Raw genomic sequence first — 52,815 nt, forward strand, 5'->3', positions numbered from 1 at the left:
GCCGCAAATATGGAGCGCAAACTACGTCTCCTTTTTGCGCCTGACTGCGGTTGGGCTCTGGACTACGATTTTGACCTCGGCGAGCTGGTCATTTTTCCGAGATTTCCAAATATTCCAGCCATTCAGTAGACCCTAAGTAAAAATAGTTCAAATCTGGAGAGGCTTCCACAGGAAGGAATTCCGGATCGCAGGAAGGGAATCGCATGGAAAAAGGCATATACGATTTTATCCAGGAGCTGTTTTTCCGCATGGGGATCCCCACCCGCCGGGTCACACTTCCCTGCGGGGATTGGTCCTGGCTGGATCATGGCCTGCGGGAGAACGTCCTGGGCATCGCGGACTGCGGCAGTCAGATCGAGCAGAAGCTCAGGGCCTATGAGGACGATACGGTTTATTTCTTTACAGACGTGTTTCACTGCAGCTATACCAGCTTCCGGATGCTGGAACGGGACAGCTTCTATTTCATCGGACCGCTTTTGTTTGAGCGGGTGGACGCACAATGGATCGACAGGCTCCTGCGGTCGCTGGATCTGCCGGAGAGGCTGAGAGAACCGCTTCAGAGCTATTATGCCGACGTCAAGTTTCTGCCCGACCGGGTCATGTACGATCATCTGATCATACAGACCGGCGAGTACGCATTCGGCAAGGGGAGCTACAGGACGGTCTATGAGGACGCGGGCTTTCTGGATCGATCCAACGCGGTCTGTCATGACCGGCTCCGGATCCCGGAGGAGCCATTCCGGAACACACAGCGTATCGAGAGCCGCTATGCCGTAGAAAATGCCATCATTGCGGCGGTCTTTTCCGGAAATGAGGGACAGGCCATCGAGCAGTTCCGGAAGATGGCGGCGCTTCCGCTCCCTCAGCGCCTGACCAATACGCTCCGGGACCGGAAGGACCTCTGTATCACGATCAATACGCTGCTGCGGAAAACGGCGGAGAACACAGGCGTCCACCCGGTCCACATCGACAGCTATTCCAACCGGAACATCCAGTCCATCGAGGCGATGACCAGTGAGGAGCAGTGCGTCTCCTTCGCCTATCAGATCATTCACGGCTACTGCCGTCTCATCACGGAGTACCCGCTGAAAGACTATTCCCCGCCCATCAGGCAGGCTGTCACCTATATCAACACCGATCTGACAGCGGATCTGAGCCTGAAATCCCTTGCCGGACAGATCAATGTCAACGCCAGCTATCTCTCCACGCTGTTCAAACGGGAAGTGGGGGTCCCGCTGACCGAGTATGTGAACCGATGCCGCATCGACTACGCGAAAAAGCTCCTCCAGATCACCGATCTGCCCATCAAAGCGGTGGCGCTGCAATGCGGGATCCCCGATATGCAGTATTTCAGCCGCATGTTCAAACGCCAGACTGGCGTTACGCCCAGAAGCTATCAGAAGTCCGCGGGCTTCGAGGTCCGCAGGATGCTGCGGCAGTCACCGCAGCTGAATGCGCCGGGAAAAACGAGCCACCCCAATAGGACGGGCGCGGGCATCAAAAACGGGTCCGGTGATCTCCCACCGGACCCGTTTCAGGCTGCCGAAAAGTCCGGACTATTTTGACAGCCTGAACGATGCCTCACTTTTTGCCCGCTTCGCAGTCCAAAAGGCTGCCGCTGCGCGGCGTAAACGCCTGCCGGCGGCGGTATCCGGCCTTCCGTTTGCCCATATACAAAAAACTGGGAGCGATGTCCGGCCACTATGGGTTCACGGAGGCGGAGATCGGCAGAGAGAAACGATATATGGGAAAATCAGTGCGTACACCGCAAAACGGCCCTGGCAAGGCGGAGACAAGAGAAAATCCACCATGGCGGGGCTGTGAAACGGAAAGCTCCATATCCCATCAGAAGACACGGGAACCGCACTTGGTTCCGTACCGTCGCGGGCATCACGCCCGCGGCGGTGCTGTTGTCTCCGGCACTTTGAGCCGTCTTTATGCCGTCTTAATACGGCGGGCGGCTCTTTTGTACTTTCTTTAGCTTCTTTGGGGTATGATAAAGATGCCATAAAGGAGGGAAAACAGTCGATGATGAGCCAACGGAAAAAACGGCTGACCACATCCCAGATCATCATGCTGGGGTTCGCGGGCATGATCCTGCTGGGCACGGCCCTGCTGATGCTGCCTGTCTCCAGCCGGAGCAGGGAGATCACGTCCTTTCCGGACGCCCTGTTCACCGCCACCTCGGCGGTCTGCGTGACGGGTCTGGTACTCCACGATACCGCCGGCTACTGGTCCGCCTTCGGACAGGCGGTGCTGCTGGCGCTGATCCAGATCGGCGGCATGGGCGTGGTGACGGTGGCCTCCGCCATCACCATTGTCTCCGGCAAGAAGATCACGCTGATGCAGCGCAGCACCATTCAGGAGGCCATCTCCGCGCCACAGGTGGGCGGCATCGTCCGGCTCACCGGCTTTATCATCCGGACCACGCTGATCATCGAGCTGGCGGGCGCCGCCCTGATGGCGCCGGTGTTCTGCCGGGACTTCGGGCTCCGGGGACTGTGGATGGCCTTGTTCCACTCCGTCTCCGCCTTCTGCAACGCCGGCTTTGACCTCATGGGCGCCGAAGCCCCCTTCTCCTCTCTGACGGCTTACCGGACAAGCCCCCTTGTCAACGTGACAGTGATGCTGCTGATCGTCACCGGCGGCATCGGCTTTGTGACCTGGGACGATATCCGGGTGAACCGCTGGCACCTGCGCCGCTACCGGATGCAGAGCAAGGTGATCCTGTTCACCACGGCGGTGCTGCTGGCGGTGCCGGCGGTGTACTTCTACGCCGTGGAACTGGGCGGCTTTCACGGCGGGGAGCGGGTCCTGGCGGCGCTGTTTCAGTCCGTCACCGCCCGGACGGCGGGCTTCAACACCGCGGACCTGACGGCCTTCACCCAGGCGGGGCAGTTCCTGCTCATCGGGCTGATGCTCATCGGCGGCTCCCCCGGCTCCACCGCCGGCGGTATGAAGACCACCACCGCGGCGGTGCTGGCCACCAACGCCTGGGCCGTCTTCCGCCGGGATGAGCAGGCCCACTGCTTCGGACGGCGCATCGGGGACGACGCGGTGCGGAACGCCGCCACCATCTTCCTGATGTATATTGTGCTGTTTTTCACCGGCGGCCTGATCATCAGTCTGGCGGAGGACCTGCCCATCGCGGCCTGCCTGTTTGAGACGGCCTCCGCCATCGGCACCGTGGGCCTGAGCTTGGGCCTGACGCCGGGACTGGGACGGCTGTCCCAGCTGGTGCTCATCGCCCTGATGTTCTTCGGACGGGTGGGCGGCCTCACCATCATCTTCGCGGCTCTGTCCGGCACCCGCGGCAGTGCCGCCCGGCTGCCTCAGGAAAAAATCACCGTAGGATAAGGAGACGAGCTTATGAAATCCATTCTTTTGATTGGACTGGGGCGCTTCGGACGACACATTGCCCAGGACCTGAATCAGCTGGGCCATCAGGTGATGGCCGTGGACGATGTGGAGGAGCGGGTAAACGCCGTGTTGCCCTATACCACCAGCGCCCAGATCGGCAACAGCACCGATCCGGCGTTTCTGGAGTCCCTGGGCATCCGGAATTACGACGCCTGCATCGTCACCATCGCCAGGGACTTTCAAAGCTCCCTGGAGACCACCTCGCTGCTGAAAGAGCTGGGGGCGCGGCTGGTGGTGTCCCGGGCCGCCAGCGACGTGCAGGCCAAATTCCTGCTGCGCAACGGCGCCGACGAGGTGGTCTATCCGGAGAAGCAGCTGGCCAAGTGGACGGCCATCCGCTACTCCTCGGACCACATTCTGGACTACATCGAGCTGGATGACGAGCACGCCATGTTCGAGGTGCCCATTCCCGGAGACTGGGTGGGCCAAAGCGTGGGCCAGCTGAATATCCGGAGGAAGTACGGCATCAACCTCATCGGCGTGAAGCGGGACGGAAAGCTGGATCTGTCCGTCAACTCGGAGACGATCCTGAACCAGGAGGAGACCATGCTGGTGCTGGGCAGGTACCAGGAGCTGCAAAAGTGCTTCCGGATATGACCCCGGCAGAGGGCAGAATGAAAGGGGGACGAAGCGATGCGTGAGATCCTGTTTATCGTGGCGACGGCTGCGGCGTTCATCGTCTGCGGCTGGGCCGTCAGAAAAGTGGGGGAGTTTCTGGAAAAGAGAGGGCGGCCGTCCTCCGGCGCCGGACTGTGCATCGGCGTGTCGGACCCCGCCCTGGCGGAGGGAATGTCCGTGCGTCTGCGGCGGTACACCGTCCAGCATCCGAATGTGACGGTCTCCTTTCTGTGCGGCACAGAGGAGGAACTGCTGGAGGCGCTGGCCAGGGGAAAGGTCGATGTGGCGTTCCTGCCGGACGGCGAAGAGACCGCCGCCACGGCGGGACTGCGCCAGAAGCGGCTGCTGTGCGCCGGACCGGAGGGACAGGCGGAGGTCTGGCAGCGGGCGCTGTGGAACTCCCACGCCGGGAGACGGACCGTGGCAGTGCTGCTGCCCTATCTGCGGGCGGCGTATTGACCGCGTCCGCTGCGGGTAGCCAAACAGACAGAAATGTGCTATGATGAAGGGACTGACGGAACAGGGACAACAGGGGGCGCGGAACATGGAGCAGCTGCGGCGGGAGCCCGTTGAACGGGGAAAACTGAAGATCTTCTTCGGCTATGCCGCCGGTGTGGGAAAGACCTGCGCCATGCTGCGGGCCGCCCATCAGGCCAAGGCCCGGGGCGTGGACGTGGTGGTGGGCTGCATCGAGGCCCACGCCCAGTCCCAGACCGCTGCCCTTTGCAGAGGGCTGGAGCAGCTGCCGCCGCAGGGACTCTCCGGGGAGCGGCCGGAATTTGACCTGGACGCTGCCCTGTGCCGCAGGCCCCAGCTGCTGCTGGTGGACGAGCTGGCCCACATCAACGGGGAGGGCTGCCGCCACGCCCGGCGGTATCAGGACGTGCAGGAGCTGCTGACCGCCGGCATCGACGTCTGGACCACCGTCAACGTCCAGCACATTGAGAGCCTCAACGACACGGTGGCATCCATCACCGGCGTGCTGGTGCGGGAGCGGATCCCGGACTCCGTGTTCGACCAGGCGGATCAGGTGGAGCTGGTGGACATCGAGCCCCGGGACCTGCTGGAGCGGCTCAACGGCGGAAAGACCCGCCGGGAGGAGACGCTGCGTCCGGAGGTTCGGTTTTTCAATCTGGAGAACCTCACCGCCCTGCGGGAGATCGCCCTGCGCCGCTGCGCAGACCGGGTGAATCTCCGGAACCGGCATACCGGCAGCGCCGGACGCCGCACCGACGAGCATATCCTGGTCTGCCTGTCCTCCTCGCCGTCCAACGCCCGGATCATCCGGACGGCGGCCCGGATGGCCCATGCCTTCCGGTGCCCCTTCACGGCCCTGTTTGTGGAGACACCGGCCATGTCCGCCATGGTGGAGGAGGACAAGCGCCGCCTGCGGGACAACACCCGTCTGGCCCGGCAGCTGGGCGCGGCCATCGAGACTACCTGCGGCGAGGACGTGCCCTATCAGATCGCGGAATTCGCCCGGCTCTCCGGCGTCACGACCATCGTCATCGGACGGAGCACGGCGACCCGGAAGACGGTCTTCAGCAAGCCCACCCTCACCGACCGGCTCATCTCCGTGGCGCCGGAGCTGGACATCCACGTCATCCCGGACGCCGCGGCGGGGCACCGGGCCGCCAGAACCCGGCGGTCTGTCCGCCTGACGCCGCCCCTGCGGGACGTGGGCAAGAGCGCCCTGCTTTTGCTGGCGGCCACCCTCATCGGCTACGCATTCTACGCCTTGGGCTTCACGGAGGCCAATATCATCACCGTCTATATTCTGGCGGTGCTGCTGACCTCCGTCACCACTACCAGCCGCCTGTGCAGTCTGGCGGCGTCGGTGGTCAGCGTGCTGGTGTTCAACTTCTTCTTCACGGTGCCCCGGTTCACCTTCCGGGTCTACGACCGGGGCTATCCGGCCACCTTCCTCATCATGCTCGTGGCCGCCCTTATCACCGGCTCCCTGGCGGCACGGCTGAAAAGCAGCGCCCGGCAGGCGGCTCAGTCGGCCTACCGGACCCGCATCCTGCTGGAGACCAATCAGCTGCTCCAGAAGGAGCAGGACCGCCTGTATGTCGTCTCCGCCGCCGCAGGGCAGCTGACGAAGCTGCTGAACAAGGACGTGGTCATGTATCTGACGGAGAACGGGAAGCTGTCGGCCCCCAGCCTGTTCCGGGCCCCGGACAGCGCCGGGGAGGATCTGACCACCCCGGAGGAGACCGCCGCCGCCGAATGGGTGCTGCGGAACAACAAGCACGCCGGCGCCACCACGGACACCCTGTCCGGCGTCCGATGCCTGTATCTGGCCATCCGGGTGGGGGAGCAGGTCTACGGCGTGGCGGGCATCGCCGTGGCGGATGATCCGCCGGACGCCTTTGAGAACAGCGTGATGCTGTCCATCCTGGGGGAGTGCGCCCTGGCGCTGGAGAATATCCAGAACGCGGAGGAGAAGGAGCAGGCGGCCATTCTGGCCAAAAACGAGCAGCTGCGGGCCAACCTCCTGCGGGCCATCTCCCACGACCTGCGGACGCCCCTGACATCCATCTCCGGCAACGCGGGCAATCTGCTGTCCAACTATCAGAAGATGGACGACGACGCCCGCACCCGGGCCTTCGCCGACATCTACGGCGACTCCATGTGGCTCATCGACCTGGTGGAGAACCTGCTGGCCGTCACCCGCATCGAGGAGGGACGGGTCAGCCTGAACCAGTCCCCCCAGCTGATGGACGAGGTCATCTCCGAGGCGCTGCGGCACGTGGACCGCAGGAGCCGGGAGCATCCCATTCAGGTGGAGAGCGAGCCGGAGATCATCCTGGCCCGCATCGACCCCAGGCTGGTGGTGCAGGTGGTCATCAACATCGTGGGCAACGCCGTGAAGTACGCCCCCGCCGGAACGCCCATCCGCATCCGGACGGAGCTGCGGGGGGACTGGGTGGCGGTGTCCATTGCGGACCAGGGCCCCGGCATCCCGGATGGGGAGAAGGCCCGGGTGTTTGACATGTTCTACACCGGCGCCAACCGCATCGCCGACAGCCGCCGCAGCCTGGGCCTGGGACTGGCCCTGTGCCGGTCCATCGTGACGGCCCACGGCGGCGCCATCACCGTGTCCGACAACGTGCCCCACGGGGCGGTCTTTACCTTTACATTGCCTGCCGGGGAGGTGGAGCTGCATGAATAAACCATTGATCCTGGTGGTGGAGGACGACGCGGCGGTGCGGAACCTCATCACCACCACACTGAAGGCCAACGACTACCGCTATCTGGTGGCGGCCAACGGGGAGAGCGCCATTCTGGAGGCGTCCTCCCACAATCCGGACATCGTCTTGCTGGACCTGGGCCTGCCGGACCTGGACGGCGTGGAGGTCATCGCCCGGGTCCGCACCTGGTCCAACATGCCCATCATCGTCATCAGCGCCCGGAGCGAGGACAGCGACAAGATCGAGGCCCTGGATGCCGGAGCAGATGACTATCTCACCAAGCCCTTCTCCGTGGAGGAGCTGCTGGCCCGTCTGCGGGCCACCCAGCGGCGGCTGGCGTACATGACCGCCGAGACGCCCACCGGCGGCGCCGTATTTGTCAACGGGAAGCTGCGGGTGGACTACGCCGCCGGCTGTGCCTGGCTGGACGGGCAGGAGCTGCACCTGACGCCCATCGAGTACAAGCTGCTGTGCCTGCTGTGCCGGAACGTGGGCAAGGTGCTGACCCATACCTACCTCACTCAGAACATCTGGGGCCGCAGCTGGGACAATGACATCGCCTCCCTCCGGGTGTTCATGGCCACCCTGCGGAAGAAGCTGGAGCCGGATCCGGACAGTCCCCAGTACATCCAGACCCATATCGGCGTGGGCTACCGCATGATGCGGATGGAGTGACGGGGGCGGAAAAATCTTAACGGCAATTTCGATTTACTTCCGGCCGCGGATATGGTATGATAACCCGCGTAAGCGGTCTGAATCTGTCAGACGCGGGGGAATGACGGCGCGGTGTTTTGAACGCCTGCGGCAGCATGACCCATGGAAACAGCCCGGACGCCGCCTGATCGCAGCAGGGACCGGGACGACCCGGACCGGAAGGAGTACATCATGGCTGAATATGTGATTTTTACCGACGCGGGCGGCGATGTTCCCGCGGAACTGTGGACGAAATACGGCCTGGGGAGCGTCCCCATGAGCTATCTGCTCTCCGGCGAGACCGGCATCTTCGACCCCGGCGACCCGGAGCGGGAGGCCTGCTGCGCCAAATTTTACGACGCCCTGCGGCGGCGGGCGGACGTGTCCACCTCCCAGATCACTCCGTTCCTCTTTGAGAAGCTGTTCGCCCCGGAGTTGGAGGCAGGAAGGGATGTGCTGTACTGCGGCTTCTCCTCCGGCCTGTCCTCCACTTGGCAGAACGCCCAGGCGGTGACGGAGCAGTTGAAGGAACGGTTCCCGCAGCGCACCGTCCGGTGCGTGGACAGTCTCAGCGCCGCCGGCGGCGCCGGCATCTTCGCCTTACAGGCGGCGGTGAACCGGGAGCGGGGCATGTCCCTGGAGGAGAACGCCCAATGGCTGGAGGCCCACGCGTCCAAGATGTGCCACTGGTTCACGGTGGACGATCTGGACTTCCTGAAGCGGGGCGGACGGCTGTCGCCCACCGTGGCCTTCCTGGGGGGCAAGCTCCAGATCAAGCCCCTGCTGGTGATTTTGCAGGACGGCAAGCTGAAGGTGGTGGAGAAGGCCCGGGGCCGCAAGGCGGCCATGCAGCGGCTGGTGCAGATGTACCGGGACGCCCTAGATTTCGGCGACGCGGAGCCGCTGGTCATCGTGGACCACGCGGGCTGTCTCGAGGAGGCGGAGGCCCTGGCGGAGCAGCTGCGGGCGGTGTCTCCCGCCGGAACACAGGTGCTGGTCACCGGCCTGTCTCCCATCATCGGTGCCCACACCGGCCCCGGCGCCCTGACGGTCTGCCACTTCGGCACCGGCCGGATGGGATAAGCACGATATATTGACTGATTTGAGCATGATAAAAGACATCCCTTGCCCAAAACAGGCGTGGGATGTCTTTTCATTTTCATAAATCGATTGTCAGAACAGATCCTCCGGCAGACGGATGTCCTCCTGAGGCACACGGTCCCAGCGGAAGTCCTCCACCAGCTCCCGGGGCGTCCTGGGTCCGCCGCCGGGATTCAGGCCCGCCAGATACGCCAGCTTCCCCACGATCTCCTCCGGGGCGTACCGGCTTTGCAGGGCCTCCAGCCCCAGGGAGCCGTCCCGCTTGGACAGGCGGCGGCCGCCGCTGTCCAGCAGCAGGGGGAAGTGGTAAAACACCGGCGGCGTCAGGCCCAGCAGACGGTACAGCAGCAGCTGACGGGGGGTGGAGGACAGCAGGTCCGCTCCCCGCACCACCTCTGTGACGCCCATGGCGCCGTCGTCCACCACCACCGCCAGCTGATAGGCGTACAGCCCGTCAGACCGGCGAAGGAGAAAGTCGCCGCAGTCCGTGGGCAGATACTCCCGGACAGGACCCATGTGGCCGTCGGTGAAGGAGAGGGTCTCCTCCGGCACCCGCAGCCGCAGGGCCGGGGGGCGCTTGGCGGCGGCGGTCCGGGCCGTGATCTCCTCCGCCGTCAGGTTCCGGCAGGTGCCGGGATACACCGTCAGGCCGTCCTCCCGATGGGGGGCGCTGGCGGCGTGAAGCTGGGCGCGGGTGCAGAAGCAAGGATACACCACACCCTGCCGCTCCAGTTCTGCCAGGGCCGCGTTGTACAGGGCGGTCCGGCGGCTCTGGTCATAGGGGGCGTGGGGGCCGCCCAGACTGCCGCCCTCGTCCCAGTCCAGACCCAGCCAGCGGAGGTCCTCCTCCAGCTGACGGGCGTAGGCGGGCTTGCACCGGTCCGTGTCCAGATCCTCGATGCGGAGAATGTACCGTCCGCCTTGATGCCGGACGCTGAGCCAGGCCAGCAGGGCGCACAGCAGATTGCCCAGGTGCATCCGTCCGCTGGGGGAGGGGGCGAACCGTCCCACGGTGTTCATTTGGAAAACCTCCTTTGCGCCGTATCCCTTGTCAGGGATGCCGGGGCATGGTAAAATAGCGGAAAACCGACAAAAGGGGAGACAGGATATGACGGAACAGGCCCAGGCGGTGTTGACGCTGCTGCGGGAGCGGGGCATCCCCTTTGACGTGGCGGAGCATGTCCCGGTGTACACCATTGAGGAGCTGCTGGCGCTGCACCTGCCCGACGCGGGCTCGGTGGCCAAGAACCTGTTCCTCCGGGATGACAAAAGGCGGAATTACTACCTGCTGGTAATCCGGGAGGAGAAGACGGCGGACCTGAAGGCCCTGCGGGAGCGCATCGGCGCACGGCCTCTGAGCTTTGCGTCGGAGAACGATCTGGAGCGGTTCCTGAAGGTGCCGAAGGGGTCCGTGACGCCCTTCGGTGTCCTCAACGACCAGGAGCGGAAGGTTCGGGTGATCTTTGACGCGTCCTTCCGGGGGAGCCGCATCGGCGTCCACCCCAACGACAACACCGCCACGGTATGGCTCCGGACGGAGGATCTCACGGCTTTGCTGGAGGAACACGGCAATGCCGTCTCCTTCGCGGAGCTTTAACAAGGAACCATGGGCACCTGCCGCGGCCGCGGCAGGTGCTTTTGCGTTTACTCGCCGCCCTCCCGGAAGGTGTTTAGCGCCGTCTGCACCAGCCCGGCGATGGCCTGGGCCATTACCCGGCGGCTGGCGGCGTCGGTATTTTTCAGCGACCGCAGCACCGCCTGAAGATTGTGGGGCTGGATCAGCTCCCGGGCATAGCTGGCCTCTCCGGCGGAGAGCAGGCCGAAGACGGTGTCCACGATGTCCTCCCGCTCCGCGGGACTGAGCCGGGCCAGCCAGCGTTTGATGGCCAGATCCGTCATCCGGCTGCCGGGGGTGACGGACTGCATCCGGACGAAGTTGCCGCCCAGCACCTCCCAGGTATAGGGATCGTGCTGGAGCAGGCCGATCTGCCGGCTTTTCACCACAGTGTAGGGGTCCTCCTGCTCCAGCAGCATCCCCACTACGGAGGACTGGGGCAGGTAGGTGTCGATGCGGGGCAGCAGCTCCCGGTAGCCGGGGCTGCGGATGACGTGGTCCGTGAAGCCGGGGCCGTCGTTGCTGTACACCGCCGTGACCCGCTGCCGGATGGCGACGGGACTCTGGGACGCGGCGTAAACCGCCAGATTGCCGCCCTTGGAGTGTCCGCCCAGCAGCAGCCGTCCGGAGAAGGAGGCAGCGAACCGCTTGACGTACCGGAGCGCCGCCAGCTGGGCCGGGACGGCGTCCATGAAGGCCATGTTGAAGTCCTCCTTCCAGCCCACCAGGGTGGAGTCCGTGCCCCGGAAGGACAGAAAGGCGGAGCCGTCCCCCAGCAGGACGGCCATGGCGGCGAACTGCATCTCGTTCTCCGGCTGGAACTGGTCCTGATAGAAGGTCAGCCGCAGGGGGGCGAACCGGGGCGCGGCGGCCAGGGCCCGCAGCAGCTCCAGATCCTGCCGGCACCGCACCCGTCCCCGCCGGTCCTCCGGCAGGGAGAGGTAGGTCTCAGCGGCGTCCTTCAGGGAGACGGAAGGGCCCGGTTCCTGCGGGACCAGGTTATTGAAATGGACGTAGACCAGGGCGGAGAGGATCAGATTGTCCACCGGGCCCAGAGGGACCTGGGTCATGGGAATGTCACCCCGCCAGGTGAGATAGTCAAAGAGGTCGGGCATTGCGTCTGCTCCTTTGCGGCATATGCCGGGGATACGTCCATCATACAGGAAACCGGCGTCATGTGCAACCGGTTTTCCGCGGGCGTGGAGCGCTCATTTTCAGTTTACGGTCCCGCAGCGGGAATGGTGACGGGAACTGGCGCGGGGTACGGCGAAGTGAAAATATGGTAATATATTATATAATGTATAATGCGCCGGAAAGGCGTGCTCCGGGGCAGCGTGAACACGAAAAAACGTGTCCGCGCCTTCGGAAAGGCGCGGACACGCGGGTGGTTTTCGAAGAGGACATCGCTTACATTTGAATGCGGGTGCCGGTCTTGCCCTCAATGCCGTCCCTGGCCTTCTCCAGCAGCGTGATGAGCGCCACACGGCCGGGCTTGGACTCGGCGAACTGCATGGCGGCCTGGACCTTGGGCAGCATGGAACCGGGGGCAAACTGCTTTTCGGCGATATACTTCCGGGCCTCGTCCGGCGTCAGGGTGTCCAGACCCTTCTGATCCGGCTTGCCAAAGTTGATGGCCACTTTCTCCACTGCCGTCAGGATGATCAGCATATCGGCGTCCACCAGCTCAGCCAGCTTGGCGGAGGCGAAATCCTTGTCGATGACAGCGGGGGTGCCGCAGAGCCTTCCGTTTCTGCGCACCACGGGGATGCCGCCGCCGCCCACGGTGATGACCACGCAGCCGTCCTGGATCAGCGCCCGGATAGTGTGCTTTTCAATGACGTCGATGGGTTTGGGGGAGGGGACCACCTGACGGTAGCCCCGCCCGGCATCCTCCACCATGGTGTAGCCTTTTTCCCTGGCGATGCGCTCCGCGGTCTCCTTGTCGTAGAAGGCGCCCACGGGCTTGGTGGGGTGCTGGAAGGCGGGATCGGCCTCGTCCACCAGCACCTGGGTCACCACAGTGGCTACATCCTTCACGATGCCGCGCCTGGCGAGCTCGTTGCCGATGGCGTTCTGCAGGTGGAAGCCAATATAGCCCTGGGACATGGCGCCGCATTCGGGGAAGGGCATGTCGGACTTGATGGCGCCGGATTCGGCGGCGGTGGACATGCCCAGATTGATGGCGCCCACCTGAGGTCCGTTGCCGTGGGCGATGATGACTTCATTGCCCTGCTCGATGAGATCGACGATGGGTTTTGCGGTCTCCGTGACCAGGGTGAGCTGCTCTTTGGGAGTGTTGCCAAGAGCGTTGCCGCCCAAGGCGATCACGATACGTTGAGACATCGTATAAGACCCCTTCCTATCAGAATGTGCCTTGTGCTGTGGGCTGCTTCCGGCGATGTGGATCGCCTGCTCCGGTCATTTACAGACCTGCGCGATCTCGCGGCAGAGCCCCAGAGCGGAGGCCTCATCCCGCATGACGATCAGCACGGTGTCATTGCCGCAGACACAGCCCACCATTTCCGGGATCTCCATGGAGTCAAGAGCGGCACCGGCTGCGTCAGCCAGACCGGGCATGGTCTTGATGATAGCGAGATTATTGACGGAGTTGCAGGTCAGACAGCACTCCCGCAGGATCTTCTGCAGCCGGTCCACAAAGGCGAACTCGATCTGTTTCTTGGAAACCGCGTAACGATAACGTCCGTCGCCGCAGGGCGCCTTTACCAGATGCAGCTGCTTGATATCCCGGGAGATCGTGGACTGCGTGCAGGCATAACCGCATTCCACCAGCTTTTCGCTGAGTGCGTCCTGCGTTTCGATGACAGATTCCGCTATCAGCTCAAGGATTTTTTCTTGTCGTTTATTTTTCATAGTGACAACCCCTCGTATCCTTGCGTGTGGAGGTCTCTGAAGAACCTCTCCCGGTGGTTCAGAAAAGCGAAATCCATAATGGCCGGACGCCCGCTTCCGGTGAGCCGCAGAGCTCCCGTCCGCGGACGTCCGATCACGTATGAGGTGTTTTGGTTTTACAGATCGTCCCGGTTCACGGGGCAGGACATGCAGCGCGGGCCGCCGCGGCCGCGGGACAGCTCGGCGGAGGGAATGGTGATGACCGTCAGGCCGCGCTTGGCCAGCAGTTCGTTGGTGACGTAGTTCCGGTCGTAGGTGATGACCTTGCCCGGAGCGATGCACAGGGTGTTGGAGCCGTCGTTCCACTGCTCCCGCTGTGCCGCCAGCAGGTCGCCGCCGCCGCAGCGGATCAGCTCCACGGCGGGGAGCTTCAGCTCCAGAGCCAGGATCTTGGCCAGATCCTCCTTCAGGGCGTTGAACTTCAGCTCGCCGTGGTCATCCAGCGTGATCTCGTAAACGCTGAGGGGACCTTCAATCTCAGGATGGATGGTGAACTTGTCGTAGTCCACCATGGTGAAGACGGTGTCCAGGTGCATGAAGGCGCGGGTCTCGGGGATGTCGAACACCAGGACCTTCTTGTAATCGGAGTTCTGCAGCAGGCTCCGGGCGAAGGCCTCGGCGCCGGAGGTGGTGGTGCGCTGGGACAGGCCCACGGCCACGATCTGGTTGGAGAGCACCAGCACGTCGCCGCCCTCGATGGAGTAGGTGCCGTTGAGGTCGGACCACTGCTTGTTGCCGGGCACCGCGAAATCTTTATTATAGAGGTAGATGTACTTCAGCAGCAGGGACTCCCGTTTCCGGGCCGCAAAATGCATACGGTGAATATTGATGCCCTCGCCGATGCAGGCGCCGGGGTCCCGGGTGAAGTACAGGTTGGGCATGGGATCGGACACGAAGGGATAGTCGTCGTTGTCCAGATCCATCAGGGAGGTGGGAGCGCCGGTGGCGACCTCGCAGCGCTTGATGCCGGCGATGAGCTTCGCCACCATGTCCTTGGGAGACATGCTCAGCAGGTAGGAGGTCATGGCGGCCCGCAGGCCCTTGGAATTGATCTTGCTGAGGTTCAGGAAGTCGTTCACCAGCTGGATCTGCATGGAGGGCTCGGCGATGGCCTTGGCCACCTCATCCACATAGTAGACGACCTCGACGCCGTTTTCCCGCAGCACGTTGGCGAAAGTGTCGTGCTCCTGCTGGGCGATCTTCAGATAGGGGATGTCATCAAAGAGGAGACGTTCGATGGTGGAGGGAGTCAGGGCCTCCAGCTCCAGTCCAGGGCGGTGCAGCAGGACCTTGTTCAGTTTGCCGATTTCGGAATAGTTATGAATGCCAGGATGCATGGTTGCGCTCCTTTCTGTTGAGGCGGGCGCATGGCCCTGCCTTTGCAAGAGATCACTCTGTTGGTTGTTTTATCAAGCCGGCGGGATGCCGCTGCTGAAATCAGCCGATGGTGGCCACGATGACGGCCTTGATGGTGTGCATTCTGTTCTCGGCCTCGTCAAACACCTTGGAGTGCTTGGAGCAGAACACCTCGTCAGTGACTTCCCGGATGTCATAGCCCAGCTTCTGCTGGTCGCTGGCCATGGTGGTGTTGAAATCGTGGAAGGAGGGCAGGCAGTGCATGAAGATGACGTCGGGATTCTCGGTCTTGTCCAGCATCTCCTTGGTCACGCGGTAGGGGGTCAGCATCCGGACGCGCTCGGGGATCTGATCCTCCTCGCCCATGGAGGCCCAGATGTCGGTGTAGAGGACATCGGCGCCCTTCAGGCACTCGGCGTCGGAGCGGATCTCGATGACAGCGCCGGTCTCGGCGGCCACGGCCTGGGCGCGGGTGATGACATTGGCGTCCACCTGGGCGGCCAGCTCCTCTGGACCGTAGGCCACGAAGTGCATGCCCATCTTGGCGCAGCCGTACATCCAGGCGTAGGCCATGTTGTTGCGGATGTCGCCGCAGAAGACCACCTTCACCTGGGACAGGGGCTTCGCCACATGCTCCTCAATGGTCATCAGGTCGGCCAGGATCTGGGTGGGATGATCCACGTCCGTCAGGCCGTTCCACACGGGAACGCCGGCGTACTTGGCCAGGTCTTCCACCACGGACTGCTTGTAGCCGCGGTACTCGATGCCGTCATAGAAGCGGCCCAGGACCTTGGCGGTGTCCTCCAGGGACTCCTTCTTGCCCATCTGGGAGCTCTTGGAATCCAGGAAGGTGACATGGGCACCCTCGTCCAGGCAGGCGACTTCGAAAGCGCAGCGGGTACGGGTGGAGGTCTTCTCAAACAGCAGGACCACGTTCTTGCCCTTCAGGACCTCGTTGTGGATGCCGGCTCTTTTCTTGGATTTCAGATCATGGGACAGATCCAGCAGGTAGCGGATCTCCTCGGGGGTAAAATCCATGAGGGTCAGGAAGCTTCTGCCTTTCAGATTAACTGCCATCGTAGTTTTCTCCTTTTCTGTTGATTTTGAAATAACGATCCTTTCAGGTGTGAGGGTTTTTCAAATATGACAAATTCCACAGACGGTCGCGATTGTGGAACTTGAAGTACAGAGTTCTGAAACTTCTGACTTTAATTGTACTGTCTGACCAAAAAAGATGGTAGTGCCAGGTGCGATTATTTTTCGTGTGCCAGTTTTTCCTGCAAAATCTCCCACAGGGTTTCCTTTAGAAGGTCCATGCCTCTGGCCAGCCGGTCCTCCGGTTCGTAGGAATAGCTGATGCGGATATGGCCGCGGCCCTCCTTCTTGTCGGGGTAGAATACATAGCCCGGCATCAGCGTCAGGCCCTTGCCGTAGGCCCGGCCCACCAGAGTCTTGCTGTCCACGCCGTCAGGGAGCCTGCACCAGATATAGACGCCGCCCCGGGGCTTCTGATAGTCCACGCCCCAGTCCCGCATCTCGTCCAGCCTGCCGCAGACCAGCCGCTGCTTGCGGCCATAGCTCTCCCGGAAGGCGTCCAGCGCCGCGTAGTAGGTGCCGTCCCCCAGGTACATGGCCGCCAGCTTCTGGGTCAGCCAGTCCGTTACCTCCATCCGGACGGAGGTGAGATAGCTCAGGCTCTCAATGACGCTCTTGTCCGCCACCACGAAGGCCAGGGCCAGACCCGGCACGAAGGTGAGGGAGAAGGAGTAGATATAGATCACGTTGCCCAGGGTGTCCAGCGCCTTGACGGGCAGGATGTCCGGCCCGTCGTAGACCAGCTCCGAGGCGGCGTCCTCCTCGATGATGGGGATGCGGTACTTGTTGGAGATCTCGATGAGCTTCTTCCGCCGCTCCAGGGAGAGGACCACGCCGGTGGGATCGTGGAAGCTGGAGTTGACGAAGATGAACTGCGGCCGGTTCTGCCGGACCAGCTTCTCCAGAACGGCGCAGTCCATGCCGTTCTCATCCACCGGAACGGAGCAGACCCTGCCGCCCGCCAGCTGGATGGTCCGGTACACGTCGGGGGACACCGGCTCCTCCATCATCACCATGTCGCCGGGCCGGACCAGCAGCGTCACGATGTAGTTCAGGGCCTGATTGGTCTCCGTCAGGACCTGGATGCTGCTGACGGACGCCTTGATGCCCTTGGTGCTCAGAAAAGACACCAGCTTCTGCCGGAGGATCTTGTCGCCACGGTAGGGCGTGTAGAAGCACCGGTCCGCGTGTTCGCTGACGATGAGGGCGGAGATGTCCCGGGCCAGTTTGTTCCGGTCGAAGATGCCGGACTGGGCGATGCCGCCGCCCAGGGAGTAGGTGTGTTCGTCGTTGTTGCGCATGAACAGGTCATCGAAGGCCCGCTCCATGTCCAGATGCTCTTTCTTGATCTGGGCCACCCAGTTGACCCGTTTGCCCCGCTCACCGCCGGCGCTGTCTGTCTCCGTGTCCGTCCACAGAGGGCTGCCCGTGGCGTCCTGCTCTCCCACGGAGACCACGTAGCCCACGCCCTGCTTGGACTGGATGAGACCGTCGGCCTTCAGCTCGCTGTAGGCCTTGACCACGGTGTTCCTGTGGATGCCCAGCAGCTGGGCCAGCACCCGCTCAGAGGGCAGGCTGCTGCCGGCGGGAAGCTCGCCGCAGATGATCTGCGACTTGATCTGATTGATGATCTGCACGTATACAGGGACCTTTCGCCGCCTGTCGAGCTGTATGTTCATGGTTCCTCACCTCGCTGCACTGGCTCCCAGGACGGCCCACCCCCCGGAGAACGGCGGGCCGCAGACAGCAGTAAGTTCTTCCGGGCGAACTATTGACAACGCCTGATAGGATTTGATATATTTTGAAGCATAAAATCGGATCTGATTAACAGAAGACAGGCGACCCGTATCTGGACCGCCTGCCATCGTCTATCTGCGGCAATGGGTCCTTCACTCTCACACATTCCGATCGCCGATTGATTCTGTTATATTCAGTTTGACGCCTGGAAACCGCGGCGGGAGATTTTTCCGGCGCGGATACTGCCGCGGTTGTTGGACTTAACCAAACTTTCCACGGGGCACCAGCCTTCTGTTGGGTATAATTACTATTAGCTACTATCTATATACCATTTTTTATGCACGAATACAAGTACCAGTTTTCCAAACCATTCGTGTGCCAGTTGGCGCCGGACGCGCTGTGCCAGTGCGTCTGATGGCGGCGGCACAGGATGAAAATTACGGATAAAGACAGGGGAGAGCAACGATGAACATGATCCAGAAGGCCAAGGAGCAGGTGGCCGGACTGACGCTGCGGGCCTATCAGGCCGCGGCCGCGGAGGGGCTGCTGCCGGAGGGCGTGGAGGCGGTGCCGGCGGTGGAGATCCCCAGGGACGCCGCCAACGGCGACTACACCACCACCTTCTGCCTGACGGCGTCCAAGGCCCTGCGCCGGAATCCCCGGGAGGTGGCGAAGATCCTCACGGAGCGCATGGCGCTGGACGGCACGTATTTCTCCAGCGTGGAGATCGCGGGCCCCGGCTTTCTGAACTTCCGCCTGGGCGGACGGTGGTACGCCGACGTGCTGGCCGCTGTGGAGTCGGAGAACAAGGATTACGGCCGGGGCGACGGGCTGAAGGGCCAGAAGATCATGGTGGAGTTCGTCTCCGCCAACCCCACCGGCCCCATGCACATGGGCAACGCCCGGGGCGGCGTGCTGGGCGACACCCTGGCCGAGGTGCTGGACTGGTCCGGTGCCGACGTCTGGCGGGAGTTCTACGTCAACGATGCCGGCAACCAGATCGAGAAGTTCGCAAAGAGCATTGAGGCCCGGTACTTCCAGCTGATCCGGGGTGAGGACGCGGTGGAGTTCCCGGAGGACGGCTATCACGGTGACGACATCCGGGAGCTGGCCCAGCTGTTTTACGACCAGCACGGCGAGTCCTTCCTGGACCGGGATGAGCGGGAGCGCCGGGACGCCATGGCGAAGTTCGGTCTGTCCCGCAACATCCCCAAGATGAAGGCGGATCTGGAGCGCTACGGCATCCGCTTCGACGAGTGGTTCTTCGAGTCCTCCCTCCATGAGAGCGGCTTTGTAGCCGACACGGTGCAGCTGCTGGCGGACCGGGGCTGGACCTACGAGAAGGACGGCGCCCTGTGGCTGAAGACCGCCGAGATCCTGGCGGAGAACCTGCGGAAGGCGGGCAAGTCCGAGGAGGAGATCGCAAAGCTGGACCTGAAGGACGACGTCCTCCGCCGTGCCAACGGCTTCTACACGTATTTCGCAGCCGACATCGCCTATCACCGGAACAAGTTCGGCGTGCGGGGCTTCGACAAGGTCATCAACATCTGGGGCGCCGACCACCACGGACATGTGGCCCGTCTGAAGGGCGCCGTGGACGCCCTGGGCCTGAACGGCACCGACCGGCTGGATATTGTGCTGATGCAGCTGGTGAAGCTGGTGCGGGACGGCGAAGTGGTGCGGATGAGCAAGCGCACCGGCAAGACCATCTCTCTGTCCGACCTGCTGGACGAGATCCCCGTGGACGCCTGCCGCTATTTCTTCAACGCCAAGCCTGAGACCCAGATGGAGTTCGACCTGGGTCTGGCCGTCCGGGAGGACGCGGAGAATCCGGTCTATTACGTCCAGTACGCCCACGCCCGGGTGTGCAGCCTTCTGCGGACGCTGGCGGAGGAGGGCCACACCGTGCCCCACGCGGCGGATGTGGACATCGGGCTGTTGAATAGTGAGCCGGAGCGGGCGCTGATGAAGGAACTGGCCTCCTTCTGCGAGGAGGTGCGCATGGCGGCCCGGGACTACGATCCCAGCCATATCAACCGCTACCTGATGAGCCTGGCCGCCGCGTTCCACCGGTTCTACAACGCCTGCCGCATCAAGGGCGAGAACGACGGCGTCATCGCCGCCCGTCTGAAGCTGGCGGAGGCCACCCGGCAGGTGCTGGCCAACGGACTGGGCATCCTGGGCTGTACCGCACCGGAGAAAATGTGACGGATTTCCTGCAAAAAAGAGCCGTGGGTCCCTGATCTGCGGCTCTTTTTCCGCGTTGGACGGGCCAGTCTTGCAAAACCACAAAAAAGGGAAGCGTTTTTTGGGCCATATTAACAAAGTATGAACGTCTCGTTTTAATTCGTTGATTTTAGCCTTGACAAAACGTGTTGTGAAAATGTATTATTGACGATACAAAATGACCGCTGAGTATGGTTATTTTGCACAATAGTCCTTTTATTTTAGAATAAGTAGGACGAGTGAAAAGGAGAGTAGTATGGAAAACAAGGCAGAAACGAATAGGAACTCAGGAAAACTGAAAGCAATGTTCCTCATCCCTTCACTTGTGGGTGTCCTGATCTTCATGATACCTGTCAAGTACGATGGCTCCTGGACCGTCATCGTGAAGATCATCGCTGACATCATCAGCGGTGTTCTCGCCGGTATCCTGCCGATCCTGTGCGTAGCCATCCTGACGGTCTCCGCCATTCTGGCGGTGGTCTCCCTCATCGCGAAGCCCAAGTTCATCATGAACAACGAAGTCCTCAAGAGCTGCTTTGCCTGCTCCCCCATCTGGGTGGTGGTCCGGGTCATCGGCTGCATCTGCGTCTGGGTCGCCTATCTGGCCACTTACATGGGCGTGGAGTACGGCGGCGGCATCCTGGCCATGATGTCCGGTCCCGACGAGGGCGGTATGGCCCTGGACCTGATCGTGGGCCTGGTCATCATCTTCATGATCGCCAGCTTCCTGCTGCCCCTGCTGCTGGACTTCGGTCTGCTGGAGTATGTGGGCGCCCGTCTGACCCGCATCATGCGTCCGGTGTTCAAAGTGCCCGGCCGCGCGGCAGTGGACTGCATCACCTCCTGGATCGGCGACGGCACCCTGGGCGTCATGCTGACCTGCAACCAGTATGAGGGCGGCTACTACTCCGCGAAGGAAGCCTCCATCATCGCCACCACCTTCTCCGCCGTGTCCATCACCTTCAGCCTGGTGGTTCTGGACGAGGTGGGCCTGACCCACATGTTCGGCGTGTACTACCTGCTGATCTGCTTCGTGGGTATCGTCTGCGCCATCATCTGCCCCCGTCTGTGGCCCCTGTCCCGGAAGCCCGATACGTATCTGGTCCCCGGCAACGCCATGCCCGAGACCATTCCCGAGCAGTACAAGAACTCCCATGAGTACGGCATGGATCTGGCCATGAAGCGCGTGGCCAAGCACCAGGGCCTGGGCGAGTTCCTCTCCAGCGGCGCCAAGAACTGCGTCAATATGTGGTTCAGCGTGCTGCCCACCGTTATGGCCATCGGTACCGTCGCTCTGGTCCTGGCGGACTACACCCCCATCTTCGACTGGCTGGGCATCCCCTTCGTGCCCCTGCTGAACGTGCTGGGCGTGCCCGAGGCTGAAGCTGCCGCCTCCACCATGATCGTCGGCTTCACCGATATGTTCACCCCCGCCATCATCATCGCCGGCGCCGGCGTCAGCGAGATGACCCGCTTCATCGTGGCCGTGGTCTCCATCACCCAGGTCCTGTTCCTGGATGAGGTCGGCGGCCTGATCCTGGGCTCCAAGCTGCCCGTCAACCTGGGCGAGCTGTTCATCATCTTCCTGGAGCGCACCATCATCAGCCTGATCATCGTCTGCCCCATCGCCCACCTGCTGTTCTAAGCCGGCGGACTCTGTCGGACGAATATCCAGCTGCGCGAATTGCATACTGCATGAGAGTCAGGGCACTTTTACAGCGCCCTGACTTTTTGCGCTTCCGCCCCGGCCTGTGTTACAGGTGTGTGACAAACCGGGCCGGAGGCTTGACAATCCCCGGCCCGGAGAATATGATAGAGCGCGAGAAAACGAAAAGGAGTGGAAGGATGATTTCTGTTTCCTGCTGATCACAGAATCGGTGCCGGAGGCCCTGAAAAGGGCCTGTGGAATGCTGTCCCGGCGCCGGAAGCAGGAAAGAGAACGCCTACCGCCATATCATGGGCTGCCCGTCCCGCCGCGGGAATACGCCGTCATGCTGTGAGCCGCAGGAGCTTTCCTGCGGCTCACTTTTTGCGTGCGACAAGGAGGAACGCGTATGTCCATGATCCGGGTCAGTGACCTGACCTTTGCCTATCCGGGCAGCTATGACAACATTTTCGACCACGCCAGCTTTCAGTTCGACACCGGCTGGCGCCTGGGCTTTACCGGCCGCAACGGCCGGGGGAAGACCACCCTCCTCCGCCTGCTGGCGGGGACGTATCCCGACGGCGGTGCCATTCAGGGAAAGGTGCCCTGCTCCTATTTTCCCTTCCCGGTGACAGACTCCTCCCGGATGACGTTGGAGGTGATGGCGGACGCCTGCCCCGCGGCGGAGGAGTGGGAGATTCTGCGGGAGGCGGGGGAGCTGGAGGTGGAGGCGGAGACGTTGTACCGCCCCTTTGACTCCCTGTCCAGCGGGGAGCGGACCAAATGCCTGCTGGCGGCGCTGTTCTGTGGAGAGGGGCGGTATCTGCTCATCGATGAGCCCACCAACCATCTGGACCAGCGGGGCCGGGCGGTGACCGCCGGGTATCTCCGGCGAAAGCGGGGCTTTCTGCTGGTGTCCCATGACCGGGATTTCCTGGACGGCTGCATCGACCACATCATGGTGCTGAACCGCACCGGCATGGAGGTCCAGAGCGGGAATTTCTCCTCCTGGTGGGAGAACCGGCAGCGACAGGACGCCTTTGAACAGGCCCGGAATGACCGCTTGAAGGAGGAGATCGGGCGGCTGAAGCAGTCGGCGGAGGAACGGCGGCAGAAGGCCGACGCCGTGGAACGGGCCAAGACCGGCATCTCCTCCCAGGGCATCGCCAAGCACGGCCTGCGGCCCTATCTGGGGGAGAAGTCCCGGAAGGGACAGCAGCAGCGGAAGAACATGGACCGCCGGGCGGAGCGGGCCATCGCGGAGAAGTCCGGGCTTCTCCGGGACCTGGAGAAGACGGAGACCCTGAAGCTCCATCCCCTGACCGCCCGGGGACGATTGCTGGATCTGCGGGACGCGGCCCTGTTTTACGGGGACCGGCAGGTCTGCGGCCCGCTGACCTTCTCCGTGGAGCCGGGGGACCGGGCGGCGCTGACGGGGAGGAACGGCAGCGGAAAGTCCACGCTGCTGAAATTCCTCTGCGGGGCGGATATCCGCCATACCGGCACCTGCGTCACCGCGTCGGGGCTGACGCTGTCCGTGGTGCCCCAGGACTTCTCCGGCCTCCGGGGGAGTCTGACGGATTTCGTCCGGGAGGCGGGGGTGGAGGACGCCCTGTTCCGTGCCATTCTTCGGAAGCTGGACATGCCCCGGACGCAGTTTGAAAAGGACCTGTCGGAGTGGTCCGCCGGGCAGCGGAAGAAGGCGCTGCTGGCCAGGAGCCTGTGCCAGAGCGCCCATCTGTACGTCTGGGACGAGCCGCTGAACTACATCGACGTCTGGTCCCGGATCCAGGTCGAGACGCTGTTGGAGACGTACCGGCCCACCATGATCTTCGTGGAGCACGATGGAGCCTTCCGGCGGCACATCGCCACAAAGACCGTGGTGCTGGATAGCTAAATGAACAGAGACAGATGTCGGAATTTGTCCAACCTGACAAAGATACACTGCCATCCATTGCCATATATGGAAAAGTGATGTATAATTCAAAATACAAGCCACGGTTCTCATCCATATCCACCGCGGAGAAAATTGCATAGCAAGTTCAGGAGGTTTCTGAGTATGAGCAGTCGGGAAATCGTCGTCAAAAGGCCCGCTGAGCAGCTGGAGGGAGATTCCATCGTCCAGTTGATCCGCACCGCCTGCGAGTTCAAGAGCGCAGTCACCATTCGGACAGAACTGTACCAGGTGAATGCCAAGAGTATGATGGGCGTTCTGGCACTGGGACTGGAGCCGGGGATGAAGTTCCGCCTGGAGGCCGAAGGCGGCCCGGACGCGGAGGAGGCACTGGAGACCATCCAGCGGTGGTTTGAGCCGTAAATATCAAGAGATCCGAAAGGCGCCCCGGACCATGTCCGGAGCGCCTTTTTCACGTGCCGGAGGAGCTGAGACTGCCGGAAAGCGGATTGACAAGGACGCCGCCGGTATATTATGATGATATCAGAAAGAGAGCCGCCCGGCGCGGCCCCAACGATTCAATTGGAAGATCACACCACATCAAAGGAGTGCTGCTGTTATGAACATTCTCGCAACCAAGAACGCCCCCGGCGCCATCGGACCCTATTCCCAGGGCTATGAGGCCAATGGCCTGGTCTTTACCTCCGGTCAGATCCCTGTGGATCCTGCCACCGGGGACATCCCCGCCGGCATCGCCGCCCAGGCGGAGCAGAGCTGCAAAAACGTGGGCGCCATTCTGGAGGCCGCGGGCGTGGGCTATGACCAGGTGGTCAAGACCACCTGCTTCCTGGCGGACATGGGGGATTTCGCCGCGTTCAACGAGGTCTACGCCAGATACTTCGTCTCCAAGCCCGCCCGCAGCTGCGTGGCGGTGAAGGATCTGCCCAAGGGCGTGCTGTGCGAGGTGGAGGCTATCGCCGTCAAGGGCTGAGGGACTGTCTGAACAGGACCGGCGGGACCGTGGAAAACGCAGCGCGTTTTTCCGGTCCCGCTTCTTTTCGCGCACTGTCCGCCGGAAGAAAAACGGCACGATTCACGGCGGAACAGCCGGTCTGCGCACATTTTCCTTTACAAACAGAGAAGCGTCCTGTATAATAGATAAGCTATTGAAATCTCATGGATGAAACGGAGAATCGAGCTATGGCGCTGATCGAATATGACGAATATAAGCAGAAACTGAAGGACATGGGTCCGGAACTGGACAAGCTGTCCGCCGCCCTGGATCTGGAGGGCGCACGGGCGGAGGTCCGTCAACTGGAGGCGGAGTCTGCCCAGGATGGCTTCTGGAACGATCTGGAACGGTCCCAGCGGGTCCACCAGCGGCTGAAGCAGCTGCAGAACAAGGTGACCCGGCAGGAGAAGCTGCTGGGTGACTGGGAGGACCTGGGCGTTCTGTGCGAGATGGGCCAGGAGGCCGACGATCCGGACCTGCTCCAGGAACTGAAGGACGGCTACACCGCCTTGCAGCAGAAGGTGGAGGAGACCCGTCTCACCACCCTGCTCACCGGGGAGTACGACGCCAACAACGTCATTCTGACCATCCATCCCGGCGCCGGCGGCACCGAGGCCCAGGACTGGGCCCAGATGCTGTTCCGGATGTACACCCGCTGGGCGGAGCGCCACGACTTCAAGTGCACCACACTGAACTACGAGGACGGCGACGAGGCGGGCATCAAGTCCGCCACCATCTCCATTGAGGGCGAGAACGCCTACGGCTTCCTCCGCAGCGAGAACGGCGTCCACCGTCTGGTGCGGGTGTCTCCCTTTGACGCCAACGCCCGGCGGCAGACCTCCTTCGCCGCGGTGGAGGTGATGCCGGAGCTGCCTGACGACATCGAAGTGGAGATCCGGCCCGAGGACATCGAGATGCAGGCCTGCCGCTCCTCCGGCGCCGGCGGCCAGCACATCAACAAGACCTCCTCCGCCGTCCGTCTGACCCACATCCCCACGGGCATCGTGGTGTTCTGCCAGACGGAGCGGAGCCAGTTCCAGAACAAGGATAACGCTATGAAGATGCTGCGTGCCAAGCTGCTGGAGATGAAGATCCAGCAGCACGCGGAGAAGATCTCCGACATCAAGGGCGTGCAGATGAAGATCGAGTGGGGCAGCCAGATCCGCTCCTACGTGTTCATGCCCTACCAGATGGTGAAGGACACCCGCACCAGCTTCGAGACCAGCCAGGTGGACGCCGTCATGGACGGCGATTTAGACGGTTTTATCAACGCCTATCTGACCCAGCAGGCCACCGGCGACCTGAAAAAGTAATACCGGCGCTGCGATCTGACAAGGCGCGGCCTGCGGAAGGGGACACGGATGTGCCCATTTTCCCGGGCCGCGCCTTTTGCTGTTTCCAAAGCTGCCGGTATCTTGCGGCCGGGGACGTCACGCCTGATACTTCTGGGTGACAAAGTCCCGGAACTCCTGGATATGCTTCTCCAGCTCACAGTTCCGCCGCCAGGAGATGTACAGCGTCCGTGCGCCGCTGTCCGGCAGCTGGAAGCCCAGCAGCCGCTTTTCCTGAATGAAGTTGTGGGCGGCCTTCTCCGAGATGATGGAGACTCCCAGCCCCCCAGCCACCAGGTTCTTGATGGCCTCCGGGTCATTGATGCGGGCGGTGATGCGGAGCATGGACTCCGACACGCCGATGCGCTCCAGATAGTGGCTGGCGCTCTTGTTGGTGCCGCTGCCCTGCTCCCGAAGGATGATGGGCTCCGCCAGCAGCGTCTCCAACGGCACCTCCGGCAGCTGCTGCAATTCCAGGAACCGGGGTGTCACCGGCGTGACCAGCACCATGCGGTCCTGGCAGAAGGGCTGGCAGCACAGGGCTTCGCTGTCGGCGCACATACCAATGAGGCCCACGTCGAACATGCCGTCCGTCAGGCCGTCGATGACGCCCTGGCTGTCGCTCTGGTGAATGACGAAATAGGTGTCCGGATGAAGGCGGCCGAACTCCGGCAGGATCTCCGGCAGGAGGTAGGCGGAGGGAATGGTGGAGGCCCCCAGATGGATGATCCGCCGAGACTCCTCTCCGCATGCCAGAACGATGCGCTCCTGCAGCTCCAGAATATTGGCCGCGTACTCGTAGACCTCCCGGCCCTTCTCCGTCACCTGGATGCTCTTGGTGGTCCGGAGGATCAATTGGCGGCCCAGCTCCTCTTCCAGCGTCCGGATGTGGGTGCTGATGGTGGGCTGGGAGATGTACAGATTCTCCGCGGCCTTGGTGAAGCTGCCGCACCGCACCACCTCGGCGAAGGAACGCAGCTGTTTAAGCTCCACGGCACACCACCTCCAGCGCCTTCAGGGCGGCGTCCACCTGCCCCTCCGTGTTCCACCAGCCAAAGGAGAAACGGATGGTGCCGGTGGGATAGGTCCCCAGGGTCTTGTGGGCCGACGGCGCGCAGTGGAGCCCAACCCGGGTCATGACGCCGTATTCGGCATCCAGCTCATAGGCGGCCTGGGACAGCTCCTTGTGCAGTGTCTGGATGGACACCACGCCGGTGCGGCCCCAACAGTCCCGTTTTCCCACCAGACAGATCCAGCCCCGGTCCTCCAGAGGGCGCAGCCCCGCCAGGAACCGCTCCGTCAGGGCCAGCTCGTGGCGGCGGATCTGGTCGATGCCCGTCTCCTTCAGCCACAGCAGCCCCTGATGCAGCCCCACGATGCCCGGCAGATTCATGGTCCCCGGCTCGAACCGGTCCGGCAGGAAATCCGGCACCTGCTCCGTGTGGCTGAGACTGCCGGTGCCGCCGGAGAGCAGGGGCGTGATCTGCTGCGCCATGCCTTCCGCCAGAACAAAGCCGCCGGTGCCCTGGGGGCCCAACAGGCCCTTATGGCCGGTGAAGGCCAGGGCGTCGATGTGCATGGCCTCCATGTCGATGGGCCACACGCCTGCGGTCTGGGCGCAGTCCACGAAGAATTTCAGCCCGTGGGCCCGGCAGAAGTCTCCCGCCTGCTGAATGGGCAGCAGCGTGCCGCAGACGTTGCTGGCGTGGGTCATCACCACTGCCCGGGTCTCCGGCGTCAGACAGGCTTCCATGGCTTCCGGCCGCAGCGCCCCCGTCCCGTCGCAGGGGATGCGGGTGAACGTACAGCCGTGCTCCGCCAGCTGCGTCAGGGGCCGCATGACGGCGTTGTGCTCCATGGCGGACACCAGCACATGGTCCCCCGGCCGCAGAAAGCCCTTCAGCAGCACGTTGAGGCTCTCCGTCACGTTTTTGGTGAAGATCACATTGCTGCTGTCCGGCCCGTGGAACAGCTCGCACAGCAGCTGCCGGGTCTCGTACACGATCTCCTCCACCTGATAGGCGCTGTCGTAGCAGCCCCGGTTGATGTTGACACCCGCCTGCGTCATATAGCGGTACACCGCCTCCGCCACCCGGGGCGGCTTGGGAAAGGTGGTGCTGGCGTTGTCCAGATAGATCTTTTCCATAAGGTTCCCCTCCTGGGTCTACCATAGCATAGTTTTATTGGATAATCAAATCAATTTATCTGGTATATCAATAAATACTATTGGAGGTCGACCTTTTTTCGTGCTATATTGGATCTATGATAGGAGGGAAATCATATGGACCTGAAAAAAGAGCGCACGACCATTATCATTGCCGGCCTGGTGATCGGTGTCATCTCCGCGGGGCTGGTGCTGCTGGGGAACCCGGCCAACATGGGCTTCTGCATCGCCTGCTTTGTGCGGGATATCTCCGGCGCCCTGGGACTGCACCAGGCGGCTGCCGTTCAGTACATCCGGCCGGAGATCATCGGTCTGGTGCTGGGCAGCTTCCTGATGGCGCTGGGCACCAGGGAATTCTCGGCCCGGGGCGGAAGCAGCCCCATGACCCGGTTCGTTCTGGGTTTCTTCGTCATGATCGGCTGCCTGATGTTCCTGGGCTGCCCCTTCCGGATGATCCTGCGGCTGGCGGGCGGCGACGGCAACGCGCTGTTCGGCCTGCTGGGCTTCGCGGCGGGCATCCTGGGCGGCGTGTTCTTCCTGAACCGGGGTTACTCCCTGAAGCGCACCTACCGGCTGCCGCCGGCGGAGGGCGGCGTCATGCCGGTGATCCAGGCGGCGCTGCTGGTGCTGCTGCTGGCGGCTCCCGCGTTCATCCACTTCACTGAGGCAGGCGGCGGTCCCGGCGGCAGCCACGCCCCTGTCTTCGTCAGCCTGGCCGCCGGGCTCATCGTGGGCGCCCTGGCCCAGCGGACCCGCCTGTGCATGGTGGGCGGCATCCGGGACGCGGTGCTGTTCCGGGAGTGGAAGCTGCTGATGGGCTTCGTGGCCATCCTGGTCAGCGCCCTGGTGTGCAACCTTGTGATCGGCAATTTCCATCCCGGCTTCGCGGGCCAGCCCGTGGCCCATACCGATGGGCTGTGGAATGCCCTGGGTATGCTGCTGGCGGGCTTTGGCTGCGTGCTGCTGGGCGGATGCCCCCTGCGGCAGCTGGTGCTGTCCGGCGAGGGCAACACCGACAGCGCCGTGACGGTGCTGGGATTGCTGGTGGGCGCCGCCTTTGCCCACAACTTCGGCCTGGCCTCCAGCGCCAACGGCCCCACCGCAGCCGGAAAGATCGCGGTGGTCATCGGCCTGGCGGCAGCGGCACTGATCGCCTGTGCCAACACGTTTTGGAAGAAGGAGGACTGACACATGACACATCTGGACGCCAGAGGACTGTCCTGTCCGGAGCCAGTCATCATGATCCGGAAGGCCATGATGACCGGGGAGGACGGCTATGAGATGGTGGTGGACAATCCCACCTCCAGGGAGAACGTGACCCGCTACGCCCGCCATCAGGGCTATCAGGTGACGGTGACGGAGCAGGGCGGCGAGTTCACGCTGGTCATGCAGAAATGACCTGTATCGCTACGTTTTACTCTCACTTCGGCGCCATCCGCTTCAAGAAGCTCTGCGAGGGCATGGGCTGGCCGGCAAAGGTGATGCCGGTCCCCCGGGATCTCAGCAGCAGCTGCGGAACCTGTGTGCGGTATGAGGGCGTCTGCCCCGATACGCCGCCCCAGGAGGTGGAGCAGATCGCGGAAGTGACGCCGTCCGGCTACCGGACTCTGTACCGGGCGGAGAACAGTTGAGGTGACGGAATGGAAACGCAAGTCAGGCTGACCAAGCTGGCCAGCTGCGCCGGGTGCGGCGCAAAGGTGGGCGCCGGGACGCTGTCCCGGCTGCTGGAGGGCTTCCAGACCCACTCCGACCCCCGGCTTATCGTGGGCTACGACAAGAGCGACGACGCCAGCGTCTACGTACTGGACGAGAACACGGCCCTGGTCCAGACCACGGATTTCTTCCCGCCCATTGTGGACGATCCCTTCCTGTACGGTCAGATCGCCGCGGCCAACGCCCTCAGCGACGTGTACGCCATGGGCGGCGAGCCGAAGCTGGCGCTGAACATCCTGTGCCTGCCGGACAGCATGGACAGCGCCGCCGTCCAGGAGTTGCTGCGGGGCGGATATGCCAAGGCCTACGAAGCCGGGGCCATCATCACCGGCGGACACACTATTCACGGCGCAGAGCCCATTTACGGGCTGGCGGTCTCCGGCTTCGTCCATCCGAAAAAGGTGCTGACCAACAGCGGCGCACGGCCCGGCGACGTGCTGATCCTGACCAAGCCCCTGGGCATCGGCATCCTGACCACCGCCGCCAAGGCGGAACTGGTGACCCAGCCGGTGCTGGACCGCATCTACCGGCAGATGGCGGCGCTGAACAAGACCGCCCGGGACATTATGGTGAGATATCCGGTCCACAGCTGCACCGACGTCACCGGCTTCTCCCTGCTGGGCCACAGCTACGAGATGGCCCAGGGCAGCGGCTGCACCGTCCACCTGCTGGCCCGGGACATTCCCTATCATCCCGAGGCCTACGAGATGGCGGAGATGGGATTCATCCCCGCCGGAGCCTACCGGAACCGGGACTTCGCCGGTCCCGGCGTCAAGGTAATAGGAGACGTGCCCCTGGCGTTGGAGGACATCTGCTACGACCCACAGACTAGCGGCGGCCTGCTGATGGCCCTGCCGGAGGGGGACGCGGAAAAATGCCTTGCGGAGCTGCGGGAGCAGATCCCCCAGGCCGCCGTCGTGGGCTACGTGACGGAGACCATGGACGCCGCCATTTATCTGGAGTGAAGGAGCAGGTGTGCAGCGGTGCTGCCGGTTTTCCGGCTGGCGTGCCTTTCAAAACGGATCGGCCGATAAGAAAAACAGACCTGCCGGACAGGCAGGTCTGTTCAGGTTGTCGAAAAACCCTGTTTGAAGGAAAGGAGTTCTTTTTTGAAGGGGGAGTACGAGGGGGCGGGAGCCCCCTCGTGTTGGATCGAATGCCTGCAAAAAGCCTGCATCAGAAGGCGTTTGCGCCGCGCAGCGGCAGCTTTTCGGCCCGCTTTGCGGGCAGAAAAGCGAGGCATTGTTCAGGCTGTCGAAAAAGTCCATCGGACTTTTTCGACAGCCTGAGCCCTGAGACGGTTTTCCGTCTCAGGGCTTTTAGACACTGGAAAAGGGAGCGGTTTCAGGGGCTGGCTATCCGGTCCGGAGCAAGACCCGAAGCGGGATCCAGCGGAGCACCCGCAAGGGCACGCCGCATCCGTAGGGCGGCAAAGCCGCCAGCGGCTGCACAGCGGGTTCGATTCGGAAAGGAACCGCAGCAGAATGAGTGCGCGGTGACTTTTGAAAAAAGTCGCCGCAAGCGATATGGCACTTGCGGCGACGTGGCGGAGCGGGTGGGATTCGAACCCACGTGCCCTTGTGGACAACTTGATTTCGAGTCAGAGTCGCTATCCGGACTTTGAAGGAAAACGGCGGAAACTCACGGACAATGCGAGAGTTTGCAAACCCTTGAAAAATCAGCATTTTCCCGCCCTTGAAGGTCGAAAATCCCGAAAGCCCAGACAGAGCAAGGAGTTCGAAAGAAATCCGGTTTTGGGGAGAAAAAAGCCCGTTGGGGAGAAGATGGGGAGAACTCGGGGAGAAATCACAGTCCAGTGCAGATGACACCTACCGATACCGAACATCAAAATCAAGGTGGTTATCCGCATGACTGAAAGCATGAAATATTACGAATCCATCCGTCGCAAATACCCTGAGGCGGTCTCGAAAGATCAGTTCTACCAGATCGCCCATATCAGCAAAGCAACGGCTCTGCACCTTCTGCAAAACGGTTTAGTCCCGTGCAAAGATACGGGCAAGAAAACTCGCCGGTACACAATCCGCACCGACGATATAATCTTCTATTTGATTGACCGGGAGCTTCACCCGGAAGTCTATCGCGCACCGGATCGCTGGTATCAGGAACGGTCTGGTCATTACAATTCGCGTGTCACCTATCGGAATGAACTGACGAGGCTGTCCGAAGAGGAACGAGCCAGCTTCCGAAAATACATGGAAGACGAGTTTTGTCAGTACGGTGATCTGCTGACCATCGTTGAAGTGGCTGAGGCAATCGGCTACTGCGATACTTCGCTTTATCGCTGGTGCAACGCCAAGAAGCTCAAATCATTCAATATCTCCGGAAAGTTCCTTATACCAAAGATCAGCCTCGTAGATTTCCTCGTTTCTCAGTACAGCTTCGACATTACGCGAAAAACTTGGAAGCACACGCTGCTCATTAAAGGATTTCTTGATAGACTTGATACAACAGAATAATTCGTACAGCAAAGCCCCGTTATTGCACTGCGCATAGCAGAACAATGACGGGGCTTATTTTTTTGTCAAATTGGAGGTCAAAGCAATGAACACAAACGATTTTGCCAAGGCATTTGACGCCTTGATGCAGGAAACGCCGTATTCCCATTTCGATAGCGGCTGCGAGGGCATTATACCGGAATGCCGTACTTGCCGCTTTCATCGCCCCTTCTGGAAATATCAGTCCTGCGTGTTTGCAGAGTGTCCCTACTGCTGCAATCCCGTTTCTACCCTCAAAAATCAAAGTGGCACATCTGCTGCCGGAAAGGAAGTCAATCATGGATAACAAAATCGAAGTCTTCAAGAATGAACAGTTTGGAGAAATCCGAACAGCCCTGATCGAAAACGAGCCGTGGTTTGTGGCGGTAGACGTGTGCAGGGCTTTGGAGATCGGCAATTCGTCACAAGCCATTTCACGGCTGGATGCGGACGAGAAGATGATTACCCTCATTTCAAATGAGGGTAATAAACGAGGCAATCCCAACATGACGGTGGTGAACGAACCCGGACTTTACACGCTTATTCTGAGCAGCCGTAAGCCCGAAGCCAAAGCCTTCAAACGCTGGATCACACATGAGGTCATTCCCACCATCCGCAAAACCGGTGGCTACATGACAGACTCCCTTCTGGAACGCATTCAGAAGGAACCTGCGGTCATTGTGGAGTTTGCTCAGGCGTTGATTCTGGAAAAGAATCGTGTGAAGGCTCTTGAGTGTGAGCTGAACACGGCGAAGCCCAAAGCCGATTACTACGACGCCTTCATCAATCCGGATGACTGCACCAATATCCGAACGACGGCGAAGGAACTGAAAATCCCGGAGCGCAAGTTCGTCCAGTTCCTTCTCAGAGAGAAGTACCTGTTCCGATCTCCCTCCGGTCAGCTTCTTCCCTACAATAAGGACAGCAACGCCGGACTGTTCATCGTCCGCGATTTTGTGACGTACTGCTACACCGGTTCTCAGACCTACTTCACGCCGAAGGGCAAGGAGGTCATCCGAATGAAGTTCCAGAAAAAGTGTGCCGAAGAGCTGCTTCCCAAGATGGCAAGGTGATTTTCGTGGCAGTCTATCGCGTAAACAAGAATCGTGGCTATACGGTCATGGCGAACTTCCACCTTCGAGACAAGAGCCTGTCACTCAAGGCAGTCGGTCTTCTCTCAAAGATGCTCTCGTTCAATGATGGCTGGAAGTTCTCAACCAAGGGGCTTTCCGCAATCTGCAAGGAAGGTCCGGATGCCATTCTTTCCGCGCTCCGTGAGCTTGAGACACACGGCTACCTCGTCAGGCACCGGCAGAGAGACGGTAAAGGCAGGATGAGCAGCACAATCTTTGAGATATACGAAGAGCCGCAGGAGTCCACGCCAGAACGGGAAAAGCCACACACGGAAAATCCATGTGTGGAGAAGCCAGATGTGGATAATCCACACGGGGATAAGTCCGCACAAATAAATACTGATCAAGTAATTACTCAAGAAAGAAATACTCTCTCAAAGAACTATCAATCCATCAATCTTGATGGGATGGACAGGATGGATGAGCGAAGCGAGTATGGATCGCATCAGAGAGCAGGACCAGCACACAGTGGAACCCTACAGCCAGGAACAGACGATGTGATCCTCGATTTTTTCTGGCTGAATTAAGGGGTAAGTTAAAGGGGGATGTTAAAGGGGGAAGTTAGCAGGAATGTGAAAAACAACTTAGGTGGTAACACTCAAGTACCCCCTAAGACACCCCTAAGTAAAATCAATACAAGGTTATCGACCAGCGCCGGAGTTTTAGAAATAAGACTCCGGCGCTTTTTTGTTTTCATCGAAGGGAGCCAACCACCTATGACACGCTATTTTATGCGGGATACCCCTCTGTGCCAGATGGAGGAGCAGATGATGACCCCGCCCAATTTCAAACCCAGAGGCCACGGCCTGCATTGTCCCGGTTTCCGGTATCGTCCCAAAGATGTGGACTGCCAATACGGTTATCTGAAAAAGCCTGTAAAAGAAATCGTGGATGCCATCGTGGATGAACTGGCAAAGCTGCCGGAGGTTGCTGAGTGTTATGAAGTGTGGAATCAGATCCGCGAGGAACTGAACGAGTGCTATGGGCACAGCACACCGTGGGAGCGGCTCCCGCTCTCTAATCGAAAAGAGTTTCGTAAAATCAAAAACGACATCATCCGGGAGGCCGAGAACATTCGTCTCGGCCTCCCAACTTTTGAAGATGAGCAGATGCGGGATGAACCGGAGCCGGAGGAAAAGAACGAGCATCATTCCTACAGCGTGTACGAACAGGCGCAGCGTTATACTGTTTCATGAGCAGATTTCCCTTCTCTCAGATGCCCTTATTATACTGCAAAGCCATGAATCGTGCCACTTTTTGTCAAAATCTCCTTCGTCAGAATGACTGTTGAAATCCCGGGGCTTCAACTGCCCGGCAATCCACAGAACGCACATCAAGAACTGTTCTTTGCCGTCATATCACCCGAGAAGTGGATAAAAGAAGTACCGGGGAACTGCAATTTCCACATTTCGCGAAAATTACTGTTCCCGGCACCGTTTGTTCAAATAAACTTCTCTGTATTTTCTCCGTTATGACGAACTCAGCACAACCGTTTTGGATGCGGCTGAATCCTTTTGCGTCATTCAACAAAGCGCATCAGTCCTTTCAGCTGGCTCAACAGCTCCGCTGACACCGTATTGGACAACTCCAGTTCCATCTGCCCAATGCGGATAACCGCGGCAGGAACAAATACATCTCTCTTCAACGAACAGTCCTGTACTGGTTTAACCAAGGGAAGCTCGGCCAGCACTGGCTGAGACTGCGCCTTTGCAATTTGCCTTACTTTTCCCAAGATTTCTTGCTCCCAGCGATAATAAGTCTTGGGAGAACAACCATTTTCCTCGCACCATTCTTTTACGCTCATCCCGCTGCTTCGGCAATCTGCTACCCGATCTTTCCATTCAAGCAGCTTCGCCTGATGCTTAACTGCATTCACGTCCATACCGCGCCCCCATATTAGAAAATCTCGAGAAGCGTCAAGGATACTCGACACTCCCCGAGACAGTATGGCATACCTGCTTCCCGCGGTACAGGTACGTGTTATTTACCGTTTACATTAAATGGACACAAAACGCAGCTTCTCCGCCAAGGGGAAGCTGCGCCCATATGCTGAACCCAGGGGAGGTTCATAATGAACCTCCCAGAAGGACTCACTCTATCTGAGATTTAATACAGAGAAAGAAAGAGGAGAAAAGCCGAAATCAATAAAGCGAAATTCATTCCTGCTCCCGGCTTGAATCCGCACCCATTATTTGCGTTTCAACTTCGGACTTTCCGCGCTTGGGGTGTTCTGAATAGTACCACTCCAGAAAATCGTCATACATTTCTTCTCCCCGTTGGCGGGCTTTGACGGCATCCTCAATTTTGTCATAGCTTCCCAAGTAGTAAGTCTTGCGCTTGAAGGTGATCTGTGCCGCCCACTTTTCGTTTTTCTTATCGCGATAAACCCCGTTGTATCCGCTGGTGTTGGTGGAGATCAATCGGTTCCGAAGTGATTCCAGAATTGTAACAGAGGTTCCGTCCATCAGTTTGAGATTTTCAACCACCTGTGTTTTTTGCAGGCATCCGCAGCTTTTCGTGTGCCCGGAAATCAAATTGTCATGTTCAACAATCGTTTCATTGCCGCATTCACATTTGCATCGCCAGTAGCTGGAGTAATTTCTCCGCTCAGCCAGTTCAATGACGGTCAGTTTTCCAAATATACATCCGGTCAAATCCATTCGTGGCGGGTGCCCATTGCATCCACAGCTTTTCGTTTTTCCGCTTTGAAGGCGGCTCTGTCCAACGATGGTTTCCTTTCCGCAATCACAAAGACATTTCCAGCGGTGTAATCCATCCCATTTTCCGGCATATTCCAAAACTGTCAGCATTCCAAAACGCTTTCCCACATAATCTTTCAAAGGGGGGTGACCCAGGCAGCCGCAGCTTTTCTTGTATCCGGAAGTCAACTGTGTGATGGGAGCAAGGCACTCTTTTCCACAATCACACCGGCATCTCCATACGGTTCCGCGGTTGCCTTTGCTCCGCAACTCTGTTGGTTCAATGCAGACAAGTCTGCCAAACCGCATCCCGGTCAGGTCTTTCTGTCCGGGCTTAACTTTGGATGTGCAGCCGCAATCTTTCACCGCTCCCCGCTGCAAACACCGGGTGTCAAGCAGAATCTCGCCACCACAGTCACACCGGCACCGCCAGACGGTGTATTCGTTTTTGCGCTGGGGTGTTGCTTCTTCCACAGTGAGCATTCCTGCACGATAGCCCGGTTCAATCTTCGGCTTTTTCTCTTTTCCTTCGGCCATCAGATAGTCACCTCAATCTATTTGTCGTTTTCTACTCGTTCAAAGCGTGCGGTAACACGACTGCTCCCGCCTATGGTACAGGTGAACAGTGTCAAGTCCCATTCTCCACTTTCCATACCCTCGATATCCGTGGGTTGCAGAATTTCCAGTTCCACCATTTCATAGGTGAATACATTCCCATCCATATCCGTAAAGGTGGCAGTATCTCCCTCCCGGAGATTTTTCAGATTGCCGAAGTGGGAGTTGTAGTTGTGGGCGGCGATGATCAGATCATCCTGGTATGCCGACCCGCTGTACCGGCAGGGAGCAATTTTCAGTTTTTGGTAACTCCATTCGCTGATAATAGGCAGTTCCAATTCCAGCGTAGGGATGCGCAGGACGCCGATATAGTCGATCCCGTCAATGTTCTCCACCGGCATTTCCATATCCGGATTCAGGAGATAGTCGGGAATCTCAACTTCTTCCAACAATGCCGCTGTATTTGTTTCTTCCGTTATTTCAAACGGTTCCGGTGAAAGAACGCCGGGAATGTCTGCTTCCAAGGAGGCCATGATTTCCGTGGCGGAGCGCTTTGCGCGGGCCTCATCGTACAAGTTATATGCTGCGAGGAAAAGGGCCGCCGCAACCAGCAGCAGCCCTGTCAAAATCAAAAATCTTCCCTTATGCTTCATCTGAGTCACCTCTGCGGCGGATCAGACCGATTACCACCAGAAGCAGTCCGGCGACCATCAGAACAGGCACTGGCCACCAAAGCTGTCCGGTTTGAGGCAGTGTTGGCTCATTGGGTTTTGACGGTGTTGGCTCGGTAGGCTGCATAGGTTCTGCGGGCGAGGATGGTCCAGTCGGGGGCGGGTTATCAGGAATGTCCTCCGTGTAAGTATTCGTTACAACAAAGGTAATGCCCTCCCGGTCCACCTCCGTATAGTAATTGTCCAATTCCTGTTCCACCACTGTCCAGGTGTAGTCATGATCCAGTTTGCTCCAGGTATGCCGCCAGTTGTTGGCTTTGTTCAGCGTTACGGTTTCATAAACCTTTCCGTCCCGCAAAAGCTGTACAATGGCTTCTTTCGGGCGCTCTTTTTCGTGGCCATCGTCCTTCCATACCTTCAACACCTTGCGGGTAATGCTATCATCATCGGAACCGCCCGGTTTATCATGCTTATCAAACTTTGGATGGACAACCACATCATAAAGCCAATCATTTGCCTCTTTATCCAACGTGGGGAGCAAAACCATGAACGGCTGGGCATCGTAAATGCTTCCCCGCTGGCTATGTCTGGAACCAAGCACCAGATACAGTCCCGCTGTCAGGCGGTTTTCTCCCGTTGGAAGTGTCAGCCTTCCTTCGCTGTCTGTCTTTCCGGTATCTGTTGGGGTGACTCCATCCCGCAGGACATACCCCTCCAGCGTCGATGCCAGCGTTTTCCACGCCTCGTCATTTTCCCCCCGAATATTGACATGAAACTGTGCAAAATCCTCCGTTGTAGTCAGTTCTCCATATTCATCCACCGTGGCCACCAGATAGATGGAGAACTTGGCGCCAGCAAGTGGGACATCGCCATCCTGATAGGAAATGGTCAGTGTTTCCTCATGGTTCAGGTCAATGCGGCCTGCTGCCAGTGCCTGCACCGGCAGCAGCATCACCACGGCTATTAAGGCAAGCAAGGCCCCAAAGAATCTTTCAAACTTCTTCATCGGTGTTACCTCCGGGTTTCTTTTTGGGCTTCGGCAGAAGCAGCAGGATCAAGAGCACCAGCAGTATGGGAATCGCCACAATGGGTGCCACGATCATCGGCTCGATCTGCATGGCGTCAGCGGTTACATGGACAGTTTTTGCCTCTGCCAGATTCTCAATACGGTGTCCCCGCACCAGAAGCCGGTGACTGTTGATGCCGTAGGGAGTACAGGTCACCAAGGTGCAGTAATCCTGTCCCTTAACAATTTGCAGCTCGGAAGTCTCATGAGGTTCTACAATGAGAATCTGATCCACTTCGTAGGTCAGCACCTCGTCCAGGACCCGGAGCATAAACACATCCCCAACTACCAGCTTATCCAGGTTGGTAAACAGCTTGGCGCTGGGAAGTCCACGGTGGCCGGAGAGAACACAGTGGGTACTTTCACCGCCAACCGGCAGGCTGGTCCAGTCCAGATGCCCAACGGCGATTTGAAGCACGCCCTCATCGGTACCGTGGTAGAGCGGTAGTGAGCACTGAATGACAGGAATCTCGATATAGCCCATAACACCGGTGCCGGAGACGTTGAGAAGCTGCTGGTAGGTTTCTTTTTGGACATCGCTCAGCAGGTAGCTGTTGGTTCGTTCCAGTAGAGAGGCGTTATACTCGGCGGCGGCGTCCCAAATCTCGGCATATTGATCTTCGTCCAGATTTGCCACTTCCTCGGCATAGGTGGCGATGGCACGGGACTGGTGAAGAGAATTCCAGTAATCACTAACCGATGGGTACAGCAGCAAGGACAGCCCTGCAAGAAGGATCAGTACCAGCAGAATGGTTGTGAAATTGCTCGATTTTTTCTTCATGCAGGGTTCTCCTTGCCGCTGTGGGCCGGGGAGGGAGGCCCCTCCCCGACGGTCACAGCGTTTTTGTGTTTATAAGTATTCCAATAGCCGATTTCGTTTACTTGGAAGCACCCATGCGCTTCTTGGTAATCAGGAGTACGGCTGCTCCAATAACCAGGACAGATCCGAGAACATAGAAGATAGTGGTACCCATACCGCCAGTCTCAGGCAGGGTGGAACCTTTATTGTTCTCGATGTCCGCGCTGAGGGCGCCGGTTTCGACCTTGCCGGTGAACTTATCACCACCGGACAGGCTGGTGAGGGTGGGATTATCGGACAGCACCTCATGCTCGGCAGTAATGGTAAACTCAATGTCGGCAATGGTGTTATAACCGGCGGGAGTGGTGGTTTCGACGATCTTGTAATCGCCGTCATCCAGACCCTTCCACTCGAAGGTGGTCATCTCGTCGCCCTTCACCTCGCTGCCAACCGCAACAAATTCGCCGGAGATGTTCTTCTTGTACAGGGTGAAGCCCGCCCCCTTCAGGGGGATGTACTCAGGCTCACTGCCGCCCTCGACATAAGCGGGGTTCTTGGTGACCTTGTTGGCAACCACCTTATAGGTGAAGACGATGACGGTGTCATCAGGGGTCTTGCCGTTCTCGCCGCCCTGCTCGTCGTTGGGGTTGTTGGAGTAGGTGACGTGCATGGTGTTGGGGTTACCATTGGAGCCAATGACAACATTTTCACCAGTAAGCGTGGAGCTGTATTCCACAGTGATGACGGAACCGGCCTTGGCAGCAGTGGATTTCAGATCGGCAAAGCGGACTTCAAAGGTATCGCCATCGGTCAGACCGGTGGTAACGACTTCGTATTTGATGGAATCAACGGTAGTACCGTCAATCTTAACCACAACGGTCTCGGGCTTGAAGGTCAGGCCAGCGGATTCCTTATCGTGGAAGGTCAGCTTGTAGACCTTGTAGTTGTCGTAGTCCTGCGCAATGGTAGCCTTCAGCTGGAAGGGGACATCATCGCCGATGTCATAGTCAGCGGAGTCTTCCCACTTGACCTCGTCCTGAGTGGTGTTGGAATCGTTCTTGTCGTCAACCTTCTTCTCAGAGGTGGTGGTGCCAACCTTGGGGCTGATGGTGGTAGGACCGACAACCTGAACAACATACAGGCTGTATGCTTCACCGTCACCCACGGGTCCATTGTCCTTGATCAGATAGTAGCCAGTGGGAGCTGTCAGAGGAGAACCGTTGCTGACTGTGCCGAACTTTTCAGAGTTCAGGTTCACATACTTGCTGATCTCGGCCAGCTTTTCGGTGTCAGACAGGCTGTTGACGGCAGCCAGGGCATCCAGAGTTTCCTGAGACACCGCTTCGCCCACGGTGCCGGTTCCGTTCTTGCCCCATTTCACATTGGACAGGACTTTTCCAGACAGATCGCCGGTGAAAATCTGATAAACGTCATAAGTACGGGTGCTGCCTGCGGGAGCAGTGATAGTGGTATCCGCTGCAAAAGCGGTGGTGGCCAGGGCAAAGACCATGACCAGAGCCAGCAGAAGGCTGCCAAGTTTTTTTGTGTGCTTCATTGTTCGCTTTCCTTTCTTTGTTGAGATTTGGATGAATGGTAATGTATTGCTGCGCATCAGGAGGATGCGTTTTCCTCCTTTCTGCGCTTGTTTTGGATATACAACAGGATTCCCGCTACCAAAGTCATAAGCGCGCCTCCCGCGGTATACAGGGCTGTACCGGCTCCGCCGGTTTCGGGTAACTCCGGGGCAAAACTCTGGTTGGTTACCTGGACAATTCCTCCGTTGCTTGCGCCGTTCGAAGAACCTTGGTAGGTCACCAGGAACTGGGTTTTGTGAACCAGTGCTGCGGCGTTATTTCGGATGGGATTGCCTTGGTCGTCCAATTCAAAAACATAGTAGGTTTTTTCCAGGTCGAGATCCCGGAACACCGCCGTCTTATTCGATTCTTTGTCGGACGCATTGTAAGTGATCGTCACGGTTTGCAGCGGCTCGCCCTCGGCATCAGCATCCTCATACAGGCCAAAGGTATAGGTGCCGGAAACCGGGGCGCAGACGTTGCCGCCCGCATCACGGAAATCCTTGGCAACAGTGATCTCCCCCTTGTGGTTAAAAGCCTGATAGGTGTATTGCGCACTCTGATACCAAACAGTCACGCCGGTCGGGAAGGAAGGATAGGACTTGGTTCCGTCCTCGGCTTCCACCTCCTGGGCAACCGCAAAGTAATGGGGAACCGCGTCAAGAACATAACCACCCGGTGCCTTGGTTTCCGTGAGACAGTAGACGGTGTTATACTTCATCAACTGTCCATCTGTTCCGAAGACCAGCAAACCGTTTTCGTCGGTGGTTCCGGTCCAGCTGTTTCCTCCCGGTGTGAAGGTTCCATCATTATAGGTTCCCTCCTGCAACGTGAATGTTGCTCCGGCCAAGAAAAGTGCTGCATTGTTGCTGTCCAGTTTGGTAATCTTTATGCTGGGCGGTGTGATGACACCGACGGTTCCGCCAACCTTATAGGAAAAGTCCTTCTTTTCCACAACAGCACCCTCTGGAACCGTATAGCCTTCCCAATGGGCCTTGTTGATGATCTCCACACTCTGCTCCGGCGGGGCATTTACCATTGTCTCATATGTGATGGTCAATGGTAAGCTGTCCGGAAGTGTTAGCGTGAAGGTCTGGCCGTTTACCGCCAGAGTGTAGTTCGTGATCTCCTCTCCGGTTTTGGTATTCGTTACCTGAATTGTGGAGGTATCCAGCGTCAGCGTGTCGCTCAGCTCATCCACCAGCGTCAGGGTATCTTTTCCCTTTACCAGGTCCTCGCCCAGAGAATTCACAGCGATGGTGAAGGGGAAGCGACCGCCATTGGTGTCGGAGTCATAGTTTCCGGTCTTTTTAATCGTGTTTTTCTGAACGGAAACGGAATTGCTGCTGACACTGATTTCCTTTCCCGCAGAGCTGAGGAGCTTTACATGGTTGTTAAATTCCTTTGACTCTCCGCCCAGCAGCACATCCGGATCTGTCACCCGGCAGGCGATCTGGTATTCCACGCCGTAGCCATCGGTGACGTATCCATCGACAAGGCCATCCACATCCCAGATGACCGTCTGGCCGTTGGTATAGTAGTAGACGGTATACCCATTGATTTTCTGACTGTGCTCTGTCCATCCGTCACCCAGGGCAGCAAATTCGGCTTCGGTCAACTGAACCGTTGTAGGCTTCGTATTATTATAGCTGCCTCCAGCCCAGTGGTACTTCAGGTAGGCCAGTTCCATCCCGTCCGGGATGGTTTCCTCGAAACGATACCGTCCGCTAAGGTTACCAACATAGTTCGCCTGAATCTGCCAGATGACGAAGGTTCCTGGCTGCCCCAGGGCCTCCTTCGCAATGGCCTGATTACGCCCGGACTTCACAACGGTAACCGTGCTTCCATCATAGGTGATGGTCTGGTTGAATTCCTTGAATAGGCCATTGCTGCCGCAGAGCACCTGGGAAACCATATTGTGGTCGATCCAGTTGGTTCCGTCAAAGGAGCTTTTCAGTGCGTTGTTGAACGTCTTTGTTTCCCGGATTCCTGTGGGAACTACGGAGGGCTCCGTTTTGACAATCGCATATAGCGACTGTCCTGCCTCGAGTTTCACATCCTGCAAAAGTTGAATGGTCAGAGATGTGCCGGTTAACTCTGTTGTATAGGCATCAGCGGTCAGCCCGGTCAGCTTTCCGCTGGATTCAAGCTCCGGGAGATCATCATAATCTGTAACAGTCTTTTCACCAAGAGATCCGGTGTAGACTCCAACCAGAGAGCCTTGACGGATATAGTGAGTGGTGCCACTGGTCAGATCCCGCAAACGGGTCCCAGCGGGGATTAGATTGCCGTCTACCTTGATAACCCAATACAGCGCACCGTTTGCGAAGTCTTCCGTGCCGTCCTGAGAGGACGCATAGTACCAGCCGAGTTTCTCGGCACTAAAACTATTGGTTCCCTCCACAACGACAGAGGCATTTACCTTCACGCCCGCGAGGGTATATGGATCGCCGGCAGGTCCAACCACACCGCTGAGTTCAAAGCTGTTGCTTACAACCACCTGGGTGACTTGCTCCACATTGACTGGCTGGGCATAGTAGGTCAGAAGATACGCATATTGCCCGTCCAATCCGATCTCGTCCGGAGTGAAAGTAAAGGTGGTTTGACCATCGACTTTTACCCAAACGGTTTTTGTAGGCTCACGGGCGCTTAGGTTGGCAATCACCTGGGTGTCTGTCAGATTTGCGGCGGGAGCATTGTCCTCAATTTGATAGGCATTTACCCGGACATAGCCTACAAACTGCATATAGCTGCCGCTGAGTTTATCCGTCATGGATGCCGAGGAAATGTCCCAGTCTCCCGCTTCATTTGCTACGATCTGATACTGGTAGCTTCCCGCTGGCACGTCGAAAGAGCCGGGATTCTCTGTGGACGAGACGCTCTCTCCGGTGGCATCATAGACTTCTCCGGTCATGGGGACGGATACGTCGTCCTCTAACTTATCACCGGCCAGCTTCCGATCCCACTTCTTCTTTGCAATCGTGCGGGTATGATTATAGCCATTGAAGATGCTGCCGTCGGTCAGTGTGGTTCCTCCCACGGCAACCACTGCCCGGTTGTTAATTGGGATATCCGCATTGCCAGCCGCCGGGAATACACCCGGTTCAACTTTGACCGTGTAAGTCAATGTTCTGGCCTCACCAGGCTTCAGGCTGCCCAGGGAATAAGCAAAGCTGAGCCCGCTTTCAGCGATTTCCGGCCCAGGAGCATCCTGAATTTCCTCCAGACCATCTGCCCCGTTTTGCTTATCTTTTCCTCCAATGTATAAATGGAACGAAGAAGGCTCCGTAACATAGGAAAGAAAATCTCTATACTTTCCATCCGTTGCATACTGACCCTGAATAGAACCATCCAGCGCATCCCGGATCACCACATTATCCAGCGTGTAGGTATTATTCTCGTTGGCTTTTACCCACACCGTGTAGGTGATGGTACCGCCGCCATTTTCATCGGGTACAAATGTGGCTGATGTTTTGCTCATGGAAGCACCGGCTCTGGGGGTAAAATCGCTGGTTGCCGGGTCACGGGGATAGATTTCGGAGAAAGGAGTCGCCGCATTTTGGATAACCCCCTTTGCTCCCGCACCAGTGTACCCTTCCTTCAGCTTCACTTTGTAGGTCAGAGTTCTGGTCTCATTGGCATCCATGTCACCGACGGTCCAGATCATGGAACCTTCCGGCACAGTTACGTCACCGATTGCAGTTTGCTCTGTGGTAATTTCTGTAACTGCGCCAGACGGCAGCAAATAGCTGTCTATGTATGTTTTGTTTTTGGTAAAGGTATCGACGACCTTTACATCCAGTGCGCCATCCTGACCCGCCGTCACGGTAATGGTATATGTCAGGTAGTCACCGTCATCTTCTTCGGAAAACACAGGTGTGGACTTTGTAATGTCTATCTCACCGGATCGCGCAATAATGTCTTCCTCGAACATGACTCGAATCACGACATTACCAATGACCAGCTGCGCTTGTCCATCGTCTGGTACCTGTGAAATGTTAACGGCAGATTCTATGTAAAAATCACCGTTGATAGTGGTGTTCGTTTCGGTTTTTTGATCTGTCAGCCATTTCTGATCAAATTGCAGCGTAACCACGTTGCCGTCTGCGGTAATGGTTCCCACTTCGGTTGTTCCACTGGTAATGACACCGTTGACAACAGGATTCCGCATGAGATCCGGTAGTGTAAAGGTCATTTTGCAGTCCGCGGCAAGCAGGTTGTCAATATTGACTCCCGCATAGTCAATATCCAGCCGCAGGTCGGCATCTCCTGGAATCGGCGTATCTCCAACCGCAATCCATTCACTGTCAGAATCGGTCCGATAAGAGAGTACAGCATTGGTAACATAAGCCGTTACATCCAGAGGCTGCGTGGACTCTGTTTCATCCAGAGATGTACTGGCCGCCATAGGCCGAAGGGAGGAAAACATCATGACACCCGGAGAAACATACACCGTTCCCTGCACAGGGAGTCCCGATGGGATTTCCATGCCTGAGATAGTGCCTTCCGTCTGGATTTCCGTATCCGAGGCAATATCCTCTGTCGGAATTTCGTCCTCGGTTCCAGCGGGCATACAAGTTTCGCTGTGAACGTGCTCCTCCATACCACAAGTCAGTTCCCAGGTGCCGTAGCACAGGGCGGAATGCTGGTGGCCTGTGCTCTCCTCGATCTGACAGGTCAGTTCACCATTTTCATCGTAGCAGCCTGCTTCCACGCTGTGGGTGTGGGCGCCTTCGCCTACGGGAATCTGACAGGTCAGGGATTCCGTGTCCACTGATTCTTCATAGATCTCAAAGCAGTCCGCAGTATGCTGGTGTTCCAGAATCTGAAGTTTCCCACAGATCAGATTGCCGTCTGCATCGAAGCAGTCTGAGGTATGCTCGTGGGGGACGATTTCTGGTTCCTCACAGGTCAGCTCCGATTCGGCTGGCTCCGTTTCCTCTGGTTCAGGCAGATCGGTTGGTTCCGTACAGACCAGTTCGCCACGGATCTTCTCATAACAGTCGGAAGAATGCCGGTGGCCGGGATCTGCGGGAATCTCACATATCAATGTTTTCGTAACCTGGTAGCAGTTCTCTCCATGGGTGTGCCCGTCTTCGCCTTGGGCCTGTCCACATATCAAGTCGCCGTTTTCATCATAGCAGGAGTCCTCATGCCGGTGACCGTCACTTTCCGGATCTTCACAGGTGAGGGTAGATTCTACCGAATAGCACCCGGCTTCCTCGCTATGAATGTGGCCTTCCCGTTCTTCCTGACCGCAGATTAGCGTTTCTCCCTGCTCCCATTCGTAGCACTCGTCGGCATGCACATGGGCAGGTTCCGTCTCCGGGGTGGTCCAGCAGCTTTCACCATGGGTGTGAGCCTCAATGATTGGTAGTGGACACCAGAGATTCCCATTCTCGTCGTAGCAAGACGAATCATGCTGGTGGATCACAAAGTCCGCATATCCACATACCAGTTCGCCGTCGTCATTGTAGCAGCTGTTCGTGTGCTGGTGGAGATTCAGGCTCTCCACCGTGCATACCGGTACTTTCTTCTCAACAGAAGTTACCTGGGTATAACAGGCTTGTGTATGGATATGTTCAGGAATCTCACACTGTTTCTCCATAGTGATTGCCGGGAGAATCAGTGCGTAGGTGGTGCAGAACACCACCACAGCGGCAAGGCAGGTTACAACCTTTTGCCATCGTTTCCTCCTGCGGTGTCGCTGGGTATATTCGGCTGCCTGTTGCAGCGCATCATGCTTCATTCATCCATCACCAACCTTTATTCCAATTTTCCGAAATCCGACAAGGGCCAGACCCGAAAAATGATTTTTCCGACAACCTGTTCATCCGCTACACAGCCTACCGCCGTGTTTCGGGAATCCACCGATGTAGCTCGATGATCGCCCAGGACAAATATCCGGCTTTCCGGCACTTGATAAGGATATTCAATATCCGTATCACCCAGAGCCTTTTCGACCAGATAGGGTTCTTCCAACAGTTTTCCGTCCACGGAGACATTTCCAGCCTCGTCAATTTCCACCCACTGTCCGGGACCGGCGATGTAGCGTTTAACCAGCAACTTATTTCCCAAGTAAAAACACACCAGATCACCTGGTTCAAAATCGCTGCCCTTGACGGACACCACAATGTCGCCCTCATTCAGTGTAGGAACCATAGAGGCTCCGTAAATTTGCAACACCGGCATCCAGATGGTAGCCACCAGCACTGCAACGGCAGCCACCACGATCAGGGTGTAGACGGTACTGCGCAGAACTCGTTTGTATCTGGACTTATATTTAACGCGCAACAGTTCCGTTTGAAGCTGTTGAAGCGTAGGAAAATCTGTAAATGTTTTTCGCTTGCTCATGTGCTATTCCTTCCGCCAAGAATCAACTGACGCAAACTTTCTTGATCTCGAAGCAATGCCTGTGCTTTATCGGATACCTGCTGCCAATAATCATCTGCATCCTTATACGCTTTAGCGCGGTACGCATCGGCCTCCGCAATCATTGCGTCAGCTTGTTTTTGCGCATCCGCCTGAAGCTGCTGCGCCATTTGCTCCTGCTGGTCGCTCATGCGCTTGATGTTCTCAAGATATTGTTCAGCCGCAGCCTGCACCGATTCAAAAACGCCATTCAGTTGAAGCGAGGCTTCCGCTATGGAGCCTGCGTTCTGGATTGCAATATACTTGCTTTGAAGTTTTGACTGAACTTTTTCTAATTGTTGCTGCAATTGTTCGTTCTTTTCCATCTGTGCAATCAACATCTCTAAAAGCTCACGCCGATTCAGATGCTGCAATTCTTTCTCGGTCATATAGCACCTCCTACGCAAATGGCAACATAACAAAAGGGGCAACGGATGATATTCCATGTGCCCCAGATCGCTGCTGCGCAATTCGGAAAGGTTCCCTTGCCGCATTGTGTCTCTCCCACGTTCCTGCTGCAGTCATGAGTACATAGTTTCTATTATGTAGTGAACCACCTTTTGCGATTTCCATATCCAATTTTATTCTCTTATAGAATAGCGCAAATCGGCTCAAAAAGCAAGTAGGGCGGACAGGAAAAGCACGATAAGTAATAATTAATTTCAACTACAGAATGGTAGTTTCTCAAAACTTGCAACACAAATTCACCCTCACGACATTGCTTTTCAAAAAATGATATGAGGGTGTGTTTTGTGCGCCCCAAAAAGCAGGGTGAAGCACAGTAGAGATAACCTTTTTTCACGGGGCGTACTACATAATAGAAACTATGTGGCGGTTTTTTGCGCTCGCTATATCACCAGTCCCAGCCGTTCGATTTTCCTGCGATGCTCGATGCCAGTACTCATAATGTAGATCCGGGTGGTGTCGATGCTGCTGTGGCCCAGAATGTCCGCCAGCTTGGCAATGTCCTTTTCAATGCCGTAAAACGTCCGGGCGAACAGCTTGCGCAGATTGTGGGGAAAGACCTTGCTGGGCTTCACCCCCGCCGCTTCACAGAGCTTTTTCATATCCGACCAGATATTACTCCGGTTTAGTCATCCATGTTGTCCCGCTTACCGGCGATAGCAGGACGGGAGGCCGGATCGCTCATCTCAACACTGCTTCGGGATTTCTGATTTGTCCAGTCAAGATCGGCCTTGCTGTAAGGTACTGCCGGTTCAATTTCGTATATATCCGCACCGATGGCCTCAGCCAGTTTTTCAGCGACCTTTGCGGTCACCCCGGTTGCGGAAAAGTATGCCACAAGTTTTCTGCTCATTTTCTGTTCCTCCAAATCTATTCGTCTTCCTCATTCAGCACTGCATCCAGCAGCTTTTGAAGAAGAGCAATCATACGGTTCAAATCCATGCCTTCCTCCGGGGTCTGTCCCATATGATCAAGCACAGCCTTGAATGCCGTAGTTCTGTCTACTTTCGTTTCTGCATCAAAACGGTCAAGTATATCTTTCATAATTAGCGAGGCTTCCATCTGCTCCTGTGTCAGTCCGGGTATTTGCAGCAAATCGGCCAGCTCCGCATTCTCCATGATGGTTTCGTATTTCAGATAGTCACACTGCTCGTCTGTCATCAACTCCTGAAAGTAGTTGATCATGATGTGAATGCGAAAACCTCCGCCTTCTTCGGGCGTAATGCAGACATAATGCGCCCTTTCTCCAATGTCCTTCAGCAGGGACATATCTTCCTCGCAGTCAAACTCAATCATCCTGAGATACAGGTTGATCTCGGAATGAAAGTGCTGATAGTCCACAACAGCGTGAATCCGTCCGTGATGATCCTGCGCGAACTGATCACAGCGTTCCAGCAGATACTCATAGTTCGCCTGATCCTCCGGCACAATGATCTTGGGTATAGCATCCATTTTCTTCCCGAAGGAGGCGAAGAATCCATCCGGTTCTATAGCCTTTTCGTAGACTGCATCAGCATAGCCATTGTCTTCTGATGTGAGTTCATAATTTCGGTCAAAAACGATATTCTCCATACTGTGTTCCTGCTCTTTTCTTATTTGTCTGCCTCTGTAATACCGTATTCAATCAGGATATTCTTCTCTGCGTACTGCGGATAGACAATTCCCATCATTTCATATTGATAGCGTTTAACACGCCGAAAATCCTTGATCGGCTCAGGCGCGAATGCTGCCGTCTCAAAATGCTCATATTCCGGCATACCGGCCAGATCATTGGCAGCAGCCTTTATCAGCGCGTCAGTCACTTCGTTGATGTCCTTTCCGTACTCGACGGCAACAAGCTCATGCTTGCGGACATCCTTATCAATGCTCCCGAAAGAGCGGTACAGAACATATTTCATACAGCTTATCTCCATCATTTCAGGAAATTACTTCTATGGTCAATCGGTCTGAGGTCATAACCAAGCTCGTTCAGGTGCGCGATCTTCAAGGCAACAAGGTTGATGTCGGTTTCCATTGCCCGTGCAATCTGCTCTGCGGAGAAGCGGTACTGATAGATGTACTCAAGAAGCTCGTCGTTGTCCAGAAGTATCTCCGCCGCAACGATGTTCGCCTCTTATTCCGGTTTGGTGCGCATATCATAAAGCATAAACTCACGAAGCGGATTGTCTTTTGCGAGATTCCGGTGAAGCTGATCATGGCCCAGCTCATGAGCGCACACAATTCTCTGCATCTGTCCGGATAATTGGTTATTGATGAAGATGAACCGGTTTCTTTTGATGACCCGGTACATACCTTTCAGGGGACCGAAGTTGTCACAGAACATTACTTCGACACCGATGTCGGCTGCGATTTCAAACGGATCTCTCGTCCCGCAGCGCTTGACAAGTCTGCTGCCCACGAGGGCAAGCTGTTCTGCGCTCATCATCCCACCTCCAATCAGGGATCAATTCTATCATGTGAACAGGGTAATAAAACGGACTCACACCTTGGAATCTGCACTCTTGCGGTACTTCTTGGGGGTGTACTTCCGGTTCTTTTCCTTTGCCATCCAGTAAGCATCATTCAGGGCTTTCATAGCACCTTCAATGGCTTCTTCACTCAACTCACCACCGGCGAACAGACCGGTCACTTCGCTGACAAGCTCTTCAATATCTCTGGCTGCTTTTGCGCCGCCTCTTTCCTGTGCTTCCACCACATAGGCACCGCTGCTGCCGAGAAGATATTCGGTTGTAGTATTGAGCGCATCTGCAATCCGCTGAATCACTTCCATATTGGCGGGCTTCCGATTCCCCAGCTCATAATTCTGAATTGTCCGCGTAGTAACACCGGCTTTCCCCGCAAGCTCAACCTGTGTGAGTCCGGCCTCCAGCCGTTTTTCTTTCAGTCTGTCTTTGAACACCATAGGCACCTCTTTCTTAAATTTTCTATGAACACGAACACTTTTTCGTTGATGCGCATTGACGCGAAATAATGTTCATGCTATAATGATGTCGCTGACACGAAATACTGTTCGTGTTTATATGATACCACACGAACACGAAACTGTCAATATGAGTGCGAAAGCTTGTTCGTGCGAAAGTTTAACTTTTTTATGAACGGAGGGTAATGCCGCATGAACAGAGTTTTCGGACTCTGTTTTATCGGCATGGGATTCAAGCTCACCGTCATGCGGCTCTATTTTTGTCTCGTCCATCCGCTGCTCCGCGCCAGCGGAAAGGACAAGACAATGAAAACCCCTATCGAATTTGACTACGATCTCTGGACTACAGAGGAAGGCAAGTGCATGGTGCGCGTGAAGCTCACCGGCGAAGTATGCGAGGTCAGCAGAGAAACCATGAGAGTTCTACGCAACGAGGAAAAGAAGCTCAGACGCTCTATGGCCGGAGTACCTATTGCCGGTTGCAAGGATGAGGATGAGACGGCAACTCTTCTTTCGCTTGATTTTGTCAGTGTGCAGGATGCAGAAGAGATGAGTCCTGCTTGGCTGGAAGACCCGAACGATTTGGAAGAAACAGTTCTCACTTCCGTTATGGAGCAGGAGTTTCGCTTGCTCTTGAGTGAACGCCAGCTCGAAGTTTACCTCTACTGCTTGCTCGGCGGCATGAGCATGACGGATTACAGCAAGGCTCGTGGTATTGATGTCTCTACTGTTTTTGAAGCCAAGAGGGATGTTCAGAAAAAAGCAAAAATATTTTTTAAGGAGACCCCCAAAAACTGATGAAAAATGTCCGTTGTATTTTGAAGAGGCTTAATCGCCGCTTCACGGTTCCTTGAAAACTGAATAGTCAGTGCTGCGGATCTTTCCTCTTTTCTCGAAGCGACTTGTCTTCTGCCGCCATGACCTCCCATACAGGAGTGAGCGATCAACAGAGAGACTAAACAGCCGTGTGGTGCGGCTGCTTGCGATGATGGAGAAGTTGGGTACAATGATACTTCCGTTTCTTCTTTGAAGGGGCGGCTCGGAGCGATCCTCGGAGGGGTGAGAGTCCCATGATACTGCTTTACCGGTGGTAGTCCGCAGCATTCCCTATTCAGCAGGGGTGCGAGCTGCAAATATGCTGGAACACAATTTATCATCAAAAACTATGGGCAGCAGTTGTCAACCGACTGCTGCCTATCCTTTTGCTGATAAAGCAAAAACAAATAAACGGAGGTGAGACAGGTGAATACCGCATCAACCATTTCTCAGCGCGATGCCTATAAGCTCATGCTGAAAGACTATCCCGATGTGATGAGCATTGAGCAGATGTGTGAAATACTCAGCATCAGCACAAAGACCGGCTATCGTATTCTGCGCGAAGGCAAAATCCTTAGCCTCAAGGTCGGCAGAGCCTATCGTATTCCGAAGGCTCATCTTTTCACTTATCTCTGCATCGGCTGCGGAGAAACAGTGAACGCGTAAGATTTGGACTCAAAAAGTTTACAAAAAAGTGCGTCAGTAGGTCCTCCAATTCGAACCCGGTTCTGGTATAATAGGATCCCGGTATAAGGTAGGTGTTACTGCTACGCAAGAAGGAGGATATTTAATGGTAGCAGGACATCTCCGCGAAAAAAAAGGATATTATTACGCCGTGTTGAACTACACCGATTCTCTCGGAAAAAGAAAGACCAAGTGGATTTCTACCGGACTTACTGTTAAGGGAAACAAAAAACGCGCCGAAGCAATCCTGATGGATGCGCGACGCAATTTCAATCCCGAAGAGCCGAAGGTCATGAACGGGGATATCCTGTTCGCGGACTACATGGAACAATGGCTCGACATTATCAAAAGCTCGGTTGCAGTCCCGACATTTGCTTCTTACTCGACTACGGTCAAAAGGGTCGTCGCACCGTATTTCCGTGAAAAGGAAATTACTCTCAAGAATCTGACCGCAAAGGACATTCAGGAGTCCTGCAAACAAAAGTCAATAGCTGAAATGAAAAAAGTCCCGCAAAATTTGCGCGACTGAAAAAGGGCATAACAAAACAGACTGGAGAAAAAGCTTCGCCAGCCGGGATAAAGTATCAATCTGATTTATCCTTGTGAGGTGCCCTGCTGTGCGTCAAAAGCCTCCAGGCATTCCTTCACACGGGCGTAGTAGATCCGTAGGAACTTGTTCTGTGCGGCGGTCGTGTATACAAAGTATGGCTTGCCCTCAGCGCGTTTCTTATCGAGAAACTGGTACACCGGCTCGTCTGCCGGCGCTTTTCTGAGATATGTGCAGACGATCTGGTACAGCGTTT

The 52,815-nt window shown here is 57.7% G+C and carries 50 protein-coding genes and 2 pseudogenes; 26 read left to right on the plus strand and 26 right to left on the minus strand.

All coding sequences use genetic code 11. The annotated features are described in order from the left end of the window. Positions 1 to 203 precede the first annotated feature (203 nt). From ACTNBU_RS04540 to ACTNBU_RS04570, 7 genes are all read left to right on the plus strand, one after another. Positions 204 to 1,565: a helix-turn-helix transcriptional regulator gene (locus tag ACTNBU_RS04540; RefSeq protein WP_441031273.1), complete on the plus strand. Its 1,362-nt coding sequence runs from the start codon at positions 204 to 206 to the stop codon at positions 1,563 to 1,565. Positions 1,566 to 2,028: 463 nt separating this feature from the next. Next, positions 2,029 to 3,357, plus strand: a complete 1,329-nt coding sequence (locus ACTNBU_RS04545) for a TrkH family potassium uptake protein (RefSeq protein ID WP_441031275.1) — start codon at positions 2,029 to 2,031, stop codon at positions 3,355 to 3,357. Positions 3,358 to 3,369: 12 nt separating this feature from the next. Continuing rightward, the gene (locus ACTNBU_RS04550) at positions 3,370 to 4,017 is read left to right on the plus strand and encodes a potassium channel family protein (protein WP_441031277.1); all 648 of its coding nucleotides are present in this window, start codon (positions 3,370 to 3,372) and stop codon (positions 4,015 to 4,017) included. Between the two features lie 36 nt (positions 4,018 to 4,053). Beyond that, positions 4,054 to 4,497 (plus strand): LysR substrate-binding domain-containing protein, encoded by a 444-nt coding sequence (locus tag ACTNBU_RS04555; protein WP_441031279.1) that lies wholly within the window; start codon positions 4,054 to 4,056, stop codon positions 4,495 to 4,497. Between the two features lie 40 nt (positions 4,498 to 4,537). Further along, positions 4,538 to 7,213 (plus strand): DUF4118 domain-containing protein, encoded by a 2,676-nt coding sequence (locus ACTNBU_RS04560; protein ID WP_441031281.1) that lies wholly within the window; start codon positions 4,538 to 4,540, stop codon positions 7,211 to 7,213. Then, the gene (locus ACTNBU_RS04565) at positions 7,206 to 7,907 is read left to right on the plus strand and encodes a response regulator (protein ID WP_441031283.1); all 702 of its coding nucleotides are present in this window, start codon (positions 7,206 to 7,208) and stop codon (positions 7,905 to 7,907) included. Before ACTNBU_RS04560 ends, ACTNBU_RS04565 begins: the two co-directional genes overlap by 8 nt. Positions 7,908 to 8,048: 141 nt before the next feature. After that, on the plus strand, positions 8,049 to 9,008 hold the full coding sequence (locus ACTNBU_RS04570; protein WP_441031285.1) for a DegV family protein: 960 nt from the start codon (positions 8,049 to 8,051) through the stop codon (positions 9,006 to 9,008). Between the two features lie 90 nt (positions 9,009 to 9,098). Here ACTNBU_RS04570 and gluQRS read toward each other — a convergent pair whose 3' ends face one another. Beyond that, on the minus strand, positions 9,099 to 10,046 hold the full coding sequence (gene gluQRS, locus ACTNBU_RS04575; RefSeq protein ID WP_441031287.1) for a tRNA glutamyl-Q(34) synthetase GluQRS: 948 nt from the start codon (positions 10,044 to 10,046) through the stop codon (positions 9,099 to 9,101). A gap of 88 nt (positions 10,047 to 10,134) precedes the next feature. On the opposite strand from gluQRS, the gene ACTNBU_RS04580 reads away from it, so the two are divergent. Then, positions 10,135 to 10,623, plus strand: a complete 489-nt coding sequence (locus ACTNBU_RS04580; RefSeq protein WP_441031289.1) for a prolyl-tRNA synthetase associated domain-containing protein — start codon at positions 10,135 to 10,137, stop codon at positions 10,621 to 10,623. Between the two features lie 47 nt (positions 10,624 to 10,670). Here ACTNBU_RS04580 and ACTNBU_RS04585 read toward each other — a convergent pair whose 3' ends face one another. The 6 genes from ACTNBU_RS04585 to ACTNBU_RS04610 form a co-directional block, all read right to left on the minus strand. After that, the gene (locus tag ACTNBU_RS04585) at positions 10,671 to 11,756 is read right to left on the minus strand and encodes a DUF2974 domain-containing protein (RefSeq protein ID WP_441031290.1); all 1,086 of its coding nucleotides are present in this window, start codon (positions 11,754 to 11,756) and stop codon (positions 10,671 to 10,673) included. A gap of 292 nt (positions 11,757 to 12,048) precedes the next feature. Further along, entirely contained in the window at positions 12,049 to 12,984 is a 936-nt protein-coding gene (gene arcC, locus ACTNBU_RS04590) for a carbamate kinase (RefSeq protein WP_441031292.1), read from the minus strand. A 75-nt stretch (positions 12,985 to 13,059) separates the two neighbouring features. Continuing rightward, positions 13,060 to 13,512, minus strand: a complete 453-nt coding sequence (locus ACTNBU_RS04595; RefSeq protein ID WP_441031293.1) for an arginine repressor — start codon at positions 13,510 to 13,512, stop codon at positions 13,060 to 13,062. Between the two features lie 155 nt (positions 13,513 to 13,667). Continuing rightward, complete coding sequence (locus ACTNBU_RS04600; RefSeq protein WP_441031295.1) at positions 13,668 to 14,888, minus strand: arginine deiminase; 1,221 nt, start codon at positions 14,886 to 14,888, stop codon at positions 13,668 to 13,670. A 100-nt stretch (positions 14,889 to 14,988) separates the two neighbouring features. Beyond that, positions 14,989 to 15,984 carry an ornithine carbamoyltransferase gene (gene argF, locus ACTNBU_RS04605; RefSeq protein WP_441031297.1) on the minus strand — a complete coding sequence of 332 codons (996 nt, stop codon included), beginning with the start codon at positions 15,982 to 15,984 and terminating at the stop codon, positions 14,989 to 14,991. A 176-nt stretch (positions 15,985 to 16,160) separates the two neighbouring features. Then, positions 16,161 to 17,681 carry a PLP-dependent aminotransferase family protein gene (locus ACTNBU_RS04610; protein WP_441031299.1) on the minus strand — a complete coding sequence of 507 codons (1,521 nt, stop codon included), beginning with the start codon at positions 17,679 to 17,681 and terminating at the stop codon, positions 16,161 to 16,163. A 523-nt stretch (positions 17,682 to 18,204) separates the two neighbouring features. On the opposite strand from ACTNBU_RS04610, the gene argS reads away from it, so the two are divergent. The 6 genes from argS to prfB all read left to right on the plus strand — a co-directional run bounded on the left by argS (position 18,205) and on the right by prfB (position 25,829). Next, positions 18,205 to 19,947: an arginine--tRNA ligase gene (gene argS, locus ACTNBU_RS04615; RefSeq protein WP_441031301.1), complete on the plus strand. Its 1,743-nt coding sequence runs from the start codon at positions 18,205 to 18,207 to the stop codon at positions 19,945 to 19,947. 274 nt (positions 19,948 to 20,221) lie between these two features. Next, positions 20,222 to 21,610 carry a YjiH family protein gene (locus ACTNBU_RS04620; protein WP_441031303.1) on the plus strand — a complete coding sequence of 463 codons (1,389 nt, stop codon included), beginning with the start codon at positions 20,222 to 20,224 and terminating at the stop codon, positions 21,608 to 21,610. 409 nt (positions 21,611 to 22,019) lie between these two features. Beyond that, positions 22,020 to 23,507, plus strand: coding sequence for a ribosomal protection-like ABC-F family protein (gene abc-f, locus ACTNBU_RS04625; protein WP_441031305.1), 1,488 nt, complete (start codon positions 22,020 to 22,022; stop codon positions 23,505 to 23,507). A 162-nt stretch (positions 23,508 to 23,669) separates the two neighbouring features. Next, complete coding sequence (locus ACTNBU_RS04630) at positions 23,670 to 23,927, plus strand: HPr family phosphocarrier protein (protein WP_441031307.1); 258 nt, start codon at positions 23,670 to 23,672, stop codon at positions 23,925 to 23,927. Between the two features lie 196 nt (positions 23,928 to 24,123). Further along, entirely contained in the window at positions 24,124 to 24,495 is a 372-nt protein-coding gene (locus ACTNBU_RS04635; RefSeq protein WP_441031308.1) for a RidA family protein, read from the plus strand. A 209-nt stretch (positions 24,496 to 24,704) separates the two neighbouring features. Beyond that, on the plus strand, positions 24,705 to 25,829 hold the full coding sequence (gene prfB, locus ACTNBU_RS04640) for a peptide chain release factor 2 (RefSeq protein WP_441031310.1): 1,125 nt from the start codon (positions 24,705 to 24,707) through the stop codon (positions 25,827 to 25,829). 117 nt (positions 25,830 to 25,946) lie between these two features. Here prfB and ACTNBU_RS04645 read toward each other — a convergent pair whose 3' ends face one another. Together ACTNBU_RS04645 and ACTNBU_RS04650 are read right to left on the minus strand one after the other, a co-directional pair. Then, positions 25,947 to 26,840 carry a selenium metabolism-associated LysR family transcriptional regulator gene (locus ACTNBU_RS04645; protein ID WP_441031311.1) on the minus strand — a complete coding sequence of 298 codons (894 nt, stop codon included), beginning with the start codon at positions 26,838 to 26,840 and terminating at the stop codon, positions 25,947 to 25,949. Next, positions 26,830 to 27,993 (minus strand): aminotransferase class V-fold PLP-dependent enzyme, encoded by a 1,164-nt coding sequence (locus tag ACTNBU_RS04650; RefSeq protein WP_441031313.1) that lies wholly within the window; start codon positions 27,991 to 27,993, stop codon positions 26,830 to 26,832. The genes ACTNBU_RS04645 and ACTNBU_RS04650 overlap by 11 nt, the downstream gene beginning before the upstream one ends. A 135-nt stretch (positions 27,994 to 28,128) precedes the next feature. On the opposite strand from ACTNBU_RS04650, the gene yedE reads away from it, so the two are divergent. Genes yedE through selD form a run of 4 tightly spaced genes read left to right on the plus strand, consistent with a single transcriptional unit; the run spans position 28,129 to position 30,689 of the window. Next, positions 28,129 to 29,199, plus strand: a complete 1,071-nt coding sequence (yedE, locus tag ACTNBU_RS04655) for a YedE family putative selenium transporter (RefSeq protein WP_441031315.1) — start codon at positions 28,129 to 28,131, stop codon at positions 29,197 to 29,199. Between the two features lie 3 nt (positions 29,200 to 29,202). Then, positions 29,203 to 29,409 (plus strand): sulfurtransferase TusA family protein, encoded by a 207-nt coding sequence (locus tag ACTNBU_RS04660; protein ID WP_441031317.1) that lies wholly within the window; start codon positions 29,203 to 29,205, stop codon positions 29,407 to 29,409. Continuing rightward, a complete protein-coding gene (locus ACTNBU_RS04665; RefSeq protein ID WP_441031319.1) occupies positions 29,406 to 29,642 on the plus strand; it encodes a DUF3343 domain-containing protein in 237 nt (78 codons plus the stop codon). The genes ACTNBU_RS04660 and ACTNBU_RS04665 overlap by 4 nt, the downstream gene beginning before the upstream one ends. A 9-nt stretch (positions 29,643 to 29,651) precedes the next feature. After that, positions 29,652 to 30,689 carry a selenide, water dikinase SelD gene (selD, locus tag ACTNBU_RS04670; protein ID WP_441031321.1) on the plus strand — a complete coding sequence of 346 codons (1,038 nt, stop codon included), beginning with the start codon at positions 29,652 to 29,654 and terminating at the stop codon, positions 30,687 to 30,689. 48 nt (positions 30,690 to 30,737) lie between these two features. On the opposite strand, the gene ACTNBU_RS04675 is transcribed toward selD, so the two are convergent. Beyond that, a complete protein-coding gene (locus ACTNBU_RS04675; RefSeq protein WP_441031323.1) occupies positions 30,738 to 30,992 on the minus strand; it encodes a hypothetical protein in 255 nt (84 codons plus the stop codon). Between the two features lie 600 nt (positions 30,993 to 31,592). Between ACTNBU_RS04675 and ACTNBU_RS04680 the strand changes: the two genes are divergently transcribed. From ACTNBU_RS04680 to mobL, 5 genes are all read left to right on the plus strand, one after another. Continuing rightward, complete coding sequence (locus ACTNBU_RS04680; RefSeq protein WP_441031324.1) at positions 31,593 to 32,201, plus strand: helix-turn-helix domain-containing protein; 609 nt, start codon at positions 31,593 to 31,595, stop codon at positions 32,199 to 32,201. An 85-nt stretch (positions 32,202 to 32,286) separates the two neighbouring features. After that, on the plus strand, positions 32,287 to 32,526 hold the full coding sequence (locus ACTNBU_RS04685) for a hypothetical protein (RefSeq protein WP_418940665.1): 240 nt from the start codon (positions 32,287 to 32,289) through the stop codon (positions 32,524 to 32,526). Next, positions 32,519 to 33,292, plus strand: coding sequence for a BRO family protein (locus ACTNBU_RS04690; RefSeq protein ID WP_441031326.1), 774 nt, complete (start codon positions 32,519 to 32,521; stop codon positions 33,290 to 33,292). Before ACTNBU_RS04685 ends, ACTNBU_RS04690 begins: the two co-directional genes overlap by 8 nt. A gap of 47 nt (positions 33,293 to 33,339) precedes the next feature. After that, positions 33,340 to 33,879, plus strand: coding sequence for a helix-turn-helix domain-containing protein (locus tag ACTNBU_RS04695; RefSeq protein ID WP_441031328.1), 540 nt, complete (start codon positions 33,340 to 33,342; stop codon positions 33,877 to 33,879). 189 nt (positions 33,880 to 34,068) lie between these two features. Continuing rightward, positions 34,069 to 34,548, plus strand: coding sequence for a relaxase MobL (gene mobL, locus ACTNBU_RS04700; protein WP_441031329.1), 480 nt, complete (start codon positions 34,069 to 34,071; stop codon positions 34,546 to 34,548). 323 nt (positions 34,549 to 34,871) lie between these two features. Here mobL and tnpA read toward each other — a convergent pair whose 3' ends face one another. From tnpA to ACTNBU_RS04775, 15 genes and pseudogenes are all read right to left on the minus strand, one after another. Beyond that, positions 34,872 to 35,234 carry an IS66 family insertion sequence element accessory protein TnpA gene (tnpA, locus tag ACTNBU_RS04705; protein WP_441031331.1) on the minus strand — a complete coding sequence of 121 codons (363 nt, stop codon included), beginning with the start codon at positions 35,232 to 35,234 and terminating at the stop codon, positions 34,872 to 34,874. 274 nt (positions 35,235 to 35,508) lie between these two features. Next, on the minus strand, positions 35,509 to 36,588 hold the full coding sequence (locus ACTNBU_RS04710; RefSeq protein ID WP_441031333.1) for a hypothetical protein: 1,080 nt from the start codon (positions 36,586 to 36,588) through the stop codon (positions 35,509 to 35,511). 17 nt (positions 36,589 to 36,605) lie between these two features. Beyond that, on the minus strand, positions 36,606 to 37,259 hold the full coding sequence (locus tag ACTNBU_RS04715; RefSeq protein ID WP_441031335.1) for a sortase: 654 nt from the start codon (positions 37,257 to 37,259) through the stop codon (positions 36,606 to 36,608). Further along, positions 37,249 to 38,283: a Cna B-type domain-containing protein gene (locus ACTNBU_RS04720; protein ID WP_441031337.1), complete on the minus strand. Its 1,035-nt coding sequence runs from the start codon at positions 38,281 to 38,283 to the stop codon at positions 37,249 to 37,251. Before ACTNBU_RS04720 ends, ACTNBU_RS04715 begins: the two co-directional genes overlap by 11 nt. Continuing rightward, positions 38,270 to 39,124 carry a class C sortase gene (locus ACTNBU_RS04725; protein ID WP_441031339.1) on the minus strand — a complete coding sequence of 285 codons (855 nt, stop codon included), beginning with the start codon at positions 39,122 to 39,124 and terminating at the stop codon, positions 38,270 to 38,272. The genes ACTNBU_RS04720 and ACTNBU_RS04725 overlap by 14 nt, the downstream gene beginning before the upstream one ends. Positions 39,125 to 39,221: 97 nt before the next feature. Continuing rightward, the gene (locus ACTNBU_RS04730) at positions 39,222 to 40,697 is read right to left on the minus strand and encodes an isopeptide-forming domain-containing fimbrial protein (protein WP_441031340.1); all 1,476 of its coding nucleotides are present in this window, start codon (positions 40,695 to 40,697) and stop codon (positions 39,222 to 39,224) included. Positions 40,698 to 40,753: 56 nt separating this feature from the next. Beyond that, entirely contained in the window at positions 40,754 to 46,465 is a 5,712-nt protein-coding gene (locus ACTNBU_RS04735; RefSeq protein ID WP_441031342.1) for a SpaA isopeptide-forming pilin-related protein, read from the minus strand. 17 nt (positions 46,466 to 46,482) lie between these two features. Next, positions 46,483 to 47,070, minus strand: coding sequence for a signal peptidase I (gene lepB, locus ACTNBU_RS04740; RefSeq protein ID WP_441031344.1), 588 nt, complete (start codon positions 47,068 to 47,070; stop codon positions 46,483 to 46,485). After that, complete coding sequence (locus ACTNBU_RS04745; protein ID WP_441031346.1) at positions 47,067 to 47,516, minus strand: hypothetical protein; 450 nt, start codon at positions 47,514 to 47,516, stop codon at positions 47,067 to 47,069. The genes lepB and ACTNBU_RS04745 overlap by 4 nt, the downstream gene beginning before the upstream one ends. A 459-nt stretch (positions 47,517 to 47,975) precedes the next feature. Next, positions 47,976 to 48,194, minus strand: a complete 219-nt coding sequence (locus ACTNBU_RS04750) for a tyrosine-type recombinase/integrase (protein ID WP_441031348.1) — start codon at positions 48,192 to 48,194, stop codon at positions 47,976 to 47,978. 26 nt (positions 48,195 to 48,220) lie between these two features. Then, positions 48,221 to 48,445, minus strand: a pseudogene (locus ACTNBU_RS04755) (flavodoxin); the annotation flags it as partial. Positions 48,446 to 48,462: 17 nt separating this feature from the next. Continuing rightward, the gene (locus ACTNBU_RS04760; protein WP_441031350.1) at positions 48,463 to 49,164 is read right to left on the minus strand and encodes a hypothetical protein; all 702 of its coding nucleotides are present in this window, start codon (positions 49,162 to 49,164) and stop codon (positions 48,463 to 48,465) included. Positions 49,165 to 49,184: 20 nt separating this feature from the next. After that, positions 49,185 to 49,490: a carboxylate--amine ligase gene (locus tag ACTNBU_RS04765; RefSeq protein WP_441031351.1), complete on the minus strand. Its 306-nt coding sequence runs from the start codon at positions 49,488 to 49,490 to the stop codon at positions 49,185 to 49,187. A gap of 215 nt (positions 49,491 to 49,705) precedes the next feature. After that, positions 49,706 to 50,014 (minus strand): ImmA/IrrE family metallo-endopeptidase, encoded by a 309-nt coding sequence (locus tag ACTNBU_RS04770; protein ID WP_441031353.1) that lies wholly within the window; start codon positions 50,012 to 50,014, stop codon positions 49,706 to 49,708. A gap of 57 nt (positions 50,015 to 50,071) precedes the next feature. Next, complete coding sequence (locus ACTNBU_RS04775) at positions 50,072 to 50,494, minus strand: helix-turn-helix domain-containing protein (RefSeq protein ID WP_441031355.1); 423 nt, start codon at positions 50,492 to 50,494, stop codon at positions 50,072 to 50,074. Between the two features lie 210 nt (positions 50,495 to 50,704). Between ACTNBU_RS04775 and ACTNBU_RS04780 the strand changes: the two genes are divergently transcribed. The 3 genes from ACTNBU_RS04780 (at position 50,705) to ACTNBU_RS04790 (ending at position 52,541) form a co-directional block, all read left to right on the plus strand. Next, positions 50,705 to 51,310, plus strand: coding sequence for a hypothetical protein (locus ACTNBU_RS04780; RefSeq protein WP_441031356.1), 606 nt, complete (start codon positions 50,705 to 50,707; stop codon positions 51,308 to 51,310). A 444-nt stretch (positions 51,311 to 51,754) separates the two neighbouring features. After that, positions 51,755 to 51,994 carry a helix-turn-helix domain-containing protein gene (locus ACTNBU_RS04785; RefSeq protein ID WP_441031358.1) on the plus strand — a complete coding sequence of 80 codons (240 nt, stop codon included), beginning with the start codon at positions 51,755 to 51,757 and terminating at the stop codon, positions 51,992 to 51,994. A 124-nt stretch (positions 51,995 to 52,118) separates the two neighbouring features. Continuing rightward, positions 52,119 to 52,541: a hypothetical protein gene (locus ACTNBU_RS04790; protein WP_441031360.1), complete on the plus strand. Its 423-nt coding sequence runs from the start codon at positions 52,119 to 52,121 to the stop codon at positions 52,539 to 52,541. Between the two features lie 65 nt (positions 52,542 to 52,606). Here the strand turns inward: ACTNBU_RS04790 and ACTNBU_RS04795 are convergent. Continuing rightward, a pseudogene (locus ACTNBU_RS04795) lies at positions 52,607 to 52,815 on the minus strand (hypothetical protein); the annotation flags it as partial.

It is taken from the genome of Dysosmobacter sp. HCP28S3_G4, from assembly GCF_052065175.1.
Lineage (GTDB): Bacteria > Bacillota > Clostridia > Oscillospirales > Oscillospiraceae > Oscillibacter.

Excerpts from the sequence above, each read along its gene's own strand:
- ACTNBU_RS04545 (WP_441031275.1), top strand. The coding sequence starts at position 2,029 with ATGATGAGCCAACGGAAAAAACGGCTGACCACATCCCAGATCATCATG.
- ACTNBU_RS04730 (WP_441031340.1), bottom strand. The coding sequence starts at position 40,697 with ATGAAGCACACAAAAAAACTTGGCAGCCTTCTGCTGGCTCTGGTCATG.
- ACTNBU_RS04690 (WP_441031326.1), top strand. The coding sequence starts at position 32,519 with ATGGATAACAAAATCGAAGTCTTCAAGAATGAACAGTTTGGAGAAATC.
- ACTNBU_RS04550 (WP_441031277.1), top strand. The coding sequence starts at position 3,370 with ATGAAATCCATTCTTTTGATTGGACTGGGGCGCTTCGGACGACACATT.
- ACTNBU_RS04540 (WP_441031273.1), top strand. The coding sequence starts at position 204 with ATGGAAAAAGGCATATACGATTTTATCCAGGAGCTGTTTTTCCGCATG.
- arcC (WP_441031292.1), bottom strand. The coding sequence starts at position 12,984 with ATGTCTCAACGTATCGTGATCGCCTTGGGCGGCAACGCTCTTGGCAAC.
- ACTNBU_RS04710 (WP_441031333.1), bottom strand. The coding sequence starts at position 36,588 with ATGGCCGAAGGAAAAGAGAAAAAGCCGAAGATTGAACCGGGCTATCGT.
- abc-f (WP_441031305.1), top strand. The coding sequence starts at position 22,020 with ATGTCCATGATCCGGGTCAGTGACCTGACCTTTGCCTATCCGGGCAGC.
- ACTNBU_RS04760 (WP_441031350.1), bottom strand. The coding sequence starts at position 49,164 with ATGGAGAATATCGTTTTTGACCGAAATTATGAACTCACATCAGAAGAC.
- ACTNBU_RS04790 (WP_441031360.1), top strand. The coding sequence starts at position 52,119 with ATGGTAGCAGGACATCTCCGCGAAAAAAAAGGATATTATTACGCCGTG.
- selD (WP_441031321.1), top strand. The coding sequence starts at position 29,652 with ATGGAAACGCAAGTCAGGCTGACCAAGCTGGCCAGCTGCGCCGGGTGC.
- ACTNBU_RS04660 (WP_441031317.1), top strand. The coding sequence starts at position 29,203 with ATGACACATCTGGACGCCAGAGGACTGTCCTGTCCGGAGCCAGTCATC.
- tnpA (WP_441031331.1), bottom strand. The coding sequence starts at position 35,234 with ATGGACGTGAATGCAGTTAAGCATCAGGCGAAGCTGCTTGAATGGAAA.
- ACTNBU_RS04555 (WP_441031279.1), top strand. The coding sequence starts at position 4,054 with ATGCGTGAGATCCTGTTTATCGTGGCGACGGCTGCGGCGTTCATCGTC.
- ACTNBU_RS04745 (WP_441031346.1), bottom strand. The coding sequence starts at position 47,516 with ATGACCGAGAAAGAATTGCAGCATCTGAATCGGCGTGAGCTTTTAGAG.
- ACTNBU_RS04775 (WP_441031355.1), bottom strand. The coding sequence starts at position 50,494 with ATGGTGTTCAAAGACAGACTGAAAGAAAAACGGCTGGAGGCCGGACTC.
- ACTNBU_RS04675 (WP_441031323.1), bottom strand. The coding sequence starts at position 30,992 with ATGGACTTTTTCGACAGCCTGAACAATGCCTCGCTTTTCTGCCCGCAA.
- ACTNBU_RS04685 (WP_418940665.1), top strand. The coding sequence starts at position 32,287 with ATGAACACAAACGATTTTGCCAAGGCATTTGACGCCTTGATGCAGGAA.
- argF (WP_441031297.1), bottom strand. The coding sequence starts at position 15,984 with ATGGCAGTTAATCTGAAAGGCAGAAGCTTCCTGACCCTCATGGATTTT.
- ACTNBU_RS04595 (WP_441031293.1), bottom strand. The coding sequence starts at position 13,512 with ATGAAAAATAAACGACAAGAAAAAATCCTTGAGCTGATAGCGGAATCT.
- ACTNBU_RS04765 (WP_441031351.1), bottom strand. The coding sequence starts at position 49,490 with ATGAAATATGTTCTGTACCGCTCTTTCGGGAGCATTGATAAGGATGTC.
- ACTNBU_RS04610 (WP_441031299.1), bottom strand. The coding sequence starts at position 17,681 with ATGAACATACAGCTCGACAGGCGGCGAAAGGTCCCTGTATACGTGCAG.
- ACTNBU_RS04695 (WP_441031328.1), top strand. The coding sequence starts at position 33,340 with ATGGCGAACTTCCACCTTCGAGACAAGAGCCTGTCACTCAAGGCAGTC.
- mobL (WP_441031329.1), top strand. The coding sequence starts at position 34,069 with ATGACACGCTATTTTATGCGGGATACCCCTCTGTGCCAGATGGAGGAG.
- ACTNBU_RS04635 (WP_441031308.1), top strand. The coding sequence starts at position 24,124 with ATGAACATTCTCGCAACCAAGAACGCCCCCGGCGCCATCGGACCCTAT.
- ACTNBU_RS04630 (WP_441031307.1), top strand. The coding sequence starts at position 23,670 with ATGAGCAGTCGGGAAATCGTCGTCAAAAGGCCCGCTGAGCAGCTGGAG.
- ACTNBU_RS04725 (WP_441031339.1), bottom strand. The coding sequence starts at position 39,124 with ATGAAGAAAAAATCGAGCAATTTCACAACCATTCTGCTGGTACTGATC.
- ACTNBU_RS04570 (WP_441031285.1), top strand. The coding sequence starts at position 8,049 with ATGGAAACAGCCCGGACGCCGCCTGATCGCAGCAGGGACCGGGACGAC.
- ACTNBU_RS04585 (WP_441031290.1), bottom strand. The coding sequence starts at position 11,756 with ATGCCCGACCTCTTTGACTATCTCACCTGGCGGGGTGACATTCCCATG.
- yedE (WP_441031315.1), top strand. The coding sequence starts at position 28,129 with ATGGACCTGAAAAAAGAGCGCACGACCATTATCATTGCCGGCCTGGTG.
- ACTNBU_RS04665 (WP_441031319.1), top strand. The coding sequence starts at position 29,406 with ATGACCTGTATCGCTACGTTTTACTCTCACTTCGGCGCCATCCGCTTC.
- gluQRS (WP_441031287.1), bottom strand. The coding sequence starts at position 10,046 with ATGAACACCGTGGGACGGTTCGCCCCCTCCCCCAGCGGACGGATGCAC.
- ACTNBU_RS04780 (WP_441031356.1), top strand. The coding sequence starts at position 50,705 with ATGAACAGAGTTTTCGGACTCTGTTTTATCGGCATGGGATTCAAGCTC.
- ACTNBU_RS04735 (WP_441031342.1), bottom strand. The coding sequence starts at position 46,465 with ATGAAGCATGATGCGCTGCAACAGGCAGCCGAATATACCCAGCGACAC.
- argS (WP_441031301.1), top strand. The coding sequence starts at position 18,205 with ATGAACATGATCCAGAAGGCCAAGGAGCAGGTGGCCGGACTGACGCTG.
- ACTNBU_RS04560 (WP_441031281.1), top strand. The coding sequence starts at position 4,538 with ATGATGAAGGGACTGACGGAACAGGGACAACAGGGGGCGCGGAACATG.
- ACTNBU_RS04565 (WP_441031283.1), top strand. The coding sequence starts at position 7,206 with ATGAATAAACCATTGATCCTGGTGGTGGAGGACGACGCGGCGGTGCGG.
- ACTNBU_RS04600 (WP_441031295.1), bottom strand. The coding sequence starts at position 14,888 with ATGCATCCTGGCATTCATAACTATTCCGAAATCGGCAAACTGAACAAG.
- ACTNBU_RS04770 (WP_441031353.1), bottom strand. The coding sequence starts at position 50,014 with ATGAGCGCAGAACAGCTTGCCCTCGTGGGCAGCAGACTTGTCAAGCGC.
- prfB (WP_441031310.1), top strand. The coding sequence starts at position 24,705 with ATGGCGCTGATCGAATATGACGAATATAAGCAGAAACTGAAGGACATG.
- lepB (WP_441031344.1), bottom strand. The coding sequence starts at position 47,070 with ATGAGCAAGCGAAAAACATTTACAGATTTTCCTACGCTTCAACAGCTT.
- ACTNBU_RS04650 (WP_441031313.1), bottom strand. The coding sequence starts at position 27,993 with ATGGAAAAGATCTATCTGGACAACGCCAGCACCACCTTTCCCAAGCCG.
- ACTNBU_RS04715 (WP_441031335.1), bottom strand. The coding sequence starts at position 37,259 with ATGAAGCATAAGGGAAGATTTTTGATTTTGACAGGGCTGCTGCTGGTT.
- ACTNBU_RS04580 (WP_441031289.1), top strand. The coding sequence starts at position 10,135 with ATGACGGAACAGGCCCAGGCGGTGTTGACGCTGCTGCGGGAGCGGGGC.
- ACTNBU_RS04680 (WP_441031324.1), top strand. The coding sequence starts at position 31,593 with ATGACTGAAAGCATGAAATATTACGAATCCATCCGTCGCAAATACCCT.
- ACTNBU_RS04750 (WP_441031348.1), bottom strand. The coding sequence starts at position 48,194 with ATGAAAAAGCTCTGTGAAGCGGCGGGGGTGAAGCCCAGCAAGGTCTTT.
- ACTNBU_RS04620 (WP_441031303.1), top strand. The coding sequence starts at position 20,222 with ATGGAAAACAAGGCAGAAACGAATAGGAACTCAGGAAAACTGAAAGCA.
- ACTNBU_RS04720 (WP_441031337.1), bottom strand. The coding sequence starts at position 38,283 with ATGAAGAAGTTTGAAAGATTCTTTGGGGCCTTGCTTGCCTTAATAGCC.